Origin of the sequence: Dysgonomonas sp. GY75 (genome assembly GCF_015234155.1) — a bacterium.
Lineage (GTDB): Bacteria > Bacteroidota > Bacteroidia > Bacteroidales > Dysgonomonadaceae > Dysgonomonas > Dysgonomonas gadei.
In genome coordinates, this window is record NZ_JADCLQ010000048.1 from 57,672 (window position 1) to 112,499 (window position 54,828).

General features: G+C 39.0%; 40 protein-coding genes (1 of these 40 cut by a window edge). 23 read left to right on the plus strand and 17 right to left on the minus strand.

All coding sequences use genetic code 11. The annotated features are described in order from the left end of the window. From IR083_RS17970 to IR083_RS18005, 8 genes are all read left to right on the plus strand, one after another. Nucleotides 1-2,913: the 3' portion of a SusC/RagA family TonB-linked outer membrane protein gene (locus IR083_RS17970; protein WP_194225321.1), read on the plus strand. 168 nt of this gene lie to the left of the window's left edge; the window shows 2,913 of its 3,081 coding nt (coding positions 169-3,081); its start codon lies beyond the left edge, outside the window; the stop codon is at nt 2,911-2,913. A gap of 24 nt (nt 2,914-2,937) precedes the next feature. Further along, a complete protein-coding gene (locus tag IR083_RS17975; protein ID WP_194225322.1) occupies nt 2,938-4,395 on the plus strand; it encodes a RagB/SusD family nutrient uptake outer membrane protein in 1,458 nt (485 codons plus the stop codon). Nucleotides 4,396-4,459: 64 nt separating this feature from the next. Beyond that, nucleotides 4,460-6,628, plus strand: a complete 2,169-nt coding sequence (locus IR083_RS17980; protein WP_194225323.1) for a glucoamylase family protein — start codon at nt 4,460-4,462, stop codon at nt 6,626-6,628. Between the two features lie 7 nt (nt 6,629-6,635). Beyond that, entirely contained in the window at nt 6,636-8,876 is a 2,241-nt protein-coding gene (locus IR083_RS17985; protein WP_194225357.1) for a glycoside hydrolase family 3 N-terminal domain-containing protein, read from the plus strand. Nucleotides 8,877-8,911: 35 nt separating this feature from the next. After that, entirely contained in the window at nt 8,912-11,203 is a 2,292-nt protein-coding gene (gene bglX, locus IR083_RS17990) for a beta-glucosidase BglX (protein ID WP_194225324.1), read from the plus strand. Nucleotides 11,204-11,999: 796 nt separating this feature from the next. Next, complete coding sequence (locus tag IR083_RS17995; protein WP_194225325.1) at nt 12,000-13,760, plus strand: family 43 glycosylhydrolase; 1,761 nt, start codon at nt 12,000-12,002, stop codon at nt 13,758-13,760. Nucleotides 13,761-13,919: 159 nt separating this feature from the next. Continuing rightward, nucleotides 13,920-14,084 carry a tyrosine-type recombinase/integrase gene (locus tag IR083_RS18000; RefSeq protein WP_199343247.1) on the plus strand — a complete coding sequence of 55 codons (165 nt, stop codon included), beginning with the start codon at nt 13,920-13,922 and terminating at the stop codon, nt 14,082-14,084. A 104-nt stretch (nt 14,085-14,188) separates the two neighbouring features. Next, nucleotides 14,189-14,491, plus strand: coding sequence for a winged helix-turn-helix domain-containing protein (locus IR083_RS18005; protein WP_242052474.1), 303 nt, complete (start codon nt 14,189-14,191; stop codon nt 14,489-14,491). Between the two features lie 31 nt (nt 14,492-14,522). Here IR083_RS18005 and IR083_RS18010 read toward each other — a convergent pair whose 3' ends face one another. Both IR083_RS18010 and IR083_RS18015 read right to left on the minus strand, forming a co-directional pair. After that, nucleotides 14,523-15,245: a LytR/AlgR family response regulator transcription factor gene (locus tag IR083_RS18010; RefSeq protein WP_194225326.1), complete on the minus strand. Its 723-nt coding sequence runs from the start codon at nt 15,243-15,245 to the stop codon at nt 14,523-14,525. Next, the gene (locus tag IR083_RS18015; RefSeq protein ID WP_199343248.1) at nt 15,242-16,018 is read right to left on the minus strand and encodes a sensor histidine kinase; all 777 of its coding nucleotides are present in this window, start codon (nt 16,016-16,018) and stop codon (nt 15,242-15,244) included. The genes IR083_RS18010 and IR083_RS18015 overlap by 4 nt, the downstream gene beginning before the upstream one ends. 579 nt (nt 16,019-16,597) lie before the next feature. Between IR083_RS18015 and IR083_RS18020 the strand changes: the two genes are divergently transcribed. Then, nucleotides 16,598-17,602: a hypothetical protein gene (locus IR083_RS18020; protein WP_206759864.1), complete on the plus strand. Its 1,005-nt coding sequence runs from the start codon at nt 16,598-16,600 to the stop codon at nt 17,600-17,602. A gap of 322 nt (nt 17,603-17,924) precedes the next feature. Here the strand turns inward: IR083_RS18020 and IR083_RS18025 are convergent, their stop codons facing one another. The 6 genes from IR083_RS18025 to IR083_RS18050 all read right to left on the minus strand — a co-directional run bounded on the left by IR083_RS18025 (nt 17,925) and on the right by IR083_RS18050 (nt 23,505). Beyond that, nucleotides 17,925-19,511: an ABC transporter ATP-binding protein gene (locus IR083_RS18025; protein ID WP_199343250.1), complete on the minus strand. Its 1,587-nt coding sequence runs from the start codon at nt 19,509-19,511 to the stop codon at nt 17,925-17,927. 178 nt (nt 19,512-19,689) lie between these two features. After that, nucleotides 19,690-20,583: a fimbrillin family protein gene (locus tag IR083_RS18030; RefSeq protein WP_194225328.1), complete on the minus strand. Its 894-nt coding sequence runs from the start codon at nt 20,581-20,583 to the stop codon at nt 19,690-19,692. Between the two features lie 35 nt (nt 20,584-20,618). Then, a complete protein-coding gene (locus IR083_RS18035; RefSeq protein ID WP_194225329.1) occupies nt 20,619-21,524 on the minus strand; it encodes a fimbrillin family protein in 906 nt (301 codons plus the stop codon). Nucleotides 21,525-21,547: 23 nt separating this feature from the next. Then, on the minus strand, nt 21,548-22,396 hold the full coding sequence (locus tag IR083_RS18040; protein ID WP_194225330.1) for a FimB/Mfa2 family fimbrial subunit: 849 nt from the start codon (nt 22,394-22,396) through the stop codon (nt 21,548-21,550). Nucleotides 22,397-22,417: 21 nt separating this feature from the next. Then, nucleotides 22,418-22,993: a DUF3575 domain-containing protein gene (locus tag IR083_RS18045; protein ID WP_194225331.1), complete on the minus strand. Its 576-nt coding sequence runs from the start codon at nt 22,991-22,993 to the stop codon at nt 22,418-22,420. Between the two features lie 68 nt (nt 22,994-23,061). Beyond that, complete coding sequence (locus IR083_RS18050; RefSeq protein WP_194225332.1) at nt 23,062-23,505, minus strand: helix-turn-helix domain-containing protein; 444 nt, start codon at nt 23,503-23,505, stop codon at nt 23,062-23,064. Nucleotides 23,506-23,944: 439 nt separating this feature from the next. Here IR083_RS18050 and IR083_RS18055 point away from each other — a divergent pair, with 439 nt between their 5' ends. Continuing rightward, nucleotides 23,945-24,601, plus strand: coding sequence for a helix-turn-helix transcriptional regulator (locus IR083_RS18055; RefSeq protein WP_194225333.1), 657 nt, complete (start codon nt 23,945-23,947; stop codon nt 24,599-24,601). Nucleotides 24,602-24,754: 153 nt separating this feature from the next. On the opposite strand, the gene IR083_RS18060 is transcribed toward IR083_RS18055, so the two are convergent. Further along, entirely contained in the window at nt 24,755-26,488 is a 1,734-nt protein-coding gene (locus IR083_RS18060) for a helix-turn-helix domain-containing protein (RefSeq protein WP_194225334.1), read from the minus strand. Between the two features lie 178 nt (nt 26,489-26,666). After that, a complete protein-coding gene (locus IR083_RS18065) occupies nt 26,667-27,788 on the minus strand; it encodes an AraC family transcriptional regulator (RefSeq protein ID WP_194225335.1) in 1,122 nt (373 codons plus the stop codon). Nucleotides 27,789-28,094: 306 nt separating this feature from the next. Here IR083_RS18065 and IR083_RS18070 point away from each other — a divergent pair, with 306 nt between their 5' ends. From IR083_RS18070 to IR083_RS18095, 6 genes are all read left to right on the plus strand, one after another. Next, nucleotides 28,095-29,066 carry an aldo/keto reductase gene (locus IR083_RS18070; protein WP_194225336.1) on the plus strand — a complete coding sequence of 324 codons (972 nt, stop codon included), beginning with the start codon at nt 28,095-28,097 and terminating at the stop codon, nt 29,064-29,066. A gap of 115 nt (nt 29,067-29,181) precedes the next feature. Beyond that, nucleotides 29,182-29,721: a glutathione peroxidase gene (locus tag IR083_RS18075; protein ID WP_194225337.1), complete on the plus strand. Its 540-nt coding sequence runs from the start codon at nt 29,182-29,184 to the stop codon at nt 29,719-29,721. A gap of 791 nt (nt 29,722-30,512) precedes the next feature. Next, nucleotides 30,513-31,013, plus strand: a complete 501-nt coding sequence (locus tag IR083_RS25010; RefSeq protein WP_410492890.1) for a DUF418 domain-containing protein — start codon at nt 30,513-30,515, stop codon at nt 31,011-31,013. Nucleotides 31,014-31,072: 59 nt separating this feature from the next. After that, nucleotides 31,073-31,936: a DUF3737 family protein gene (locus tag IR083_RS18085; RefSeq protein WP_194225339.1), complete on the plus strand. Its 864-nt coding sequence runs from the start codon at nt 31,073-31,075 to the stop codon at nt 31,934-31,936. A gap of 5 nt (nt 31,937-31,941) precedes the next feature. Further along, a complete protein-coding gene (locus IR083_RS18090) occupies nt 31,942-33,102 on the plus strand; it encodes a MalY/PatB family protein (protein ID WP_194225340.1) in 1,161 nt (386 codons plus the stop codon). Beyond that, nucleotides 33,099-34,037, plus strand: a complete 939-nt coding sequence (locus IR083_RS18095; RefSeq protein WP_194225341.1) for an EamA family transporter — start codon at nt 33,099-33,101, stop codon at nt 34,035-34,037. Before IR083_RS18090 ends, IR083_RS18095 begins: the two co-directional genes overlap by 4 nt. A gap of 559 nt (nt 34,038-34,596) precedes the next feature. Here the strand turns inward: IR083_RS18095 and IR083_RS18100 are convergent. Both IR083_RS18100 and IR083_RS18105 read right to left on the minus strand, forming a co-directional pair. Beyond that, on the minus strand, nt 34,597-36,138 hold the full coding sequence (locus IR083_RS18100; RefSeq protein WP_194225342.1) for a hypothetical protein: 1,542 nt from the start codon (nt 36,136-36,138) through the stop codon (nt 34,597-34,599). Between the two features lie 7 nt (nt 36,139-36,145). Beyond that, nucleotides 36,146-36,799: a hypothetical protein gene (locus tag IR083_RS18105; protein ID WP_194225343.1), complete on the minus strand. Its 654-nt coding sequence runs from the start codon at nt 36,797-36,799 to the stop codon at nt 36,146-36,148. Nucleotides 36,800-37,359: 560 nt separating this feature from the next. Here IR083_RS18105 and IR083_RS18110 point away from each other — a divergent pair. Together IR083_RS18110 and IR083_RS18115 are read left to right on the plus strand one after the other, a co-directional pair. After that, nucleotides 37,360-38,319, plus strand: coding sequence for a hypothetical protein (locus IR083_RS18110; protein WP_194225344.1), 960 nt, complete (start codon nt 37,360-37,362; stop codon nt 38,317-38,319). A gap of 202 nt (nt 38,320-38,521) precedes the next feature. Beyond that, nucleotides 38,522-39,481: a hypothetical protein gene (locus tag IR083_RS18115; protein WP_194225345.1), complete on the plus strand. Its 960-nt coding sequence runs from the start codon at nt 38,522-38,524 to the stop codon at nt 39,479-39,481. Nucleotides 39,482-39,672: 191 nt separating this feature from the next. Here IR083_RS18115 and IR083_RS18120 read toward each other — a convergent pair whose 3' ends face one another. The 5 genes from IR083_RS18120 to IR083_RS18140 all read right to left on the minus strand — a co-directional run bounded on the left by IR083_RS18120 (nt 39,673) and on the right by IR083_RS18140 (nt 46,571). After that, nucleotides 39,673-39,894: a winged helix-turn-helix domain-containing protein gene (locus tag IR083_RS18120; RefSeq protein ID WP_194225346.1), complete on the minus strand. Its 222-nt coding sequence runs from the start codon at nt 39,892-39,894 to the stop codon at nt 39,673-39,675. Nucleotides 39,895-40,319: 425 nt separating this feature from the next. After that, complete coding sequence (locus tag IR083_RS18125; protein ID WP_194225347.1) at nt 40,320-41,729, minus strand: efflux transporter outer membrane subunit; 1,410 nt, start codon at nt 41,727-41,729, stop codon at nt 40,320-40,322. Between the two features lie 2 nt (nt 41,730-41,731). Further along, entirely contained in the window at nt 41,732-44,899 is a 3,168-nt protein-coding gene (locus tag IR083_RS18130) for an efflux RND transporter permease subunit (protein ID WP_194225348.1), read from the minus strand. Nucleotides 44,900-44,981: 82 nt separating this feature from the next. Next, complete coding sequence (locus IR083_RS18135; RefSeq protein WP_194225349.1) at nt 44,982-46,106, minus strand: efflux RND transporter periplasmic adaptor subunit; 1,125 nt, start codon at nt 46,104-46,106, stop codon at nt 44,982-44,984. Nucleotides 46,107-46,112: 6 nt separating this feature from the next. Beyond that, complete coding sequence (locus IR083_RS18140) at nt 46,113-46,571, minus strand: MarR family winged helix-turn-helix transcriptional regulator (protein ID WP_194225350.1); 459 nt, start codon at nt 46,569-46,571, stop codon at nt 46,113-46,115. A gap of 443 nt (nt 46,572-47,014) precedes the next feature. Here IR083_RS18140 and IR083_RS18145 point away from each other — a divergent pair, with 443 nt between their 5' ends. The 5 genes from IR083_RS18145 to IR083_RS18165 all read left to right on the plus strand — a co-directional run bounded on the left by IR083_RS18145 (nt 47,015) and on the right by IR083_RS18165 (nt 54,568). Beyond that, nucleotides 47,015-47,884, plus strand: coding sequence for a sensor histidine kinase (locus IR083_RS18145; RefSeq protein WP_194225351.1), 870 nt, complete (start codon nt 47,015-47,017; stop codon nt 47,882-47,884). A gap of 23 nt (nt 47,885-47,907) precedes the next feature. Further along, nucleotides 47,908-48,636, plus strand: a complete 729-nt coding sequence (locus tag IR083_RS18150; RefSeq protein WP_194225352.1) for a LytR/AlgR family response regulator transcription factor — start codon at nt 47,908-47,910, stop codon at nt 48,634-48,636. A 192-nt stretch (nt 48,637-48,828) separates the two neighbouring features. Further along, on the plus strand, nt 48,829-50,097 hold the full coding sequence (locus IR083_RS18155) for an MFS transporter (RefSeq protein WP_194225353.1): 1,269 nt from the start codon (nt 48,829-48,831) through the stop codon (nt 50,095-50,097). A gap of 5 nt (nt 50,098-50,102) precedes the next feature. Continuing rightward, on the plus strand, nt 50,103-50,957 hold the full coding sequence (locus IR083_RS18160; RefSeq protein WP_194225354.1) for an NAD(P)-dependent oxidoreductase: 855 nt from the start codon (nt 50,103-50,105) through the stop codon (nt 50,955-50,957). Nucleotides 50,958-51,592: 635 nt separating this feature from the next. After that, nucleotides 51,593-54,568: a SusC/RagA family TonB-linked outer membrane protein gene (locus IR083_RS18165; RefSeq protein WP_242052475.1), complete on the plus strand. Its 2,976-nt coding sequence runs from the start codon at nt 51,593-51,595 to the stop codon at nt 54,566-54,568. Nucleotides 54,569-54,828 lie beyond the last annotated feature (260 nt).

Genomic DNA, 54,828 nt, shown 5'->3' on the forward strand with positions numbered 1-54,828 from the left:
GGGGTTAGTGTCCGGGTACAGGGAGCATCTGTTGGTACTGTTACAGACGTTGACGGAAAATACTCTCTCTCGGTTCAAAGCGGTAATGTAATTGAATTTACGTACATCGGGATGCAGTCGCAAGAAATTGCAATAGCCTCCCAGAATGTAGTGGATATTGTAATGCAAGACAATGCCACCATGCTTAGTGAAACTATAGTAATCGGATATGGTACCGCAAAAGCGAAAGACCTGACCTCGCCGATAGCTACCATTGACGGAAAAGAAGTGAATAAGCACCTTACGGCCTCACCAATGCAGGCTATGCAAGGAAAGATACCCGGACTACAGGTTATAAATACCGGACAGCCGGGTAGTTCTCCTAAAGTCCGCATTCGCGGTATCGGAAATTATGATGAAGATAAACAAGGCCCATTGTATGTAGTAGATGGTATGTTTTTCGACAATATCGATTTTCTTAATAATGGGGACATTGAGAATATGAGCATATTGAAAGACGCTTCAGCAGCGGCTATTTATGGTGTTCGTGCAGCAAACGGGGTAATTCTTGTTACAACCAAAAAAGGTGTAACCAACAGAAAGCCTCAGATTACTTACGATGGTTATTTTGCAATACAGAAAGCCTCTAACCTTGTAAAAATGGCAAATTCGGAACAATATGCCACTGTGATGAGAGAAATCGGCAACACCAGTTCAATCGATCAATCTATAGCAAGGTATGGAGGTAGTAATGGAATCCCGTCTGCAGATACAGACTGGTATGACGAAATATTGAGGACTGCACCTATGCATAGCCACTCGGTTGGTGTTAACGGTGGGGGAGAAAAAACTTCATATTCATTGGGTGTCAGTTATCTCAACCAGAAAGGTATTCTTGATAGCGATAACGGATATCAGCGTTTGAACTTCAGGTCTAAAGTCGATATAGGAATAACCAATTGGCTGAAAGTAGGGGGTAGTTTTGTTGTTGTCAACAGTGAGCAAAAACTATCTAATATGAGTGCCTTTGGTAATGCATATACATCGCCATCCTTCTATCCGGCCTATGATGAAAATAATAAGGCGGCAACCCCTAAAAAATATGCATCCACCCAGGATGTCGGTTTAGGTCAGTATTTCTGGAATCCGGTGGCACTGGCAGATTATTATAATGACAAAGCCGCGATAACACAGGTACTGCCTGCACTGTATATGGAATTGTCGTTCCTTGAGAGTAAGCTGACATTCAGGACTTCATTCAACCAGGATTTGTCTTTCCAGCGCAACCGCCAGTTTTTACCTCAGTATACAGTATCCTCAAATCAACAGAGAGTAAAGAGCTTGCTGACTAAATCGACAGAGTATACAAATAATTGGCTTATTGATAATGTGCTGACATACAGGGATTCATTCAATGAGGCTCACAATCTGACTGTAATGGGAGGTAGTTCGGTGCGTAAAGAAAGCTGGGAAAGATTGCGTCTGCAAGGTGATGGAGTTCCCGGAGGAAGAGACGAATATTGGTATCTGTATCATAGCGATGGCATCATTGCACAAGATCCAAGCAAAAGCGCAAGTGACACCTGGTACGATAATGGAACAGAATACAGAGGAGCTTCGTTCTTCGGCCGTGTGATGTACGATTATAAAAGCAGATACCTGTTATCGGCAACAATGCGCGCCGACGGATCAAACAAGTATCAGGAAATGTGGGGATATTTCCCATCAGTAGGCCTTGGCTGGGTACTTACAGAAGAAGATTTCATGAAAAACCAAAACGTATTTAATTTCCTGAAACTACGGGGTAGCTGGGGATTATTAGGTAATGATAAAGTGCAGGCCAATGACGGTTTTGCTTCCATTACACAACAAACAGGATATTTCAATGGACAATTGTATACAGGTACATCCAGTCTTTCTTTCTTCTCTTCTCTGAAATGGGAAAGGGTGGAAGAATGGGATTTCGGTTTGGATTTCTCTATCCTCAAAAATCGTCTGACTGGAGAATTCGATTACTATAAACGTACTACAAAGGATGCTGTATTTTTGAAATCTTTGCAGTTAGGTGCAGGATCATTGTTGATGAACAACGGAGAGATACAGAATTCGGGTATTGAATTATCTCTCAATTGGGAAGATCGTATCGGTAAAGATTTTACTTACAATATTGGCGTGAACATGTCGACCTTAAAAAACAAGGTTACAAAACTGGATGACCTTGATAGGATCATTACGTCCGGAGACTATAGCCGTATAAGGCAGGTCGGAGAAGTTGTCGATGCATACTATGGTTATGTAATGGATGGAATATACCAGAATCAGGCCGAAATAGATAATGACCCTACACTTGCAGATATAGTCAGTAAGCCGGAGCCGGGCGATATCAAATTTAAAGACCTTGACGGAGATGGCAAGCTAACTGATCAGGATAGAGAAGCATTGGGTTCCCCGCTTCCTAAATTCTTCCTGGGAGGTAATATCGGATTCTCGTACAAAGCTTTTGATTTCGGTATGGCTTTCCAAGGTCAGTTTGGCCACAAACTTCTAAATCAAAAACGCTTCCTGAGGCAAAAACAATCGGATATCAACTTCGATCAGGATATAGTCAAAAATAGATGGACAGGCGAAGGTTCCACAAATAAGTATGTATCGGGTGCAGCTTTAGCGCATACATGGACATACAGCAGGTTTAATACATTCTTTGTTGAAAATGCAAATACATTTACTATTCAGAATATACAATTAGGCTATACTTTCCAGAATATTTTTCCGAAAAGCGACAATAAATCCAGTCTGAGGCTAAGTTTCACGGCAGAGCGTCCTTTCAACTTCTTCTCTTATAACGGATTTACCACAGATATAGCTAATGGTATAGACAATGATGTATATCCGCTGACGTCAACATATAGCATTGGTGTGAGAATAACATATTAATAAAACAATTAATATAATAGGATTATGAAACTATATAAATATATTATTTTATCGGTTGTACTATTATTAAGTAGCTGCAACGACTTTCTGAACAAGGAACCCGAGAATTCGGTACCTGTAGAAGAGCTGGATTACACTATCTCAGCAAATATGATTCAGCCCGTAATCGGAATTTATGCGCGCGCCAGAACTTGGGATGGCCTCACTACCTGGCCTCGGTTTGGACTGATAGCAGTCAGAGGCGACGATGTTGAAAAAGGATCGTTCGACTCAGATCAGGGGGAATTAAATTATGCAAGGAGTTTCGAGTATAATCAACTTAGCGGATACTGGGGACTGGATGCCTCATGGACAGGATTGTATAATCTGGTACTGAACAGTAATTCTGCTTTGGTCGATTTGGGCAGGTATAACGAACATCTGACAAGTAATGCGGACAAGACGTTGAATCTGCAATATCAGGCGGAAGTACGCTTTATCAGGGCCTTTGCTTATTTCCATATAGTACGCCTCTGGGGAGATATTTTATTGGTAACAGACAATTCCCAGGTAATGGAGGCTTTGGATGTAACACCAAGGGCCGATATTTATAGCTTTATCAGCGACGAGCTGGACTTTTGCATAACAAATCTTCCGGCTTTACGTCCGAATGAAATGCCTATGAAAGGACAAGTGACCAGATATTCAGCTCTGGCATTGAAAGCAAAAGCGGCATCCGATATAAACGACTGGGATGCAGTACTCGGTGCAACCGATGCAATTATCACAAGCAATAAATTTGAATTATATCCTGATTTCTATAACTATTTTAAAAAAGGCGGATGCTTGTCTGACGAAAATTTATTTGAGCTTCAATATGGCTTGGTCGGCTCCACCAGTATAGAGTCGGATGACTGGTTCAACTATCAGGGACCCCGTCAGGGATTTGTAGGTACCAAAATAGGAACAGGATGGGGATTTATAGTGCCATCCAAAACTCTCGAAAAATTATTCGATGACAGAGGAGAAACAGTACGCAAGGAAACAACATTCCTTTATGCAGGTTCAACAACAAGGGAAGGTGATGTGGTAAATTCTGCATCGGAAGGTTATGAAAGGGTATATAATGGAAAAAATTATATACCGAGCACACAACTTCCGGAAGGTAAAACAGCATATGGCTATGGAAACCATATCCGTATGTTGAGATATGCCGACGTTCTTCTGTTGAATGCCGAGGCTAAAGTACGCAAAGGGCAGAACGGCGATACTCCGTTCAACCTTGTGAGGACGAGAGCCAAAATGCCTACAATTACAAATGTTACTTTAGACCAGATCCTTGAAGAGAGAATGGTGGAATTTGCATGTGAGTGGGGTGAACGATTCTTTGACCTTGTTCGCACAGGTAAGGCGGAGAGTACCCTAAAAGGATTTAAGGCCGGAAAATCAGAATTTTACCCTATTCCGCAAGCCCAAAAAGACCTGAACCCTAATTTAAAATAAAATAATTGAATGTTTCATTTTCTGGCATCTGTACTTGCAGATGCCAGATTATAACTCTTTTCTCATGAAAAAGCTGCTAATTTTTATAGTAATACAATTAGCGTTTATCCGATTAGGCGCGCAAGAACCGGAATATGACCATGTAATATTTGATAACAGCCTGATGACCGGACGTTATTACTATAGTAAGGCTGATTACAAATCTCCCAGCTATATTCAGAATACAGATAATAAACTACTTGTTTCAGAAAAGGAATTCTTTACTGCGAAAAACTCATTATTATTCAATTATATTTCTGCCTCCGGAGGAAACTGGTCGGCATCAGTCCTTTTCCGCGATTGGCGTGGAAAAGATTTTATTAAAGAAGGTAAATCACTGGATTTCTGGCTGCTTATCAAATCAGAAACAAAAAAAGAAGAGTTACCCCTTATTGCGATAGGTACTATAGACAAAAAAGAGTCTAAGGCTTCTTCCTTTATCAATATAGGGAAATATATAGGCACAGTGGAGCAGGAAAAATGGATACCTGTAAGCATACCGCTTGCCGAATTTAAAAATATAAATTACACTCATACAAGGGAAATAAAAGAAGTTCTTTTCAAACAAGGTTCGCAAGACGGAAAAGAACATACACTATATATAGATCAAATAGAACTTGCTCCTGTAAACAAACCTGAAAATATTACATTTGTATCGGCAGTAAAAGCGAAAGCCTACGAACGCCATGTAGATTTATCATGGGAGAAAACAGGATTAGAAAACGCCAAATATATCAAAATATACCGTTCATCCAATGGAAAAGACTTTCGGGTAGTGGGTATACAGTATCCACCTGCCATCCGGTATACAGATTATAATGATCAGCCAAATAAAACATTCCAATACCGCATTACCTGCGTAAACTATGATTACTCCGAAACACAGCCATCTAATGCAGTAGAAGTAACTACCTGTGACATGACTGATGAAGAACTCCTGACGATGGTACAGGAAGCCGCATTCAGATATTTCTGGGATGGCGCGGAGCCTGAATCGGGATTAGGTCTGGAAAATATTCCGGGACGAAGAAATATGATCGCGACAGGCGCATCAGGTTTCGGAATGATGGGAATGATAGCCGGAGTAGAAAGGGGTTTTATTACAAGGCAAGAGGCTGTGGAACGTTTTAAGAGAATAGTCACATTTCTTGACAGAGCCGATACCTTTCATGGAGGATATGCCCACTTTATAGATGGAATAACCGGTAAAGTAGAGCCGTTTTTCGGCAATCGCGACAACGGAGCCGATATGGTAGAGACTTCGTTCCTGTTCCAAGGGCTGCTTACCGCCCGTCAATACTTTGACAAAGATAATACTGATGAGAAATTTATACGCGACACCATTACCCGGCTTTGGGAAAATATAGACTGGCAATGGTATAAAAAAACAGAAAACAGTAAATATCTGTATTGGCACTGGTCACCCGGTCAGGGCTGGGTTATCAATCATAAACTGATAGGATGGAACGAGACCATGATCACTTACCTGCTTGCCATTGCTTCCCCGACACATGGAGTAAGTCCTGATATGTACTATTCCGGCTGGGCCAGCCAAGAGCCGGAAGCCTGTGATTATCGTGCCGATTGGGGGCAGACAGCCGATGGCGCAAAATACTATAACGGAAACACCTATTATGGAGTAAAGCTGGATGTAGGTGTCAATACGGGAGGGCCTATATTTTTTACTCATTTCTCATTCTTCGGATTCGATCCGAGAGGATTGAAAGATAAATATACCAGTAAGGACTATTTCGATAATCTGCGGAATATAGCCCTTATCAGTTACAGATATTCTATCGAAAACCCGAATAAGCGTCTTGGCTTTGGTTCCGGTTGCTGGGGGCTTACAGCCAGCGAAAGCCCTTGGGGGTACGCTGCCGCCGAAGCCGTGGCACACCACGAATATGGCACAATGTCTCCGGCAGGAGCGATTGCCTCTATCCCTTACCTGCCGGAAGAATCTATGGACGCCCTGAAAAATTATTACCGTAATTTCGGAACATTCCTTTGGGGCGAATACGGGTTTCGGGATGCTTTCAATCTGGATATAAACTGGTGTTCGAATATCTATATGGGATTGAGCCAGGGCTCTATAGCCACCATGATAGAAAATTATCGTACAGGCCTTATCTGGAAACTGTTTATGAAAGATCCGGATATTCAGAAAATGAGAAACAAAGTATTTATTAAATAAATATATGATGGAATCAAGACGGATTACAGCTTTAATGTCCTTTTTCTACCTGATTATATTGTGTGGATGTACTAAAAGAACAGATACCGTAGATGCCAAGATGGATAAGTTTATCAATGATTTACTCAGCCGGATGACATTGGAGGAGAAGATCGGGCAAACCGTATTATATACCAGCGGTTACGATGTGATAACAGGTCCTACGGTAGACCCAAACTATAAGGAATACCTGAAAAAAGGAATGGTGGGAGGCATCTTTAATGCAGTGGGAGCAGATTATACACGTAGCCTGCAAAAAATAGCAGTGGAAGATACCCATCTAGGGATTCCGTTGATTTTCGGATACGATGTTATTCACGGACAACGGACCATATTCCCCATTCCTCTTGCCGAATCGTGTAGCTGGGATTTGGAAGCAATGGAACGTTCTGCTAAGATAGCTGCATCCGAAGCTACTGCGGAAGGTATAAACTGGATTTATGCACCAATGGTGGATATTTCACGTGATCCCCGCTGGGGACGGGTAGCCGAAGGAGCCGGAGAGGATGTGTATCTGGGTTCTTTAATTGCTGCCGCACGTGTGAAAGGTTTTCAGGGAAATAGTATGAGTGATTACAATACGGTGGTAGCTTGTGTCAAACACTATGCCGCATATGGCGCAACAATGGCCGGACGTGATTACAATACGGTGGATATGTCTCTGAATGAACTGTGGAACACATTCCTACCCCCATTCAAAGCCGCTTTGGATGCCGGCTGCGGAACTATAATGACCTCATTTAACGATCTGAATGGAATACCTGCTACAGGAAACAAATATCTGTTGAAAGACATCCTGCGCGATAAATGGAACTTCAACGGCTTTGTTGTTACCGACTATACTTCAATCAATGAAATAATTCCACACGGTTATGCCGGGGATGAAAAACATTCTGCAGAAATAGCGATGAATGCAGGTGTGGATATGGACATGCAGGGCGGAGCGTATATGAATCATCTGAAAACACTTGTTGAGGAAGGAAAAGTATATGAAAAAGAAGTAACCGAGGCTGCACGTGCCATCCTGAGAATAAAATATAAGCTGGGGTTATTTGAAGATCCTTACAGGTACTGTGATGCAGGGAGGGAAAAAACAGATATCCTGACAGCAGGGAACAAAGAAGCAGCACGGGATATGGCACGCAAATCAATGGTACTGCTGAAAAATGACAATCAGACTTTACCCTTAAAAGGAGATAAAAGTATCGCACTTATAGGCCCGCTGGCTAAAGATCAATATGAGATATTAGGATGCTGGTCGGCAATGGGTGACCGGGATACTGTCCCTGTAAGCGTATATGAGGGGCTTACAGTTGCCGTAGGCGAAAAACACATCTCATATGCCAGGGGGTGTGACATACAGAGCGATGACACAAAGGGATTCAATGAGGCTGTAAGAATAGCTTCCAAAGCGGATGTGGTGGTGATGGTAATGGGAGAATTTCATAATATGTCGGGAGAGAATAATTCCCGCACCAATTTATCACTTCCCGGTGTTCAAACAGATTTGCTGAAAGCAATAAAGAAAACAGGGAAGCCCATGGTACTGGTATTGATGAACGGGCGACCGTTGACCATAAACTGGGAAAAAGAGAATGTAGATGCCATACTCGAAGCATGGTTTCCGGGAACAATGGGCGGTGCTGCCATTGCGGATGTTCTGACAGGGAAATATAATCCGGCCGGAAAGCTTACGATGACCTTTCCTCAGCATGTGGGGCAGATACCCTTATTTTACAATCACAAAAATACCGGACGGCCTTTCGACCCGGATGATCCGCAATTTGCCTACGGCTCTAAATATTGGGATGTATCTAACGATCCGCTTTATCCTTTCGGTCATGGGCTAAGTTATACAACTTTCTCTTATTCAGGTATAACGTTGTCTTCTAAAGAAATGACAGAAGACAACCCTATAAAAGTAAGTGTAAAACTTACAAATACAGGGAAATATGACGGAGAAGAGGTTGTACAGTTATATACCCGTGATTTGGTAGGAAGCGTGACCAGACCTGTGAAAGAACTGAAAGGTTTCAGAAAGGTATTCCTGAAAGCCGGAGAATCACAAAGTATAGAGTTTATGTTAACTGCCGATGATCTCAGGTTCTACAATACCAATTTGGAATACATATGCGAACCCGGAGACTTCCATCTCTTTGTGGGCGGAAGTTCTGAAACAAAAATAAAGACAGGATTTGTGTTGAAATAAAAAATAAGTTATCAGGATATAAAATATAATTAGAAATGAAAAAACTACTATTATCATTCTTATTAGGGTGTTCCGTATTCGTAATAAATGCGCAGTCTCAAAGTAAAAATGTAAAAATGGATCGATTTATAGACGATCTGATGGGTAAAATGACCATAGAAGAAAAAATAGGCCAGCTCAACTTACCCGGTTCCGGTGATATTGTAACCGGACAAGCTAAGAGTAGCGATATAGCAGGTAAAATAAAGAGAGGACAAGTCGGGGGCTTATTCAATATAAAGGGTGTAGAAAAAATAAAGGATGTGCAGCGTGTGGCTGTAGAAGAAAGCCGTCTCGGTATCCCGCTTATTTTCGGTATGGATGTCATACACGGATACGAGACCGTATTCCCTATTCCATTGGGGTTATCTTGTACTTGGAATATGGCTGCTATAGAGCAGTCGGCACGTATTGCCGCTATAGAGGCCAGTGCAGACGGTATCTGCTGGACATTCAGCCCGATGGTGGATATAGCGAGAGACCCGCGTTGGGGGCGCATATCGGAAGGCAACGGAGAAGATCCGTATTTAGGTGGACAAATTGCAAAAGCGATGGTTCGCGGTTACCAGGGAACAAATGATAAAACATTTACAGCTAACGACCAGATAATGGCATGCGTAAAACACTATGCCCTGTATGGTGCAGGAGAGGCCGGCCGTGATTACAATACGGTGGATATGAGCCGTCAGCGTATGTATAATGAATATTTTTATCCGTACCAGGCAGCTGTAGAAGCCGGAGTCGGCAGTGTTATGGCTTCATTCAATGAAGTGGACGGAGTACCTGCTACCGGAAACAGATGGCTGATGACCGAAGTTTTACGCAACCAATGGGGATTCAATGGCTTTGTTGTAACTGACTTTACCGGTATAGCCGAAATGACAGATCATGGTATCGGTGACTTACAGACTGTATCTGCACGGGCACTTAATGCCGGAATAGATATGGATATGGTAGCGGAAGGCTTCCTTAACACAATAAAGAAATCATATGATGAAGGAAAAATTACCAAGGCCGAAATCGATCTGGCTTGTCGCCGCATACTTGAAGCCAAATATAAGCTAGGATTATTCTCCGACCCTTATAAATATTGTGATATAGAGAGAGCGAAGACCGATATTTATAAACCGGAGCATCGTGAAATTGCCCGTAAGACAGCGGGAGAAAGTTTCGTTTTGCTTAAGAATCAAAATAATCTGTTGCCGTTGGATAAAAAAGGAACTATTGCCGTTGTAGGGCCATTGGGAAATACAAAGGAAAATATGCCGGGGACATGGAGTGTGGCTGCCGACTTCAACAAGGCAACTACAGTTGTTGACGGACTAAAGGCTGTTGCGGGGAATAGAGCTGATATAGTATATGCAAAAGGCAGTAACCTGACGGCTGATCCTGTTTTGGAGGACAGAGCCACCATGTTTGACCGCAGCCTGAAACGTGACGGAAGAACAGAGGAAGAGTTAAGGAACGAAGCTCTGCGGATAGCCGGAAATGCAGATGTCATAGTTGCCACATTAGGTGAGTCTTCCGAATATAGCGGAGAATCGAGCAGCCGTTCCGAAATTGGTATACCTGATGTACAGCAACGCTTGTTGCAGGAATTATTAAAAACAGGTAAGCCTGTGGTGCTTGTATTGTTTACCGGACGTCCGCTGACACTTACATGGGAAAGTGAAAACGTTCCGGCAATACTGAATGTCTGGTTTGGAGGAACAGAGGGCGCTTATGCGATAGGCGATGTTTTATTCGGGGATGTAAATCCCAGCGGAAAGCTTACAACTACTTTTCCTCAGAATGTAGGACAGATACCGTTATACTATAATCATAAAAATACCGGACGACCGCTGGCCGAAGGCAAATGGTTCGAAAAGTTCCGGAGCAATTATCTGGATGTGAGTAATGATCCTGTTTATCCTTTCGGCTATGGACTCAGTTATACGCAATTTGACTATAGCGATGTGAAATTGAGTGCTGCAACAATGGATACCGCAGGAAAACTTACTGCCAGTGTCACTGTTACCAACAATGGGAAAATGGATGGAAAAGAAGTTGTGCAATTATATATACGTGATGTGGCAGGCAGCGTTACCCGCCCTGTGAAAGAGCTGAAAGGCTTTGAAAAAATATTTTTAAAGGCAGGTGAATCCAGGACTGTAACATTTACGATTACACCGGAGTTATTGAAATTTTATAACTATGATCTGAAATATGTTTTCGAACCGGGAGATTTTGATATTATGATCGGAGGTAATAGCCACGATGTGAAAAGTGCAAGATTTATGTTGAAATAGCAGAACGGTGAAAACGGTGATAGTGTAAAGAACAAGTGTTACTTTATTCGTATAACTTTATCTATATGTATAAGCTGTTAATCGTTAGCTGATAGCTTGTAGCTCTTTGAAAAAATGAATTAGCAGATTTGTAAATTAGCATATTAGCAAATGGCTTTTTTAGTTGAAAGTTGAAAATGGAAAGTGAATGGTTCACTACTAACTGTTTACTGAAATAAGTGTTACCTTTGTTACCTTTTATATCGTGTTCTTTGTGTAACTCTTTGTGTCCCTTGTGGTAAAGTGCTTTAACCGCCCGCTCACGCAGACGTCCCGTCTGTGTGTTGCGTGCCCTGTTAACAAGACACGGACTGGAAGTCCGCGCTAGCAGGGGGTAACGTTTTTTTAGAGTTACAAGTTACTGCGCCCTGCGGGCAGTTACGAGTTACGAGGGAAAAAATTTTTCGTTCTTAATTATTAATTGTTTTCCATGTTACTTTTGTTACCTTTTTCATTTTAACCACGGAGTCAAAGGAGTAACGCGGAGTTTTTAATAAACGGGATGCTTCGCTTCACTCAGCATGACAGGGTATAAGAGTCCTCAAAAGGCTAACGGCTAAAAGCTATCAGCTAAAAAACTGTTACTTCTGTTACCTTTTAACCAAATATAGTTAATGAATACAAAAATTACAGTAAAATAATAATAGAAAAAGTGTCAGATCTGTCAGGTTTTAACTAAATATAGTTAATTAACGTAAAATTATCTGATGGTTAAAATTTCCGATTTTCATTTACCTTAATTTCAAATACAGATAGTATGAATAATTTAAAAATAATGTTATCCCTGTTGTTTTTTGTGGGGTGCCTGCATTTACCGGCACAGCAGAAAACGTATTGTAATCCCGTCAATCTGGATTATGGTTACGGGCCTATCCCGAGTTTTACAACATGGGGGAAGCACCGGTCTACGGCCGATCCTGTTATTGTCAATTATAAAGGGGATTACTATTTATTCTCTACCAACCAAACCGGATATTGGTGGAGCAGTGATATGTTGAACTGGAATTTCATTTCAAGAAAATTCCTTACGCAAGAGGCTATAGATACTACTCCTAACAAATGGGATGACCTTTGTGCGCCGGCAGCCTGGGTGCAAGGTGATTCGCTATGTGTTTTCGGGTCTACCTATTCCCGGGTTTTTCCTATATGGGTGAGTACCAACCCAAAGGAGAATGAGTGGTCTAAGGCTGTAGAACATTTTGATATCGGAGGCTGGGACCCGGCTTTCTTTGTAGATGACGACCAACGCCTGTATATGTATAACGGCAGTAGCAATGTCTACCCTTTGTATGGTATTGAACTTGATAGGGCTACATTCCAACCCATAGGGACACGTAAGGAACTTTTGTTATTGGATGATGACCGTATCGGTTGGCATCGCTTTGGTGAACATATGGATAATACATTTCTGAAACCTTTTATGGAAGGAGCCTGGATGACTAAGCATAATGGAAAATATTATCTGCAGTGGGGCGGCCCGGGTACCGAATTCAGCCATTATGGAGATGGAGTTGCCATAAGTAATAATCCTTTAGGGTATTTTGAACATGTATCTTTACCTTTTAGTATGAAGGCCGGCGGGTTTATCCGCGGAGCAGGTCACGGTGCGACATTCCAGGATAATAGCGGCAACTATTGGCATACTTCTACAATGGTGATAAATGTGAAAAATAATTTTGAACGCCGTATCGGTATATGGCCTGCCGGATTCGACAGAGATGATGTAATGTATTGTAATACTGCTTTTGGAGACTATCCTCACTATCTGCCGGATGGGAAACCGGCCGACCATCAGAAAAGCCGTTTTACGGGCTGGATGTTACTCAATTATAAGAAGCCTGTTCAGGTATCGTCTGTTTTTGGAACGCATAATCCTAATAACATTGTCGACGAGGATATAAAAACATATTGGAGCGCCAGGACTGCCGGCAAGGGAGAATGGCTTATCTCCGATTTGGGCGAAGTATCCACCGTATATGCCCTGCAGATAAATTATGCCGATCAGGATGCTGAGTTTTTGGGCAAGCAGCAGGGCATATATCATCAATATAAGATCTACTATTCACCGGATGGAAAAAAATGGGATGTCCTTATTGACAAGAGCAGGAATGACAAGGATCTGCCGCATGACTATGTAGAACTGGAAAGACCTGTGAAAGCCAGATATCTGAAAATGGAGAACATTCATATGCCAACAGGTAAATTTGCAATATCGGGTTTCAGGGTGTTCGGGATAGGTTCGGGACAGAAACCGGATAGAGTAGAGCAGTTTATGGCCCTTAGGTCGGATGTGACAGACAGACGGAATGCGTGGTTGAAATGGAAGCCTGTGGACAATGCCTATGCTTATAATATATATATAGGTCAGGAGCCGGACAAGCTATATAATTGTGTGATGGTATACGATGTGAATGAGTATTATTATCCGGGCATGGATAAAACCAAACCTTATTATTTTGCGATAGAGGCAATAAATGAAAATGGAGTTTCTGAGCGTACTCAAGCAGAGACTCTATAATCTGGAGTTTGTGTGAAATTTTAGAAGCTTAAGATACTTTGCAAATAAAAATCTTTCACTTTTTGTATAAAGTTATTTGGTGTTGTGTAGAACCATGCAAGCACAAGCATAAAGAACCGCCAAATCGTTATCTAACACAGGATTGACTCTTGTAATCAGTTGATAATAAGCTGGGAAAATCAATTCGGCTGCTGTTTGAAGGAAACAGCAAATCTGTTCGGGATTAAGAAGAAGCTGACCACGCATTGCTTACGCCACACATTCGGAACTATAATGCTGACCAAGGGCGTATCAATAGAGAGTGTTTTATTATTCTCTTATTAGGAGGATGGTTTATCAGTTGGAAAGAAAAAATAATATTTAATTCACAGAACCTATTTTTCATGAAGTAGCCGAAGAAACACTCTTGGTATAAAAAACAGACGCGTATGTATAATAGTTCGAATATCAATCATCATATGTACTACTTTAGCATTCTACCGACAATCTCAACAGTATATTGTATTACTTTTATTTGCGCTATGTTGAAAGAAGCTATTAGTATCGATGCAAAATATATACAAGAATTGCTTTCTTCTGGTCGAGGATTGGCAATTGAAGAACTAGTAGAAATAACCGGATATAGAAATGATTATATATGCCTCGTTCTTGGGTGGCTGTCAAAAGAGGATATCATCAGCTACTGGGAGACAGACGATGGATTGGTTATTAAGCTAAACGACAAAACATAATTATTTATCTTAATATCAGTATTATGTCTATTTATTCAAGATTAAGGGTTCCCCCAGAATATACTGAAAAGAACTCTTTCTTATAAACCTCACCCAATGAGATTTCGTAGCCTCCAATAAATATACTGTGATGGTCAAATGATTCCACGTAGTTTGTATTTACTATATATGATTTGCTTACACGCAAAAAGATATTCTGTGGCATCTTCTGATGAATATTCTTCAAATTCATCGCCGTAATAAGTTTTTGACTGGTTGTATATATGACAACATAATCTTTCAGACCTTCAATATACCTGATATCAGAAAAATTGATTCGATGAAACCTGCGTTCTGACTTGATAATTAAAAATTCGTCCGTTCCTCCTTCTATTATACTTTTCTCTGTATCATCCGACAGTAGTTTCTTATATGTTTCAGCCTTGTTTATAGCCTTTTCGAGTCGTTCTTTGGCAATTGGTTTGAGAAGGTAATCGATTGCATCCAGTTCATAGCTATCCAACGCATATTGTGAATATGCCGTTGTGAAAATGATCAAAGCTTTCTTCGGCAACTGAGCAGCAAATTCTAATCCGGTTACCATTGGCATCTCTATATCAAGAAAAATGAGATCTACATCATTTTCTTCTAAGAATATCAACGCACTTTGGGCATTCGAGAATTTGCCTAGTATTTCAGCTTTTGATATTTCTCTTATCTGCGCTTGCAGTTCTTCCCTTGCCAGAGGTTCGTCGTCTACAATAATACAATTCATAGCGGAATTATCAATTTAACATTATACTCTCTTTCTGAAACATTAATCTCCAGAGAATGACTGTGATTATATAAAAGTTCCAGACGCCTTTTTATATTTGCCAGCCCCAATCCATTACTTTTTCCTTTCGATGGAACATATTCAGGGTCTATCGAATTAATACAGGTAAAATACAGTTTATCCCTTTCTATGTCTATATTAATTCTAATGTAGGATTCAGTCCCTGTAATATTTACACTGTGCTTTACAGCATTCTCTACAAATGTGGTAAAAAGGTTAGGAGGAATAAATATACTTCTGAAAATAAGGGGATCATCTTTGCTCGGACTAATATCGACTGATAGGTTATCTCTCCTGAGTTTCTCCAAGTCGAGAAAGTTGGTGAGAAAAACAATTTCAGACTTAAGCAATATCTTTTCTTCATTATTCTCATATAGTTGGTATCGAAGGAACTCTGACAGTTTCATAATAACAATAACTGCTTTCTCCTGATCGGTGCGCACCAGAGCTTTGATACCATTGAGCATATTAAATAGAAAATGAGGATTGATTTGATTACGCAATTCACTCAGTTCCATTATTAATGTAATATTATTCAGCTCCGTTATTTTTTCATTATCATGCACCCATCTTTGAAAGAGTTTTATCATCGTGGTCACTAATATAACAGCTCCGATTGTAATTGTGCTTTGATACATATTTCCGTTTCCTGAGGTTTTATCATAATACACATTCTGTATTGGTTCGAAAATATGGTTTAAGAAATACCTCATCGTAAAGAGATCAATGGCTACAAGTAAAAGCAGTAGAAATATATAAATGACATATTGGTTTTTGAAGAAAAGTCGCGGAACCAATATATTCATGTTGACATAAAATGTTATTATCATAACAATATATACAAACAACAACCGGATATATCGGAAAATACCCGGATACTCTGAAAACTGACCAGAACAAAATATAAGAATAAAAACGCCCGATAAGAGTACTATATGCCGTAGTAATCTATATCGGTCATTAACCATCAGTTGAAGAATCTTTGTATTCTTTATTACAATCGGTTCATGTCCCATATATCCTGTAGAAATAAAATTTAAACAAAGATAAAAGAATAACATCTCTGTTATCTAAATATTATACGAAACAACCTGATAGATATACAAAATCCGGATTAGAAAGCAGACTAAAAAGGCTTTAGTATAAAATGAAGCGGGTTTGGTATAAAATAAAAAAAAGGGTTCAGCATTATCTATTTCTTTGCCACGTGATAATATTTAGGAAGCATCATACTCATCTTATTTAATAATATATTTATGGAAGTGTTTATATTTATGGAAGTGTTTAAAAGAATGGTCTTAGTTCTCGGCATTCTGATTTTCTCTATTCAATCTTTCTCTCAAAACAATGACAGTATACCTCCAATGGCAAAAGAAGGCTTGAATCCGTCTCAGAGAGCTGCGGCTATTGCTGCCGCAAAATTCACAATAGCCCGTCCTTTAAACATCGAATTCACTCAATTGATGCCGTATAACTTCACATTGAAGGATGGGAACAATTCATACCCCGATAGTAAGGTCAAAGGACTAGCTCAAGCAAAGATTAATACCAATATCAACATTATACAGAAAAAGAATTGGCTTTTCGGAACTACTCTGGGATACAATTATATCTCAGTGAAAGCTGATATGACAGAGCCTTTTTCGCAAACGACAAAGAATGTAGATAATGATTTTCATTATTTCCATGCAGCAGCTAATGTAGCTTACATCTCAACTTTGTTCAAAAAAAGGACAGTTTTTACCTCCAGTATAATTGTTGATGGTAGTGAGAAGCATTTTGAGCGTATAAGGGGATTGCTGTCAGGTACAATGGTACTCAAAGCCAATGAACGCACAAAAATGAGTGTTGGATTTGTTATTCCCATCGATCCACTGTCTGAGGTACCTTTCATCCCGACTTTCTCATATGAACATAAATTAAGAAACGGGCTTATAGTGGATATTATCCTTCCAAAAAATCTGTATCTGAGAAAACATGTCTTTAGTAATGGAAGGCTTTCATTAGGTGCAGAAATGGATGGAACAACCTTTTATCTCTATAATATAGACGGCACAGATCAAAAGTATCAGTACAGGCAGTTGGATATTAATTCCGGATTTGTTTATGAGCATCTTATTGCAAACTCTTTTCTGATTACGGGTAAAGCAGGTGTAAGATTCACTCCGTCTGGCAGATTGTTCAGAAAACAGGATTCATATAGTGATCCTGTATTAAAAATGAGTGCTGATCCTGCATTCTATTTTAACATTGGTATATCATTTAGTCCTTCCTTGCTTATTGGTAAGAAAAAATAATATTCAGTTAGTTTAAACTAGCTGATCAAACCTAATACAGAAGGGTATTTAACAGCCTCCATAGAATTATTTACATCTAATTTCTCTAATATTCTTTGTCCATGTGTATTTAAAGGCAAATGGTATGGCGGCGGTACTTTTGCTTACCCACACCTCTGGAAAATGAAAAAAGCAGACACAAAATATAAGGAAGACTGAAGCAACCTAAGTCTGCCGAAAGAGAATATAGAAAATAAACAACGAAAGCAGAATCAAAATATCGCTCAAAAAAGGGAAAAGGAAAATGGACTGGGATTTTAATTGTTTTTTTGAGACTGTCAAATCATTTTTCTTTCCGTTCCAGTTGAATTATATAATCGCAGAACTCCGCAACCGTCTCACGATGGGTAATAAAAACTAATGTTTTGTCTTTCGTTTTTGAGATAAGCCTTTCCATCAGCAACTGTTCCGTTCCTTTGTCCAATGATGAACTAAACTCGTCCAGAAGAAGTATATTGCCGGAACGAAGCAATCCCCGGGCAATACAGATGCGTTGAGCCTGTCCTTCACTCAGTCCCGCTCCTTTTTCCCCGCAAACGGTATTCATCCCATCAGGCAGGCCATAGACAAACTCAGCCACTGCGGTTGTTAATACGTTTCTTAATTCTTCTTCTGTTGCATCCGGATTACCCAACAGGAGATTATCCCGTATCGTTCCGCTAAGCAATGTATTTCCTTGTGGTACATAAACCATGTTACAACGGGTAAGCGGACTTGTTGCTATCTCCTGTTGCCGGTTGTATATGTATATCTTCCCCTTCTGCGGGTAAAGCAAGGAAAGAATCAACCGGATAAGGGTACTTTTGCCCGTACCTGTCTCACCGATAATTACCGTGCGGCTGCCCGGAATAAAATCGAAAGAAAAGTCCTGTATTACCTGCCGGTTACCACCGGGATAAGTAAATGAAATATTTTCGATGCGAATACCTGTATTTCCATCAAAGGTTAATTGTCCCCCTTGCTTTTCCAAAGGAATGTCGCTTAACTCTTTCAACCGTTCTGCCGATGTAACAGATTGCGCTATTGATGGAATGTAACCACCAAGATCGACCATTGGGCGTTGTACCTGTCCTACCAATTGCAGGAAAGCAGTCATAACCCCAAAAGAGACTGAGCCTTCATCGATTCCGTTTACTCCCCACAGAAATGCAATGACATATCCTGTGGCAAAACCTGCCATAACCAGTGTGCGCGAAAAAAGCGTAAAGTTAATGCGTTTCAGGGATTGCCCATACAGTATATTTTGAAACAATCCCAGTTTACCTATAACCATATGATTTTGTCCGAGGGTTTGTATAAGTACCTTGTGCTGTATCTTTTCCTGTATGTGCGACTGTATCCGGCTGTCAGAGGTTCGTATATCTTTTGTGAGACATCTCATCCTTTTCATATAATATTTACTCAACAGCAAAAAAACAGGCATTATAAAAATCATTATCCAAGCCATTTGTGTGTCCAGGCGGGTAAGGAAAAGAAAGGCGGCAAACAGCTGGAAACAGGCAACAATCACAGAAGGAAGTATTTTGCAGAATGTCTCGGATACAAGCCGTACATCCTCTTCCATACGGTTGAGTACATCTCCGCTGTGGAAACGTTCTTTCCCGCTCCAGGCACTCAACATCGCATTCGTGAACAGTTTATGTCTCAACTTGTTTTTAAGGCATATGTCATTCATGTTTTCCTGGTAGTTATTCCATGCCGAAAGCGATAATTCTATGGCGACAGTTACAATCAACAAAGCTGTATAATACCCGATACTGCCATCTGTGGTATGGCTGGCAATATCTATAAGCTGTTTGCATCCCCATACGAATAACAGGGATACGCATACACGCAGTATGCCTGTTATACTATTGAGGAGGATAGGCAAGCGTAATCCTTCAGTAGCATGCCGGAGCCAGTGTATGTGCTGCTTTAACTTACCTGCTTACTGTATAAGAGATTTTATCCTGAAAAAATGACTGACAAGGCCAAGACATTACAAAAAAACAGGAAGAAGCAGGCCCCACCTTGCTTCTTCCTGAAAATAAATCTAAACCTGTATGGTACTATTGCGGTTCCGGGATTTCTTCATAAAAATCAATCTCTTCATCTATCTCGTCCTGAAATCCCCATGCTGCGATGGCACCGTAAGCTAAAACGACTGCGTCACGCCGGATATCCAAGTTTAGTTTTAAAATTTTGCCGCTTTCCAATTTTGTTATCGAGGCAGGAACTTTATACATAAATGTTTTCCCGCCAATCAGAATTTCTATCATATTAGCCCCTGCTGTCAATGTTTGAGGAGCTACGATAAACTCAGTCCAGGCTCCTGTCTCCGGAAGATAGAGGTCTGTACCTGAGGCTGCTGCGTCATCTACAGTACCATCCCTAAAATTGACCGAAGCATCGGACTTTAAGTTTTTCAGCGTGATAGTAGCATTGTCAAGGTCAGCAGTAGAATAATAGTTTGTAGCTAGAGTTATCACCAATTTATGCATCACATGCCCGAAGTCCAGGTTTACAGACTGAAGCTTGGATACGGACGGGAGTTTAGTTGCCATCAGCAGGTCTTTGGCTGCTTCTGTGGCTGCATCTGCCACTTTGTATTGCGCCGTGCCGGATTCTTCATATACCGGATACCAGGCTGTAAAATCAATGGGATTACCATCAGGAGCGATTAGATCCCAATATAGAGGGGTTCCGCCTCCCACTTCATAAGTCATGAGACCTCCCGCTAAGAGGCTTGGACTGAAGTATAGTAAGCTAAACCTATCCCCCACTTCAAATTCTCCACTGCCATCGTTTTCGAAAGTAGCCTTCAACTTACTATCAGTAGGTGCTCCAATGGTGGCTACGATTTTTACTTCCTCGCGCGAGTTATTTATTTCCTCATCGTTCGAGCAGGCTGTGAAAGCCAGCGCTGCAATCAATGTAGCTGTAAAAACTTTGTTTGTTTTCATTTTTCTAATTAATTTAATGATAAAAAATTATATGTTTAATTTTTGGTTCGTTCATTCCGGTTTGTAACGACCCGGCGGGAATATATACCTTCGTTATCCCATGCTTCCACACGGACGGACTTAGCTTCTATATTCACCGGGGCAAAGCGGAGCGGAGCCGTATTTATAAGTTCGAAGTTCAGGGTGAGCGTTTTGCCGCTTTCCAGTTCTGTCAATCCTTCCGGCACTTTATAAGTGAATGTCCTGTCGGCGGCGGGCAGGAAGATTTCTATAAATCCTGTGCCCGGACTTAACACTTGGGGGGCCACGATGATCTCCGCGAGAGCGCCATTCGATATCGTGTAAGGGTCTGTTCCCGAAGCTTCGGCCGCGATCACAGTACCATTGTCAAAATCGGCCATAGCATGTGATTTGAGGTTTTTCAGGGTAATTACAGCCTCTCCGAGCTCTTCCTCCGTGTAATAATCCGAGCTCAGCCTTATTACCAGCTTATGCATCACATGCCTGAATTGCAGGTTTACAATATCACCCCTGTCAACCGGAACTGCCGGCGCCATCAGCAGATCTTGTGTATTGTAATCCTGACCTGCTATAAGATATGGTTCTTCTTGGTCGCTTGCATAATAAGCAGGATACCATGCGCTGATATTGAGGGGGCTGCCGTCAGCACTGATTTCGTCCCAATAGAGGGTGGTGTTCCCTATTTCGTATTCAACCGGTACAATCGAATTCGGACCAGAGCAGTTCAGATATAATATATCGCCGGTTTCAAATTCACCGCTGCCGTCATTTTCAAAAGTAGCCTTAAGCTTGCTGTTTGCCGTTGAGCCGATGGTGGCTACGATTTTTACTTCTTCGCGCGGGCTGTTCACCTCGTCGTCGTTCGAGCAGGCAGCGAATGCAAGTATTGTCATAAATACCGTTATAAATATCTTTTTCATTTATTCATGGATTTTATATATTATCATTGTATTTCGGCATTGCCGCTTATCTCGTCCTGCACTTCCCAGCCTGTTATGCCTGTTCGTATTTCTGTGACAGAGAATATTTCGGCGTTGCCTTTCAGTGTGAGGGGTTTATGCTTATCATGGTTGAAACCAGCCAGCATGGAACTTACATCCGAGACTATCTGTTGCCTGGTTCCGTTTCTATAGGTAATATCCAGCGTCAGCTTCTGAGATTCGGCAGTCAGGCCTATCAGACGCACGGATGAAACCAGCTTGTTACCGTCTAACCTGAATACGGGTATAACCTTCAATCCTGTGCCCGAGTATGTATCCGTTTTCATATCCATACCGTTTGCCACCCCGCTCAGCGAAGCTGTTACCGACTCTATGTTATCGATGTCTCCACCTGTAATGGTCAATTCGATATTCAGCAGACGTACCTGCTGCTGCATAACAACTGTCACCGCCTTTTCCTTATCGTTTTCAAACTCTATATCCAATGCTGAATAGAACAGGTATCCGGGTTGCGCGTCCACGATATTGCCCGAAGTGGCGACGGCAGCCGTCGCCGAAATCTCGTCCAGGGTTATTCTATCGACCGGATTATAAACAGCCAGGGGGTATGTCCCGGCATCCAGTTCGGGTAAGGTATTGGTGACAGTTTTACAGGCCAAGCTTTGATTATTGATAATCACGGTATAGGCAGACGGGATCGTGATGCCTTCCGTCCGGTTTGTCCAGTCGGTAGTCAATATTACTTTGGGTGGCTCCATCAGGTATTCCTTACAGGTACAGGAAGTTACAATCAGGGAAAACAACCCGGCAACAACTGTAAACGATATATTATTGATTTTAAATGTTTTCATTTTTTTTAGTTTTCAGGTTAATCAGTTTATTTTCCACACAAGGGTTATGCTTGCGCCTGTCAGCCCCCAGTAGCCATGGGAATACTTATCCCTGGTGCGGATATTCCCGCCGCTAGTCCGGATATATTTTTCCGTATCGTACAAATAGAGATACCCCACAGACAGGCCTACGTCAACCGACAGGTTATGTCCGTAGTCAAACTGGTGCCCGAACGTTAATCCGCCTCCGAGGTAATTACCTTGTATTTCCGTCATGTTGTATTCACCCATGGTATATTGTACCCCTAAATAATTGTATTTGAACTCACCTGCATAATAACGGACTTGTGGGGCCAGGTCGCAAAAATGCCAGTATTTATCGTTAACACTCCTGCCCCGCCGGGAAAAAGCGCCGTCGACAATCAGGCCGATATTGTCAGATACCTTGTATTCCAGCCCAAGACCAGGCTTGAGCATCAGCCATGACAGGCTATTGGTCCTCAGGATAAGGCTGCCCTTTGGGAAATAAGTCGGTGGGGATTGCTTTACTTCCTGCGCATGGGAGAGAATCCCCGTAAAAAACAGGATGCAAAGCAGCACTGTTTTACTGGTTTTCATTAGGTTCATCATAGTTAATTATTACTTTATTTAGTATTGCTATTTTTACCGGAACCAAGTCCGTTACCTTATTGTGTTCTTTTTCCTTTACGGTAATCTTTAGGGGAAATATTATACATCATCATAAACTGCCGCTGAAAAGTGCGTACTGTCCCAAAGCCTACTTTTTCAGCTATTTCTTCAATAGTTAAGTCTGACTGCTCAAGCAGAATAACTGATTCTTTCAGGCGAAGCCTGTTCACACATTCCCGGAATGACAAGCCAAAACAGTATTGGAATCTCTTTATGAAAATGCTTCGTCCTGTATCCATCCGTTTTATCAGAGTATCACGGGATAAAGTCGAATCCCGGTACGCTTTTTCTTTAATAAAAATCCGGCGTATCGTTACGCAGAAATCATCCTTGCTATTTGTTGAAAAAGAAAGATCATTTTCAATATCTTTTTCTATTTCGGAAAAAATATCGTCTATAATATTAACCTTGTCTTTCTTATTATGTCCGGATGCTTTCATATAATATTCCGTTATTCTGGCAATAAAAAATTTGTGCGTTTCTATTATTACAAATGTAATTTACAGTCGTAAAAACTTTAGCGACAATTCGTCAGAGAAATGCGACAATTGATATTATACCTGATTATCAATGTTATAGACATAAAGTTTCAGAAGTAGTTTGAGTTATAACGGAGTATTTGACTATTATATGCGTAGTGTTCCGGTGTATCCGGGGGAAGGAGGCCACCATAACGCGGTTATGTTTTCGGGCAGCAGACAAGCTCAAACACGTTTTGCTCTACGCCGGCTTCACCGGATTGGGCGCCCCGCCTTTGAAAGAAAGGCCGTTTTGGCAAGGCAACGAGCCGGCTGCCGTTTTTTTTTTCATGCATTAAGAGTCTAAACTGTTAAAATTCTGCATAAATAGAAATCCTGTTTATCTATATTGTAAAACATTATGGCAAAGTACAGTACGGAATTGACAGAAAAGATTGTAAGCCTGCTTGAAGACGAATTTTTCACCGTGTCGCAGGTATGTAAGGCAACAGGCATCAGCCGTGAGACATATTATTGCTGGATGAATACCAAAGGCGATTTCCGCAGCGAAGTGGAACAGGCGGTAGCGCGCCGCGAAGCCGAACTGATGACGATGATGCATGCTTCGCTGAAAAAGAAACTTGAAGGCTATTACACCACGGTAGAAAAAGACATCTATGTCCCCGATGGGCATACAGGCGAACTTGTTTTCAAGCAAAAGACAGTTACGAAGAAGGAATGCCCGCCCGACCTTCGCACAATAAAGATGCTGCTTGACAGACAGGATAAGAATAGCCCCTCCCGGCCTCCCCGGGGGGATGAGAAAGCCGCTAAAGAATGCACAATGAAGGATGAAGCCGGAACTCTGGAAAAAATAGAAGAAGCAGATAATAGTATAGAGCAAAAACCGGCGGAAGAAATATTGGAAACCTGCGCGGAGGGCATCACTGAGTTTCCCCCGCAAAACGGACATATAAAAAAGGATATGCAAATACTTACATCTTCACAGAAAAGAAAGGCCGAACACAAAAAGAAGAAAAATAAGGCCCTGCGGGCAGTTATAAGTGATGAGTTTTAAGTAATAAGCGCTAACGCGCCACGACTGTTAACTGATGACTGCTAACTGACAAAACTGTCAGATGTGTCAGGTTTTAACAAAAACAGGCAAGGAATATAATTCAAACAGCTTCTCAATAAGTCAAAACTTAGAACTGTAAGATTGATATTATTTTTATTTCATTGCAGCTTTTCGATATTCTTTAGGAGACATGTTGTACTTTGCCTGAAACTGCCGCTGGAAAGTACGCACTGTACCAAAGCCCGCCTTCTCAGATATTTCTTCTATCGACAGGTCCGATTCTTCAAGCAGGGTGATGGAATCTTTCAGACGGAGAGAATTTACGTACTCGGAAAACGACATTCCAAAACAATACTGAAAAGCGTCTATAAACAGTTCTTTATTCGTACCCAGCCGTTCTACAATATTATCACGGGTTATCGTCTGTTCACGATATGCTTTTTCTTTATGTAACATATCCCGGATGGCAATACATAGTTGGTCTTTACGCTTTTCGGGGCAAAGCTCGTCATCTACATCTTCTGTCTCAAAAGCGGTTTTATTGAGGAGTTCTATTTCGTCTTTTGTCTGTTGAGTTTGTATTTCTTTGATTTGCTTAACCAAAGCTTTGTTTTTCTTTGTTATCTGATGATTGTAATATATCCACATGCCTAATGTAATAATTAGCAATATACATCCTGCGAAGGCAAAATACATATATGAACGAGCCTTTTCTTTTTCAGCTATATGCGTATCTACTTCGTATTGAGTACGAAGTTCGTCGAGTTGGGCATGAAATTCCTGATTGGAGAGGGAGTCTTTTCGTGCAAGTATTGTTTCAAATAAAGATAAAGCCTCTTTATTGTCTTCCCCTCTAAGCAGTATTTCCATTTTTGCCCTCATTATCTCAACAGTTACATCCCATTCATTGTAAGCAGAGAATGTTTCATAGGCTTCGTCCAGCAATTTGAGCGCTCGTGGATATTCTTTCTTTGAAGTGAGAATTAATGCTTTCAGGAATGATATATTCGCAGAATTTGAGGGGTCTGAGCAGATCATTAACGAAGAGTCGCAGTAAGCTTCCGCTTCGAATAGTTGATTTTTATCAAAATATATTTGTGCATAAGCTGCATATACCTGTCCCCAGGCAATCGGATTTTCCAGTTTTTTTCGTGTTTCGTAGTCTTTAATCGCCTTCTTCCAATCCGGGATAAGTTGAAGTGCTTCATCTGAGCGTTTCTCAGCTGATACGATTTCGAACAAGTAGTAGTATGACTGGGTTAATAACGAGGTTTTGTCATCTGTTTTTTGTTGTATTTCTATACATTTCCTAAAATATTCCCCGGCTTCACGAACCCTTCCTGTTTTATGATAGACTAAAGCCATAGAATAGAATGCGGCTGAAATGCCATTGTCATTCCCTTGTTTTTTTGCTAATTGATATAGCTCTTTAGCTTTGTCTATCGTTTTTTGGTATTGCTTATCAAAAAAGCATGCTTCCAGAAATATGGCATATGCCTGATAGTAATATTCCCACAGTTCGTTTTTTTCCAAAAACTTTAATATATGCGGAGCCTGCTGTATCGCGTCTTTCATTTGCTCCCTATTGCAGTAGGCTGCTAACAGATTGACATACAACATGCCTTCTTCCTTTAGGTTATTCTGGCTTTGGGCTTCCTGGATATAATCATTAAAATAAACCTGCACAGAATCCATGTTTTCTTCATTATGATATACCGACAACATAAGCTGGTAATAGGCATTCAATCTCTCGCCTCCGGTGAGGGAAGAAATGACTCTCAGTAATGAATCCTTTTCATGATGATATGCTACTTGAGCTAAAGTGGCCGAAGAAAACATCAAAAAGATGAAAATAATAGATCCGGATACAAGATTATTGTTTTTCATTTTATAGGAGTAGAATAATAAAAAATATGTGTTAATTTACAACTATAGTTTTTGCTGTACAGACATGAGATATATCCGGAACAAATCTATTCGTTTTGTAATAAATATCTTTTTATAGCTTGTTATTTTTTGTTTGATAATTCAAAAAATAACAAAACAATTTATGAAAAGAAGGAGTTTAAACAGGCTTCTGCTGTTGTTTGTATTGGAAAGGGGTTAAACCTGTTATTTTTTGAAATTGCTGGTGAAAATTTGCACGATGGTTGAATCCGACCAACTCACGTACTTTTTCTAAAGATATCTCCGGATTTTCTTTGAGTATAGACTGTGCTTCACAGATACGCAATTCTGAACGCCATGTGCGAAAATCGGTCTGCATATATGTTCTGAAATAATATTGAAGAAAACTATGATTTACTTCGAGCGATTCAGCTATTTCATCAACACTGATATCTTTTTGGGTGAATTTCTTTTCTTCAATCCATTTATCCAAAATGAAACTGAACTTTTCAATTTTTTCTATCTTGTATTGAGGGGCGCACTTATCACTTGTTTCTTCACTTGTTTTCTCGTTTTGATTTATAACATGAATCGCAAATTTAAAATCTATCTGATAATTATAGAACCGGCTGACCATATATGCATAATAGGCTGTATATACAATTGAAAAAAGTATATAAAAATAAAGATTGAGAAACAAGGATGTTAAAGCAAGTATACCAATTATTAATGCCCCACAAAAGGAAAAATTCACCCATCTCAGGCGAATACGTTCATCCTCGTCGTAATATTCTTCTAACGAGCGCAAACACACATTATATTTGAGTCTGAATAAGTATATATAAAAAGAGAGCTGGGAAAGATATGCAACCACAACTATATAAAAAACAAGGTTATATAGGAAGTGCGAAGTAAAGAATAAAGCAAGAAGTAGAAGGACAGCAACGAAGGTAATGATTCCTAACTGAACAAATATTTGTTTACTTTTAATATCAAGAGGTTGTATTAAAGCCAATATGGTGTAAGTAAACAGTAAGGCTTGATATGATGCTATAATCAGGGTACAGGATGCCATTAGCGATTCATTTTTGGTCTCTTGTTGCGAGAGGAAACTCACAAATCCGGATATTCCCAGAACGAAATAAGAAATAGCCAGATAGTTTCTTGAAAAACGTAAATTGTCAAGTTCTTTACCGGGAGCAATATGCAATCCGAGTAACATTATTCCCAGTATAGTAACAGTAAACGATATGGCAAATGTTAATATATAATAGAATGTAACAGGATCGAAGATATCCATGGCATATTATATTTGGCACAAATGTAATTTATTTTAAGGATAAGACAAAGGATTGCTTACGTGATAAGTATATGGGTTCAGGGTAAATACGTTCTACAAATCGATTCATAATAGGAATTATTTTCTACATTTATGTTAAGAGTTATCCGGGATGGAGACCAATCCATTATTACCTCATTTGCAACCTTAAAAAACTGTCAATATCATTTATTTCGTTTTGAATCTTTCTTTTTTCGCTTTAAATAGCAATGTATAAAAGATAAACAAACAAAAGATTATTTTTATAATCTAAAATACCATTATAAGATGGAAAGAAGGAGGTTTATTCAAGCGGCAGCGCTCTCCGCTTTAGGGATTATGGGGAAAGGGATCAAAGTATCGGCTAGTGAACGGAAATCCCACCCTGACGGGTTGAAAAAGGTACTGGGCAAAACAGGATTCAATATTTTTCCGGTTGTCTACGGTGGAATTGTATCGATGCGGGATGGACAGCCTGCATCGGATAACTATGTCTCATGGGCAGCTGACCGTGGTATAAATTATTTTGATGTAGCGCCCAGCTATGAAGACGCACAAGAGAAGCTGGGAAATTCCCTAATCCCTTACCGTAAAAATATTTACCTTGCCTGTAAGACCGGCAGGCGGATGAAAACGGAAGCGGAACATGAATTTGAAGCATCGCTGAAACTATTGCATACTGATTATTTCGATGTATATCAGATGCATGCCATGTCTACGCAAAAAGACATCGACCATGCATTCGGTCCCGGTGGCGTTATGGAAATGATGATACGTGAAAAACAGGAAGGCCGTATCCGTAAACTTGGCTTTACGGCACATTCGGAAGAAGTTGCCATAAAAGCGATGGATTTATATGATTTCGATACGGTTATGTTTCCGGTAAACTGGATGATGAATATGCACAATAAAATGGGCACAGCCTTATGCACACAGGCGAAAACTAAAGGAACCGGAGTCCTTGCTATAAAACCGCTTATCCATCGCCATTGGAAAGATAAAGCCGAACGGGAAACCTCAAACTATCCGAAAGCATGGTGTAAACCTATAGATACCGCTACCAATAAAGAATTAGCCATAGCAGCTATCAAATATACATTTCAATGCGGACCGGACGTTATTATTCCTCCCGGAGATTTTAAAAGCTTCTCGTTTGCAGTCGACCATATTGATGAAATACTGAACAATCCATTGACCCAAGACGAAAAAACCTTATTAGAAAAGGAATATAAAGAAGTAAAGGACTATCCGTTTTTTTAATCATTTAAATAACATGATAAGGTTCAACAAGCTGTTAGTATTCCTGGCTCCGGTACTTTTATTATGATAAGTGGTGATATATAGATATAGAAGAATAACATCAAAGTTTATTTATATGAAGAAAGTAATATTCTTAATTACGGTATTGGTAATGTCAATAACGGTTTTTTCACAGAATAAGTCATTCTATGATTTTAAAGTGAAGACTATAGAAGGAAAAGATTTTGATCTTTCCAGCCTGAAAGGCAAAAAAGTACTCATTGTAAATGTTGCCTCAAAATGCGGGCTTACTCCTCAATATAAGCAACTACAGGAATTGTATGAGAAATACGGTCCGGAAAAATTTGTTATCATCGGATTCCCTGCCAATAACTTCGGATCGCAGGAACCCGGTTCCAATGAAGAAATAAAAGAATTTTGTTCATTGAATTATGGCGTTACTTTTCCTATGATGGCCAAAGTATCGGTTAAAGGGGAAGATATAGACCCGCTGTATGCCTGGTTGACAGAAAAAAGCGGGAACGGAAAACAAGATGCCGACGTAACCTGGAATTTTCAGAAATTCATGATCGATGAAAACGGTAACTGGATAGCATTTGCGGAACCCAAGGTCAATCCTTTCGACAAATCTATAATCAGTTGGATTGAGAAGTAGAAAAAGTCTTTCTTTAATCGATCAATGAAACATTTGAAATACAAGAAACCGTAAAATAAGAGATGTCTGAAATCAGTCCGGTAAAACCCAAAGAAAGGTATGTAATTCTAGATGCATTAAGAGGAATGGCATTGTTTGGAATCTGTATTGCCAATTACCCTGAATTTTCGCTCTATTCCTTTCTAAGCAAGTATGTAACTTCAGCCATGCCCACGGCCGGCATCGATACGGTGGTGAAATATCTGCTGTATATTTTTGTTGACGGTAAATTCTATACCATTTTCTCTCTGTTGTTTGGAATCGGTTTTTCGATTATACTCTCCAATGCTACGCGGAACGACCGTAATAATTTGAATGTATTTTACCGGAGAATGGCTGTTCTGACATTAATCGGTCTTTTCCATTTATTGTTCATCTGGGCAGGAGATATCCTCTTACTTTATGCAATTTTGGGATTTGTCCTTACCTTATTCCGGAATATGCCGGATAAGAAGCTGTTGATATGGTCTGTTATATTATTGGCATTTCCTGTTCTTATAGATGGATTTACACAGATATACGGATGGAATCTTGCCGCTCCTGTTATAAAGGCAACCGGATATTTTCATGACAAGTATGGGATAACGGAGACAAATTTTCCCGTATGGCTCGCCGACAAACAGAATTATGCAGATATACTTAAATTTAATATTGCAGGCTCTTTTATCCGTATGCAGGAGTTTATTGAAGGAAACCGTGTATTTAAAGTAATGGGATTATTTTTGATTGGCTTATATATCGGAAGGAACCGCATGTATGCCAATTTGGAGAAAAACAAAAATCTTTTGAAGACCATCCGTTTTTATGGATATATTATTGGACTGCCCACCTCCTTGCTTTATGCCTGGAGTGCGATGAACGGGCATCCTTTGGGATTAGCCGCCCACTCGGCTGTATATACCGTCAGTGTATTTCCGCTTAGCCTGGCATACATTTCAACTATCTGTCTGTGGCATATTAACCGTAAAGAGCATATCTTTTTTAGAGCGATGGCTGCTCCCGGCAGAATGGCACTCACAAACTACATCATGCAATCTGTTTTCGGTATAATAATTTTCTACGGAGTAGGATTCGCTCTGGGAGCTACACTAGGACTAATATACGTGGAGATGATCGCCATTGTAATATTCCTTTTACAGATAACTTACAGTCATCTGTGGCTATCCGGATTACAATTCGGTCCATTGGAATGGGCCTGGCGTATGCTGACCTATGGAAAGTTTTTGAAAATCAGAAAACAACAAGTTTTATAAGCTACTATAGCCCAATCTAAATGATATACATTAATAACAAACTAATAAATAAATCTTGAATGGAAAAAACAAAAGAAGTAATCAGCAACACATTTTTCGAAGGTGAAAGGCCATTATTTGCTACAGACAATTTACGCCTTGAAAATATCAAATTTTATCCCGGTGAATCTGCCGTTAAACAGTGTAACAATATAGAAGCATACAAGTGTGAGTTTCTGAGTAAATATCCTTTTTGGCATAATGACAATGTGTTCATTGAGGATTGCCTGTTTACCATCTATAGCAGGGCTGCTATATGGTATTCAAAAAATGTAAATATGATAAACTCACTTGTAGAAGCTCCGAAAATGTTCCGTGAAGTGGATGGATTATATCTCGAAAATGTGAAGCTCCCGAACGCCGGAGAAACGATCTGGAATTGCAGGAATATAAAACTCCGGAATGTACAGGCACATGGAGGTGATTACATTTTCATGAACGGTGAAAATATCGACATTGAGAACCTGTACCTGCAAGGGAATTACTCTTTCCAAGGTACTAAGAATGTAGTCATTCGCAATGCGCATCTTGATACAAAAGACGCATTCTGGGAAACAGAAAATGTAACGGTTTATGACTCTGAAATTAACGGTGAATTTTTAGGGTGGCATTCTAAGAATCTCAAGCTCATTAACTGTAAAATATCCGGAACGCAGCCTCTCTGTTATGCAACAGGGTTAGTTATGGAGAATTGTACGATGGCAGAGACATGTGATTTAGCTTTTGAATACTCAACATTGAAAGCTGACATAAACGGCCACATCCTTAGTGTGAAAAATCCAAAAGGAGGAAGTATAAACGCAAAAGGGATTGGTGAAATAATCATTGATAAAAACTGCCAAAATCCGGGTGACTGCAAGATAAGTCTGGAAGAAAATATCTGAACCGAATGAAATATAATTTTGACAAAACAGTTATTCGCAGGGGAAGTAATTCCTACAAATGGGATACATCAAAAGACGAAGAGATACTTCCGCTGTGGGTAGCCGATATGGATTTTCAAACGGCACCCGAAATTATAGATGCATTGCATAAGCGCGTGGAACATGGTGTTTTTGGGTATACAAAAGTACCTCCGGCATATTTCGATGCAATAACCTCATGGTTTCAAAGAAGGCATAATTTCACCATCGATAAAAAGTGGATATTATTTACTTCAGGTGTCGTTCCTGCGCTATCAGCTGTTATCAAAGCCTTATCAGAACCAAGCGATAAAGTTATAGTACAAACGCCTGTTTATAATTGTTTCTTCTCTTCCATTCGCAATAATCAATGTATAGCCGAACTGAACGACCTAATATATAAAGACGGGGCCTATAGCATCGACTATGAAGACCTGGAACGGAAGGCTGCCGATCCAAAGGCTAAGCTGCTGCTGCTTTGCAATCCGCACAATCCCGTAGGAAGGGCCTGGAAACGGGAAGAGCTACAACGTATCGGGGAAATATGCCTGCGCAATAATGTAATTATCATTTCAGACGAGATACACTGCGACCTTGTTTATGAAGGCCATACACATATACCCTTTGCGTCTGTCAATGAAGAATTTCTGCAAAATTCCGTTACCTGTATTGCTCCTACCAAAACATTTAATTTGGCAGGGATACAGGTTGCCAATATAGTAGCTGCAGATGAGAAGATCAGGGCAAAAATAGACAAGGCTCTCAACATAAACGAGGTCTGTGAAATTAATGTTTTTGCTGTAGAAGCCCTTATTGCAGCCTATAATAATGGTGAGGACTGGTTGACAAGCCTGAAAACCTATTTGTATGAAAACTATACCGTACTGACCGGATTCTTCAAAGAATATCTTCCGCATCTCCCGGTAATAAAGCTGGAGGCAACTTATCTGGTATGGGTAGATTGCTCGGCCCTGCAACAAACATCTAAGGAAATTGCAGAAACCCTGCTGGCGAAAGAAAAGCTATGGGTAAACGAAGGAACCATGTATGGAGAGGCTGGAAAGAGTTTTATACGTATCAATATTGCTACCCAAAGAGAAAATTTGATCAGAGCCCTGGAAAAAATCAGGAATGCATACGGAAAATGAAGCTACGAGAAGGAACGGGTAAAAGGACAGTAAGCATTATTATTGCGTATTTCCTTATTTATGTAGTCTGGGGTTCCACCTATTATTTTATAGGAGTAGCCCTGAAAGGCTTTTCCCCGTTCATTCTCGGAGCTTTACGATTCACTGTTGCCGGATTGACACTTTTATCCTGGTGCTGGTGCCGGGGTGAGCCTGTCTTTAAAAAAACACTTATTCGGAAATCTGCTGTAAGTGGTATTGTATTACTGTTTATAGATATGGCGGTGGTCATGCTTGCTCAGAAATATGTCAGCAGCAGTCTTGTGGCAATTGTCGCAAGTTCTACTGCCATTTGGATTATGGCGCTGGATGCTCCTATGTGGAGCAGGAACTTCCGTAATCCGGCTGTAATAGCAGGTATGGTTATTGGTTTTCTTGGTGTCACGTTGTTGTATTTCGAGCAATTTAACCAAAGCAGCAACCTTAATAACCATAGTGAATACGGAATATTACTCCTTCTGTTCGGATGCATATCATGGGCATTGGGGACACTTTATGCTAAATACCGTTCATCAGGTGAAGAAGAAGTGAATGCATTTGCCGGTTCTGCCTGGCAAATGATTTTTGCCAGTCTTATGTTTTGGATATGTGCCGGATTCAGCGGAAATATAGCAGGAACAGACCTGGACACAGTACCGGTCTCATCGTGGCTGTCATTAATCTATCTGATCGTATTCGGCTCCATTTTGGCATATTCCGCCTATATCTGGTTATTAAAAGTGCGTCCGGCTACCGAAGTGGCCACCCATGCCTATGTTAATCCTTTTGTGGCTGTTGTCATCGGGATGACATTTGGTAAAGAAATTGTTACATGGGTACAGATAGCGGGCTTGATTGTGATTTTATTCAGCGTGATGTTAATTAATAAAAAGAAGAAAATCAGGAATGACAAATAAACGAAAATTGCTGTGGAGCCTTAAAACAGAGTCAATATCTGGCTTTTTCGTCTTTAACCTCTTTTTTTACTTTGAATGGTAAATGTATGACAGTTAAACAAACAAAAGATTATTTTTACAGTCATGAATATGGATCATATTATTGAATTATTGCATAAAAGAAAATATTCCTGTGTGATCTCAAACGGAAACGAGATCCGCACTTTTGTCAAAGATGGACTAAATTTGTGTAAAATATAACAATAATGGAGTTTACACGCAAATTTCCTTCATTAAGCAAACTCTTATCAGGCAGAATGATACTTGTTATGAGTTCATTCTTAGCTGTTGATCATGACATATACAAACATCGTGAATTTCGCATGGCATTCCACCAGATCAGAGACAAACTCAGAGCATAATTCGAGGCGTACTAAAGGAGATTAATGATCTGTCCGAAGATATCCAAATTATGTATCAGAACAGTGGTAATGTAATAAATTCAGGTTATTAATTATATAATGGTTAAGATCTTTGTTTTGAGATAATTTCCACTTTTTGAACCTAAAGTATTCGATTCTTATTTTATCACAGGAGCCACCATTCTATTAGAAATAATAGTCTGAAAAGGAGATACATCCACATTGACAGTAGCAGGTAGAGATCGATATGCCTCATCGTCGTATGGTTCCCCGTCTTCATCTTTTGATTTAATACTATATTTGACTGTAGCCAACCCAATAAAATTTTTGGCCGGAGTAAAAGTGAGTACTCCGGCTTCAAAATCAAACAGCCAATTGCCTTCTATAGTATCATAAACAGTCATGTCGTTGTCAACTACTCCCAAAAAATCCCCACTGTCGTCACAAAAACGGAATGAATTTGGATTTAGATGCTCTTTGTCTCCTATCTGCGTTTTTGTAATCTGTCCACTATAGCCGATATCATTATCCAGGATATCAATAACAACAGGTATTGTCGAGTTTGTAGAGGTATAATCATCATTAGCTTCCGCCGAAGAAGGTAGGGATATTTCTAAATCCCTGATTACATGAATATCTGTTTCAGCTCCTGTACTAGCAGCAAAGCCAATACGCAAATACATCGGAATAGTTGCATTCAGGAGAGTAGTTGTGCTCTGCGGAGTTGCTGAACCGCCGACAATATTATCCCCCTCCAATCCATAGGCATTCTCAGCATATTCAAGAAAACTTCTATATGGGTAGTCATCGATAACGATTGTCTCCGTTTCTCCATGCTGGATTGTGACTGATATTTCAAAGCCTTCATTAGGGTCCAAAGGGTATATTTCAATAATAGCTCTCCTATAATCAGATTGATCTTCTCCTCTTAGATTGAAATCCCCACTATATGTATTTATGGAAGAATAGCCTCCTCCTATATCGTTAAGCTGCCACCCTTCATTATTACTCAAAGTTGGCTGACTGATCAACACAGGGTAACCCATATAGCCGTCGTCCATCCCGGCAATAGACGCAAAGTCTGTCACTTGCCTAACTCCCCCTCTGGCTCCGCGTAGAGTTACATTACTAATATATCTCTCCCCTAAATCTCTGGAAATGTTGGGAATTCCATTTTTCCGAGCCTCTCCCTGCCAAAACCTATTCTTAAAATTTCCGTAAGAATCCAGAGCTATACCCAGATAAGCGCCACTCAGTCCTGTCGCTCTATTATCCATATAATTGAGATCTGCCCTGTTATAGGTATACCCAAGAGATGCGCCTATGCTTCCAATAACAGGATTGTTCATGCTTGCATCAAAGAAAAACACACATATTCCATCTGCACCACTGCCGCCATACATTAGGTATTCAAACTCTATTCGGATCCCTTGTATCGACTGAAACTGATGATCTCCGATAAAAACTGCACCGAATCCCCCAATTTGGTTTGAGGTCAAACGCAGCCCTTCAAAAGTAAACGTAGCATCATTCTGGAAATCAGGATCCTGAGGTGTTACTATCTTTATTTCCACAGGTTTCGTTTCAGTTCTAAAACTTTGTGAATAAGGAAAATCTCCATAAACCTGAGCCCGACCTAATTGATTGATAAGAAACAACATACTAATTATGATACAACGAGCTGCATATTTATTATCCATAGCATTATTATTTTAAAACGAATACAATGTTGATTAAAGAATAAGCCGAGGCTGCCTGTTTTATATTATACTCCAGGACTCCAGATTCCGACAAAGATATTATCTCAAAGACCTCTGCGTCGTAATAAGTTATATAGTAGTATAGATCATTGGCGTTTAGTATATATGGAATACTTTCCGGAGCATCAAAACTTCTCACAATTGGATTTGCAAATTGCTCTCTATAAAGTTCATAAAGGTTTTTAGTAAAGCCTTCTCCCGCAGATGATGTATCGAAAACGACGGAAGGCATATAAAACCAGCTGGTATAAAATGCGTGAGACGAAGGAGTGTTTACCTTTTCCCATCTCTCCCCTGTATTATAATATACTCCCCGCTCTACAAAACCATTTTCTACAATATTATAGATAAACATACCTTCCTTGTGTTCTGTAAGAGGAAGAGGGTCATAAATGTCTCTTAACTGTACCCTTGGCAATAAAAGGCCTCTGGTCGAATTACCACTATCATCTTCTTTTAGATCTAAAAGGGCATTCTCGTCAGGGGGAATTCCCGAGCCAATAGTAACCTGCGCTTGCAGAGATAGGATCAGACTCAATAGAACAAATAAAGAAAAAGTTCTTACTGCTATCAGGGGACGTTTTAAAATTATGTGTCTCATTTTATTTTAAGTTAAGTTATAATTGAACAATATCAAGCATTAGTTCATTTGTAATAATATTGTAAAATCATAAGAAACAAAGTAATTGATAAATTGACAAAACTTATCTGACATTTAATCAAGATAGTAAATTAATTCGTCTTTTCGTTTCTAACTGTCAATCGTTGACTATAGAGCAGTTCTCTATTTTAGTTTCAAAAGTATCTATTACTCTCAAATTTCATGTTCCAATTTTCATCCTTTTCCAAAATACATTTTCTTTTAAAAGAAGAACGAACTCTTTATTTTCAATATTCAGAAAAAACAGCCTAGTTATTAGTATTATTTGTAACTTCAGGAAGAACAACCACAGATTTATTTGTTATATGCAACAAACACTCCTGAGTAATAAACTAATTTTGGATAGCAAATTTTCTTTGCACTCAGTGTATTTTTATTACCCTTTACTTCACTATATCGGGAAGTATTGGATATTTTTTGTATAAATACACAAATTTAGAAATGGAATAATAGGAACCTCAATTTAATTTATATCTTTGGTATACCTATATATTATGTATATGGAAACACATGATTATAACAAGACTTTACTTGACGCAGTAAGAGCTAAACTATCCGCAGACATTAATCCAGTGTGGTTTGTTATGGATATCTTATCTATCGGAAAAGAAGCGGCTTATCGGCGTTTACGCGGAGAAGTATGTCTTAACTTACAGGAAGCAGTACTTTTATCAAAAAAATTGGGAATTTCATTAGATGAAATAACCGAAAACTATGATGAAAAAATACAGCATTTACACATGCGTCTGGCTGAATTTGAGAATCCCGATGAAAGAGATTACCACATCCTCCGGGAATATATAGATCTGCTTTTAAGTTCTAGCATGGATACCTTTTCTCATATAACTATATCCACTAATACTTTTCCACAACAGATCTATTTGGGTTATAAGAGTTTGCTGAACTTCTTTCTGTTCAAATGGATTTACCATAACAAATCCGGACGGGGAAAAGCATATCACCAAGTGAAGATACCCAACCGAATGCAACAGATTTTCGATGATTCGCTGCATGCCTACCGACAATTCGCTTCCACCTGTTTTATTTTTGATAAACAAATCGGACAATCCTTAGTTACAGATCTGAAACATTTCGTCTCTATAGGATTAATAAGAGAAGAAGATAAAGAAAACATCCGCAGAGAGGCGTATATAATGCTTAATTATATGGAGCAGATCTGCATTAATGGAGTATATGAAAACGGAAATAAAGTCCAGATATACATATCAGATATAAGCTTCGAACGGTCTTATTATAACCTCAAAATCCATGAAAATTATCTTAGTATCATTGAAGCCTGTATTCTCAACGGCGTAGCTTCTTCAAATAAAATCAGTTATCTAAAAATGGAAGAGTGGATCGATTCCCGACGCAGGCTTTCTACTTTGATTACCCAAAGTGGAGAATTCCAACGTATTGAGTTTTTCTCCTCGCTGCGTAAGCTATTAGATGAGTTGTGATTTATGCCTTTGCTCCAAAAACCTCTTATTTCATATTATTATTCTACACATTATCGAAGAATTCTATATGATAATTTATAGTTCCTATATTATCTACATGTTAGCAGATATGGTGTACTAAGGGGTTAAAAGTGTTTTTTGTTTTGGAATACTTTCCGCTACAAGATTTATTTTCTAATACTATTTGTAACAAAATTCAAGTATGAAAACATATAATTATGACAAGGCCTTACTCAACGCTGTCAAAGCTCGGATTCCATCAGAAGTCAATCCTGTATTTATTATCATGAATGTGCTGTCCATAGGCAAGGAAGCGGCTTATCGTCGCCTGCGCGGGGAAGTGTCGTTTACCTTAAAGGAAGCTGCCATGTTGGCTAATGAACTGGATTTTTCGCTTGGTGAAGTAGTAAATACATCTCCTGACAAAAGATTTAATTACAGTATACACTTAGTCGATTTCGAAACACCCAGTCCTAAAGATTATAAGATTTTAGAGGCCTACTTAGATGATGTCCGCCAAGGTAGCAAAGACCCTTTTTCCCAGTTAGCCATCACGTCGAATAGATTCCCTCAACAATTGTACCTACGCTATAAGAATATTACCCGGTTCGCCCTTTTCAAATGGATATATGAAAGTGGATTACGGGAAGCCAAAGCCTATCATGATGTAAAAATTGAAGAACGTATGCAAGAGATTTTCCGGGCTTCACGAGAAGCCCACATGCAGATACAAAACGCCTATTATGTCTTCGACAGGCAGCTCTGCTGGGCACTGACTCATGAGCTGAAGTACTTCGTCTCCATAAAATTATTAAGAGAATGCGACGCAAAAATTATCCTGGGGGAAGTTCACAAACTCCTGGATTATATGGAACAGCTTTCAATCACCGGCAAATATGAAAATGGTAATGATGTACATATGTATGTTTCAAACACGCAGTTTGACAAGGCATTCTATAATTTAAAGGTTGGTCAGTATCATCTCAGTGTTATCCAAGCTTGCGTGTTAAATGGTCTGGCCAGCACAGAGAAAAGTTGCTATTATGAAATGAATAGCTGGATTCATTCTCGCCGACGCATTTCAACTCTAATTTCCTGTAGTGGAGAGCCTGAGCGTATTGTATTCTTTAAGGATTTACATCAGCAATTGGACGAATTCTAATATATTAGTATAGCCAATAAAAGAAACCAAGAAGAAAATGCCTAAATTAATAAAGCAATTCCTTCTTGGAATCAGAACTAAAAAACTATTAAAACCCTTTAATTTTTATATTAGTGTATTACAATTATTATTCAGATAATAATTGTATTGTTTATTAATAATTAGAGGATGGATTCAACTGTTCATTTATATTAATAATATATTTCCGTTATAGTATTTCTTGATTCAAAATATAAAGTTCCGGATTTATCTTCGATATTGATTTTATCTTCCTTAACCAGATACCCTATAGACATAAATATAATAGCATCTCTGCAGTGAGTATGTTCTCCAATCTGCCTAATAGTCATTTGTCCTCTTTCACATAAGAGCTCCCAGATGTTTTCAGCATTACTTCTGATGAAATTTTCCATTTGTTCTTGAGTTATATACATAATATGTATAGTTGAAATGTCTTTACTGTATTTTATATTTCTAGAACAACGAGAGGATAGTTTATAGTAGGAAATCCTTATTGCTATTCTTTCTGATTTCCTTACTACAAAACTAGCCTATTATTGTCCACCGGCCGTTTCAATACGCATTTATTGTGAAATATCTTTTTCGCATCACGAAAATCGGTAAAAAAGGCATGTCTGTTTTTGATATTATGGATAAATTCATTACTGCAAGAGAAAAACCGGTTGAAAAGAAATTGAGACACTTCGAGACACAGAGGAGTTACACTATACAGCTATTCCCCAAAACTAGAGAGCCCGGGAAAGAATCCCGCAAAATTTCTTCGCAGGATTTCTAAAAATAACATTAACAATACAAACCACACACAAATGATCACAATTTATTCAGTTCCTCCTCCTAATGCCTTATATAAAACTACGGTACATTGTAATTGCTCCAGCTTATCATTAACTTGACTTATCAAAGCGGATAAAAGATTTTGTTTGGCAGTAAGCACCTCTGTATAATTTGCATCCCCTGCTTTCAAGAGCTCTTGAGTGAAATAAACAGATCGTTGGCCGGTTTCGACTTGTAACTCTCTTACTTTTTGTTTTTTCAGTAAAGATTCGAAAGTATATAAAACATCCGTAACTTCCTGTGCGGCAATCAAAACTGTTTGTTCAAAGATTAACAAAGCTTCTTGTTGTTGCGCTTTGGCTATCTTCAGGCTTCCAACCAGTTGCTTTCTCGCAAAAAGAGGCTGTGTCAAACCCCCGATTATATTTGCGAAAATATTTCCAGGATTGAAAAAATTAGATAATGTATTATTAGTAGCATAACCTATCGATGATGAACTGAGGGTTAGAGACGGATAAAAGCTTGCTTGCGCAGCATTGGTAAGTTCAAAGGCTGAGCGGAAAGATAACTCTGCTTGTTGTACATCCGGACGCTTTGCCAGCATTTGAACCGGAACCCCATATTGTAATCTGCTAGGATATTGCTGGTTATATATACTTGACCGTTCTATTTTCTCAGGTTTCCTACCAAGTAAAGTATTGATCGAGTTTTCCATTTGTCTGATTTGACTTTCCAAATCAGGAATAGAGGCCTGTGTACTGTATAAAAGGAATTTGCTTTGCTCTACTGCGGCACCATTTTGCAATCCGGCCTTTTTAAGAGCTTCCATCGTTTCTACATTTTCTTCTAAAAGATCCACTGTTTCTTTTATAATAGCAAGTTGTTCATCTAAAGCAAGTAAGGAGTAATATGACAAGGCTACATTCGCAATCAATGATGTCTGAATCAGATCCTTATAAGCATAGCTATTCAAAAATTGAGCATATTTCGATCTGGATTGCCTGTTAAGTTTTCCCCAGATATCCAGTTCCCAACTTACCGATACACCTAAAGAATAGTCTGTAGAATGGTAACCGAGTACCTTTTCGCCATTACTCCCGTTACTGAAGCGGGATTGGTCTACTTGTCCGGCTAACGATATGTCGGGGAAATATGCTGCTTTAGCCATACTCAGGTTCGCTTCGGCTTGTTGTATGCGGGTATAGGCTATCTGTAAATCATGGTTTTTTTTTATTCCTTCATCTATCAAAAGGATCAAAAACGAATCTGTAAAATATTCTTTCCATGGAATACCGGTTATGGTAGTTGTATCGGAAGACGTCATTTCTCCGTATAAATTATCACTATCTATTTCAGGAACTTTGTATTTATTCATTACCTGACAGGCTGGAAGACCTGTCAGGATTATAAATCCTAATAAAGTAATATTCTTTATATATTTATATCTACTCATAATTATTCCCTGTTTTGTTGTGCAATAAATTCATCGTTTGAATTTACTATGCCCGATTTGCTAAACCTGTCTTGAATAGTTTGAAATATAATATAAAGAGAAGGTATTACCAGCACCCCGATGAGAGTACCAATGAGCATACCTCCGATAGCACTGATACCTATCGAGCGATTGCCGATTGCTCCTGCACCTGAGGACACAGCCAATGGTAAAAGTCCGAAAATGAAGGCAAAAGAAGTCATTAATATAGGGCGTAAACGGGCTTCAGCTCCATTTATAGCTGCATCTACAATACTCATTCCCTGTTGGCGACGCTGAATAGCGTATTCGACAATCAGTATCGCATTTTTTGCCAATAATCCGATTAACATAATAAGGGAAATCTGTACATAAATATTGTTCGTTATTCCCTGACTCAATCCGAATACAGAGAGGAAGATGAATACACCCGATAATCCCACGGGCAGAGAAAAGATTACAGCCAAAGGCAATATATAACTCTCGTACAACGCGGCTAATAACAGGTAAACAAAGATTAAGCACAGTCCGAATATCAATATTGTCTGGCTACCGGCATTTGCTTCCTCTCGTGTCATATCCGAATATTCGTAGCTGTATCCTGTTGGCAGGCTTTGCTCTTTCACTTCTTCAATAGCTTTGATGACATCGCCGGTACTGTATCCTGCCGAATAATCCGGTATAACCGTTAGTTCCATAGAAGAATACAGGTTAAAACGCGTACGGGTTTCCGGACCGGCAATGTCACTTACCGTCAGAAAACTTGTTACCGGAGCCATCTCCCCGCTTGCTGTTTTCACAAATATTCCGTCCAGATCATCAAGTTTGGACCTATATTCGGGTGCCGCCTGCACCATTACCCTGTACTGCTTCCCATATAGGTTAAAGTTTGATATATATTGGCTGCCTATATATGCCTGTAATGTACCCATCACATCATTTAGCGTGATGCCTGCATCCTTGATTTTAGCCATATTGACGTCCAATTGTTTTTGAGGAAAATTAGGGTTAAAGGTGGTCATTGCCATCATTACCTCTTTCCTCCGATTCATTTCTTCAATAAAATCATTCGTAACATTATAAAATTCATATATATCCCCTCCCGTGCGGTCTTGCAGATTTACGGTTACCCCGTTACTCAAACCAAATCCCTGAATAGTAGGTGTACCGAAAAACATAAAAGTAGCATTCTCTATAAAACTTGTTTTCTGTGTTAGTATTGCAGCAACTTCATTTACTGTTATTTTCCGGTTGTCCCAATGAGTTATACTTAACATAACCGATCCATACGAACTGGCATTACCACTCATGAAACTTATCCCGGTAAGACCTCCTAAATGTTCAATTTCAGGGATTTCACTCGCTATCTCCAGAACTGCATTTACAACCGAATCCGTCCTTTCCAAGGAAGATCCGGGAGGTAATGTTATGCTCCCCATAAGTCTTCCGCTATCTTCTTGTGGTACAAATCCGGTAGGCATTATTTTCATCAGACTGAACAAAATACAGGTACAAACCAAAATGATCGTAACAGTAATCCATCGGTGTCCCTTTTCCCCCAGAAAAACAAGTGTTTTTCTATATTTTGCAGTTGATATATTAAATCCGATATTGAAGAAATAATAGAAGCGTCTGATAAAACCACCTTTTGGGGAAGTTTCATCATTTGGCTTTAGAAATAATGCACACAATGCAGGACTTAACGTCAATGCATTAACAGCGGAAATACTAATCGCGATAGCTAATGTCAGCCCAAACTGTTTATAGAAAATGCCGCTTGTCCCCCCGATAAAGCTAACAGGAATAAATACCGAAGCCATAACCAAAGTAATAGAGATAATAGCGGGAGCTATCTCCCCCATTGCTTTAATCGCCGCATCTTTTGGGTCTTTTATCCTATTTTCGAGTTCAGCATGCACTGCTTCTACAACAACAATGGCGTCATCAACAACAATCCCGATAGCTAACAAAAGTGCGAACAAAGTAAGCAGGTTGATGGAAAACCCCATCAACCATAGGAAGAAAAATGTTCCTATAATAGCTACAGGAACAGCTATAGCCGGAATAATAGTAGAGCGTAAATCCTGAAGAAATATAAAGACAACTAAGAAGACCAGTAAGAAGGCCTCGATTAAAGTTGTAATAACTTTACTAATTGACGCATTCAAGAAATCACTGATATCAACTAAATAAGTTAATTTCAATCCCGGCGGGAATTCTGATATGGCTTTTTCTAATTCTACTTTTACGTTTGTAAGTACTTCCTGGGCATTCGAGCCGGGTGTTTGGTTTATACGTATCATTACTGCCGGATTACCATCTGTTGATGTAGACGTATTGTATTGTAATCCACCCAGTTCTACCGTAGCTACATCACTTAGAAGAACTATCCGGCCTTCATTTGAACGAACGATTACATTCTCAAATTCATTTACAGAGGAGAGTCGCCCTGTATATTTGAGTGTATACTGGAATGCCTGATTACTATTTTCGCCCAATTGTCCGGGGGCCGCTTCTATATTTTGGTCGCTTAAAGCGCTGATCAGTTCATCTGTCGATATTTTATAGGAAGCCATTATATCCGGTTTCAGCCAGATACGCATAGAATATTCCCTCGACCCGTAAGCAGAGACATTTCCTACACCATAAACACGTTTTATCTGAGGTATGATATTGATGCTGGCATAGTTTTCTATAAACGTAGCATCATATACCGGATTTTCAGATGAAAGTGACATCATCAGTATATTGCTGGTTTGTTGTTTTCTCACCGTTACCCCAGTTTGGATTACTTCGGCCGGAAGTTGCGATGATGCCTGATTTGTCAGATTCTGAACGTTTACACTTGCCATATCAGGATTTATCCCTTGTTTGAAATAAACCGTTATATTAGCGGAACCAGTCTCGGCCGAAGATGTCATATAGGTCATTCCTTCCACTCCGTTGATGGCTTCTTCTAATGGAATAATAACACTATTCATAATCACATCAGCATTTGCACCGCTGTAAGTTGCCTCAACCCTTACCGTAGGAGGCGCAATATCAGGATATTGTTCTATCGGCAGCATGTTGAGTCCGATCATACCCAAAACAACTATAATGATGGATATTACAGTGGATAATACAGGACGTTCTATAAATGTTTTCAACATATCTTCATGCTTTTATAGTTGTTAAACCTCAGATATCCTGTCAAACAGAATATATAATCTATACCTTTTGACCATTATTTGATTAATAAGAAGCTGTCAAGCTTTCCTTAATCAATATCTTCATTCCGTTTCGAAGTGTTGCTATTCCATCGTACACGATTGTATCACCATCAGATAATCCATTTGTTACTGCGTAATTCTGTCCATCCGGTGTAGACTGAACAGATATAACCTGCTGTTTTACTGAATCATTTTCCAGTTTATAAACCAATACTTTATCCTGCTGGCTGAATGTCGCTTTTTGTGGTATTATAAAAATGTCATTAAGCGTTTTTGGTATAACTATTTTTCCGCTTGTCCCACTCCTCAATTTTCCTGATTTGTTAGGAAATTCTGCTCGAAAATTAGCTGTACCGGTGGTTATATCTACCGTTCCTGTTATAGTTTCTATTCTCCCTTTTTCGCTATATTCGGAATCATCGGATAAGATTAATGTGACAGGAGGTATATTTTTTATTTTCTCAGACTGGGTATTACCCTCCACTCCTTTAAGGAAATCCATCAATTTACGTTCATTTAATGAAAAATAAGCATATACATTTCCGGTATTAGCTATCGCCGTTAAAATATTATTACTATTAACCAAGCTTCCTTTGCGATAAGGGATAGCGCTAACGACTCCATCTACAGGACTGGTAACTGTCACCCAACTGATTGTAGCCTGAGCATTTTTCAGGGTCGCTTTAGCTTGCTCCAAAGTGGCTAATGCCGTTTCGTAAGCATTTTCATATGTCTGTAATTGTACCTCACTTACAATTTCTTTTTCTGCCAAAGGGCGATAGCGGTTAACATTTACCTTAGCCGTATTGACCTGGGCTTTAGCACTGTTAACAGAAGCTTCGGCCGAAGTCAATGCGTGTTCTGATGAGGGAGAGTTTATTTTGAATAATAGCTGTCCGGCCTTAACCACAGAACCTTCATCTACATATATCGCTTCAATAAATCCATCCACACGGGGTTTTATTTCTATATCTTCCTGCCCTCTGATCGTGGCCGGATATACAGATTGCATACTGGCATGCTGTCTGTTCAAAACCATCACAGGATACTTAAGAGCCTTTCCACTCTGGTCTGATCTATTACTGTTTCCACATGAAGCAAAAATCAAGAAAAAAATTGCTCCGCTAAATATTATTTTTATTTTCATTGTTATCTAATTGTTAAACTTATTCAGTTCCCGGGATAATGATATCAGTTGAATTGTAAGCATCTCTTTATCAATGCTATGATAAATATTATCACAGCAATTCGCCATTTTGATAGATGCTATTTTGTAGAGATCTTTGCCGCTGTCTGTAAGTCCAATGTATATCGCACGAGTATTGATTCTTCCCCGGGCGCGCGTAATTATGCACCCTTTTTCCAAATTGCGGAGGATAGTAGAAGTCGTCACGGGATCAATCCCCGTTTCTTTTGACAAGTTTATCTGTATAATATCCCTCCCTGAGGCACTTAGGTCATATAGTGCGGTCAGTATCTCAAACTGGGAACCTGTCAGTCCAAATTCACCTAATATCTGTTTTTTACTTCTTAACCATAGTTTGAGAACGTGACTGATCAAAGCATCGATATTTATATTTTTCATGCTGGCTATAGCCCTATTCCTTTCCATATCTTATAAATTACGTATATAAATATTTTTATTTTCAAAAAATGAAATTATGGACTATTCCTGCATCTTTAAAAAAAAATCAATGAACAGAATAGTTTTCTATACGAAACACTTATAAAGATTCAATTGTATAGTTTTACAAAAAAACAGGAATATCACCATTTATTAGAGATTCAAATACGTTAATAGGCATTATCAGGTCGTTGATTGAATAAATTTGTTTCCCCATTATTATCGCTACTATCTTTATACTGAGTTTTATAAGCAGATATTGATTTATGAACAGAATATTAAATCATATACAATCTTCAAAAAGGCTTCAATATATAATTGTTTGGTCTATTATATTTTTCATATCATTTGCACAAATGATATGGGCAGGGATAGTATTAGCTATGTTTATAACTTTTATAACATTTGTAAGCCTTCTGACAATCTATTTCATGACACAGGTAATATTTGTTCCTATATTATTAATGAAAAGAAAAAGATATGGATATATCTTTTTTTCATCTATTCTACTTGTTTCACTAGCTTACATTTGTAGTGGGTTAGAAATCTATATATTTCAATATTTTGAAGTAGAATCCAAAGATGGGTCTCATTTTGTTTTTGCTCTGGTAAAATTTCTGGCTTTATTTATCCTGACATTTGCAGCATCAAACATCATTTTATTCTCTAAGAAAACGACAAAAGACAAAAAACAGAAAGAAAAGCTTCTTTTAGAAAAAAGGATATTGGAAACAAGAGTTCTAAAATCTCAAATTAACTCTCATTTTATTTTCAATGCCCTGAATAATATTTATTCAATGGTTTATTTTAAAGATGAATATACATCGTGCTATATATTAAAATTAGCACAGATGATGCGTTATGTGATGGAAGATTGTGATACGGAATTCACTCCGTTGGCAAAGGAAATCGAGTATATAGGAAACTATATTGATTTTCAGAAATTAAGACTTGAGGATGATCAGAATATTGTTTTCACTTGTAACATAAAAGATAATGTCAATATATCAGTCCCCCCTATGCTTTTCCAGCCTTTTGTAGAAAATTGTTTTAAATATGCTCCTCTCGAAGTCGATCAAAAAGGTTATGTGCATATCGATCTGGAAGTAAATAATCATCAAATAAGGTTTACATCGAAAAATAACCAGCCTTTTCTTAAAAACAATACATTAACAGAAAGAATCGGAATAGGTATTAAAAATGTAAAAAGACGATTGTTTCTCTATTATGGAGATAATTACTCCATGGATATTTCAGATTGTACTGAATACTTTAAGGTCGAATTATTAATACGCTTATAAAATATAATGAAATAAAATTAATTATGGCCGAGGCTTTGAAAGTACTTGTGGTAGATGATGAGTTTCACACCCGGAAATTGTTATCTGAGTATATATCAAAGTTATCTTTCCTTGAAATAGCAGGAAGCAGTTTTAATATATTTGAAGCGATGAATGTAATCCGTGAAGAAAAGATAGATATATTATTATTAGACATTCAGATGCCCGAAATATCAGGACTGGACTTTGCCCGGAGCTTAAAAGATCCTCCCTCGATTATATTTACGACTGCATATTCGAAATACGCAGTTGAAAGCTATGAACTGAATGTAGTCGACTATTTATTAAAACCTATTGCTTTTCCACGCTTTTTGCAAGCAATAAATAAAGTTATTGAGAAAAGGAATAGAATGAATATATTTCCGTCTACCCCAATTTATTCACCGGCCGAAGGAATAGCGGATAATAGTATAGCAGTGAAAAGCGGTCATAGGTATTATAAAATAAATTATGCAGACCTGTTGTTTATAGAAGGTCAAATGGAATATGTCACTTTTCATACAGCGAAAGAAAAAATCATGGTTCTTGCTTCATTGAAAAGCTTAGAGGAAAGGCTACCCGCGAATCAATTTATAAGAATACATAAATCATATATTGTATCGGTCAAACACCTAAAGCTAATTGATAAGAATCTTCTTCATATTGCAGGAAAAGAACTACCTATAGGAAGGAGTTTCAAAGAAGAACTTCTAAGACGATTAGAGAAAATGTAGAGCATAAAATAAATATTTCCCTAACAGTTTTATATAAGTAACTGTTTCGGGATACTTCATTTTGGAGAATGAGACGTATTCTCCTAATCAACCTGCTTAAGTGTATACAATTTATATTTTAGATTATATATACCCGTAAACTATATATGTTATTTATCTAAGCTATATAATAATGTATAAACTGATATTTAAATGAAAAAGCTGTTAACAAGTGTCTATTTCGGCTATTATGTCGTTCTGACAAGTTTTTTGATGTTGGCTGTGCGAGCCGGAGTCGGTATGCAGACATTAGGATTCATAATAGAACCTATGCAAAATGAGATGAAATGGAGTACAACAGGCATTACTTTCAGCCTGACATTCCAGTTAATAATCGCAGCAGTTTTGGCTCCGTATATAGGGAAAAGACTGGATGTTTTCGGTGCAAGAAACATACTGACTACCGGTTTGGTTGCAAACGGCGTCATGCTTGTATTGATGGCCTATGTTCAACAATTGTGGCAACTGACTCTAATTATCGGACTTTTGGGAGGTATCTCGCAGGCATGTATAGGCAACTCTCTGGTTATGCCGTTTATATCTAAATGGTTTCATAAAAACCGCGGAACAATGATGGGTATCGTATCTTCGGGAGCAAATCTGGGAGCAGCCATCCTTGCTCCGGTAGTTGTATTATTAATGGATAGTACGAATAACTGGCGTTCGACCTGGTTCCTGATCGGATGGCTACCGATTATCATCTCTCCTTTTATCTACTTTATTTTAAGGCAAAATTCAAAAACGGAGAAGGAGAGTACAGACAAGTTTACTTCTTCAACACTTCTTCCATTACAAAAAAAATCTCCGGAAATCTCTTTTACAGTGAAAGAGACTTTGAGGACGCCTGTCTTCTGGCTGCTTATCATTGCGTGGAACCTTGCCGATTTTGTTATGAAAGGAGCATTACTTAACCGAATCCCGTTCTCTTTAGAGATGGGATATGAAATTACAGATGCCGCGGGTATTGTTGTCGTATACGGCATTATGGCTATTATAGGAAAGATAGGCGCAGGATGGTTTTCGGATCGTATTTCACCCAATATACTGGCTGCTATTCTGAGCTTGTTTCAAACTTTAGGCTTAATCATCTTTATTTACGGAGCAAATAAGACTGTCCTATATTTAGCTTATTCTATCATAAGCGGATTAAGCAGCGGCGGTATTATTGCCCTTATGCCCATTATTCTGGCCAAATACTACGGGAGTAAATTTCAAGGAGCCATAAGTGGCATTACCAATCCTTTACTATTGTTTGCCGCTTTGGGAGGGCCACTGTCTGCGTCAGTAATACAGGACATTACGGGAAGTTACAAAAATGGCTTTATCCTATATATAATCCTTTCCGTTGCTACTATTATCTTATTTGTCTGTTTAAAAAGACCAGGATATTCCGGTCATCATTATAAATCTGAAAAAGTATAAAAGAAATGAAAACGATTGCAATTTTATATCCGGGAGAGATGGGATCTGCTATAGCATGCTGCTTAATAGAGAATGGATACCACGTAGTTACTTATCTGGAAGGCCGCAGTGAGCAGACTATACATAATGCAGCGAAATACTATCTCCGAAATATGGAATCTTTGTCCGAATTGATATCCTTGGCAGATCTGGTTATTTCAATTGTACCACCGCATGCTGTCATACCCGTGGCAGAACAACATATCCGGGCCGTTATGGAAGCAGGTATAAAGACGCCGTTTATTGATATGAATGCCAAATCGTTAGAAACAGCTCAAGTCATTGCAGCCAAAATGGACTTGGCGCAAATCCCATTTACAAATGCATGTATCATTGGAGAGTCTCAAAGAGTACAGGAAACCGGACATATTTATACAAGCGGAGCAAGATCGAAACTTCTTTCTGTAATATTGGAAGGTTCCATATTAGAAACCTATCTGGGAGATCAGGTAGTGAAGGCTACACAGATGAAAATGTGCTTCACCGGCTTTAATAAAATAATTACCGCATCCATTTTTGAAATGGCATTAGCAGCTAATCACTACGGGCTTTTCGATACTCTTTTTGGGGAAATAAATACGAAATTACCTGGAATCATGTCTGAACTGGGGAGGCTTATACCCTCATACTCCAAACATATAAAACGTCGTACGGAAGAAATGGAAGAACTCTCCAAAATGCTCTCTGCATCGGGGACACAATCCTATATGGCCGAAGCCAGCGCAAAAACATATGCCGAAATCGTTTCGAAAGAGTACTTAAAAAAGGAAAAAGTGTCCACTGCTGACAATGCCTGGGATTTTTTGAAATTATTGCACTGAGTGGTTTTAACCACTATTGTGTGATTAATTCAATTCATAAGAAAAAAGAATTCGCCTATATTTCTTTTGCTTAGATTTTATGCAACATAGTCAGTTATCACAAAAATTAGAAAAAAGAATTCTTTCCCAATAATAAATCCCGTATATTGAATATTTACAATTCTCTTTTTTGATAAAGGGTAAAAGTATTGCAAAAGAAACGTATATCGGAACATACAAGAATAAAAGGAAGTCTACTTTTACAGCATTAACGACCTCATCTATAGATGTAAATAACAAAATCCTAAATTGTAAAAAAGAGCTTTTCGAATACGTCTTATTATATGTCGGCCATGTGCGCCTAGTCTATTCGGTACTTTATAAGCCCAACCCGCAGGCCATTATATAATCAAAACTTCAAAAGATAACAGCCCATGAAAAACAAGGTCAATATCGAGTTACAAAGGGATGTTTTAACACATTACCCCTTATTTAGAATAAAGCTTTTATTAACATTAAACTATGGTATTTCTATGAGACAATTCATTAAAAAAGAACATCTATTTACTAAGCATGTAAATATCTTTCTTCCGAGAGTTATTTTGCTTCTTAGTAGCTTCTTACTCATCAGCACTCTTAGTACTTATGCTCAAACCATGTCTATTTCGGGAACAATAGTAGATACTGCAGACGAAGTACTGATCGGAGTAAGTGTACGTGTACAAGATACTCAAACCGGGACTGTTACAGACATAGATGGAAAATACACTATCTCTGCAAACATTGGTAACGTCTTGGTATTCTCTTATGTAGGGATGAAAACTCAACAGGTGACAGTGGATTCACTAAGTGTAATCAATATTGTGATGGAAGAAGAATCAAACCTTCTGGCGGAAACTATTGTTATAGGTTATGGTACAGCTAAAAAACGTGACCTCACCGGTACCATTGCAAGTATAAGAGCCGAAGATATTGAAAATCGTCCTTCTTCCAACCCTCTGGCTTCTTTACAAGGTAAGGTTGCCGGTGTACAGGTAGTTAACACTGGTATAGCCGGACAAGAGCCTGAAATCCGTATTCGCGGGACAAATTCTATCAATGGCTATAAACCCTTATATGTTGTTGATGGATTATTCAATGATAATATCAATTTCCTGAATCCTGCCGATATAGAGTCGATGGAAATTCTTAAAGATCCTTCTTCTCTCGCTATATTCGGAGTTCGTGGTGCAAATGGAGTTATTATTGTAACAACGAAAAAAGCTACGGAAGGCCAAACTTTGGTTAATATTAATACTTCATTTGGTTTTAAAACAGTTGTTGACAAAATTAAAATGGCCAACAGTACGCAGTTTAGAGAACTTTATCCTGAACAGCTGCAAAACACGTATGAAAGTACAGGTACGTTGGAAGAATTTGATTTTACAAACTGGACTGCCGATACAGACTGGCAAAATGAAATTTTCCAAACAGGTTTCATTACAAATAATAATATAAGTATCTCCTCTTCTACTGAAAAGAACAAGTTCTATATAGGTATAGGTTATACATCGGAGGAGGGTAACCTTAAATATGAGGAATACAATAAAGTTACAATAAATTTGAGTAGTGATTATAATATCACTAAAGATCTACGTGTGGGATTCCAATTTAATGGAGCCCGCTCAACTCCGCTTAACACGGAATTGTCCCTTTATCAGGATGCTGTTAAAAATGCGTTGTATTCAGCACCAATAGCAACACCGTATAACGAAATAGAAGGGTTGTTTAATACTCTGCCTATTTTCCAAAAAAGCCAGATATCCAATCCTATGTCTATTGTTGAATTACAAAAGAACACGAATAAAGTAATTGATTACAGGGCTTCAGGTAATGTATATGGAGATCTCACTTTCTTGAAAAACTTCAATTTCAAGATAATATACTCGCTGGATTACAGGTCTTATGACAGTAGACTTTATACTCCGATAAGAACCCTGTTTGATGTAGACATTCAGCAACCGTATGTAATGGGTGACGGCAGAACTGCCGTAGAGCAAACTAAATTGAACGAGACAAAAGTTCAAAGTGATTATGTACTGACATATACCAATAGTTTCAACGGTCATAATATAACCGGAACGGCTGGTTTTACAACATATTACAACAGCTTGTCGAGCCTTACTGCAAGACGCGGTCAAGGTAACGGATTACCAATAGCAAATGATCCGGATAAATGGTTCGTAAGTATAGGTGACGCAGATGCATCTACTACAGGTAGTACACAATGGGAACGCGCTACTGTATCATTCCTTGTTCGCGGATTATATAACTATAAAAGTAAATACTTGCTGAATGCTTCGTTCCGTCGCGACGGTTCTTCTGCGTTTTTCTATACAGGTAATGAGTGGCAGAACTTCTATTCGGTCGGGGCCGGATGGGTCATGACTGAAGAAGACTTCATGAGCGATTATACTTTTCTCGATTATTTGAAACTAAAGGGATCATGGGGAACATTGGGTAATCAGAATATGGATAGAGTTTATCCTGCCGAACCAATTCTAACAAATACGACATCGGCTGTGTTTGGAGATAATATTATACCGGGCTATTCTTTAGAATATCTACCGAATCCGGACCTTAAATGGGAAAAAATTGAAGCATGGGAAGTTGGTCTTGAGGCTTATTTCCTCAAGAACAGATTGAATTTCGAAGGAGTCTATTACAAAAAGAATACAAAAGATCTTTTGGCAGAAGTTCCCGGAATCACAGGTACTACCCCTGGTTTGGGAAACTTAGGCGAGATCGAAAACAAAGGTATAGAACTATCGCTCTCTTGGAACGATAAAATAGGCCCCGACTGGAGATATGGAATCAGTGCAAACCTTACAACTATCAAAAATAAAGTAATATCTCTTGTACAAGATGGTTATACAATCACCGACGGGACCTCTGGGCTTCCTTTGATGTCTTATGTTCAGGCCGGTTATCCTATCGGATATTTCTATGGTTATAAAGTAGAAGGCATATATCAGAATCAGACAGAAATTGACAATTCTCCCCAAAATACACTTGTTACAGTAAAACCCGGAGATGTGAAATTTGTGGATGTAGATGGTGATGGTAGAATTACTACAGCCGACCGTACCATGATAGGCAACCCCACCCCTGACTTTACCTATGGATTTACACTTAATCTCGGATACAAGAACTTCGATCTGTCTGTGGACTTAATGGGTGTGCAGGGTAACGAAATATATCGGACATGGAATATTTTCGAATGGTCTCAATTCAACTATCTCGAAGGTGCAATGGATAGATGGCATGGCGAAGGAACTTCAAATACACATCCGATATTGGATAAGAGTCGGTCTATCAATGGAAAAGATTATCCATCTGAATTATTTATCGAAGATGGCAGCTTTCTACGAATCAGAAACTTACAGATAGGTTATACATTTAGCCCACAACTCCTTCAGAAGTTAAGAATGAAATCCCTTAGGGTATATGCAAATATACAGAATCTTAAAACATGGAAGAGCAATACAGGATATACACCGGAAATGGGGGGCTCTGCCACGGCATTTGGCATAGATTCCAATCCATATCCAATACCTGCTATCTATACATTCGGTCTAAATCTTACATTTTAATAAAACAGATAAACAATTATGAAACCCCCATGACGTAAAAAAGACGCCAAAGATAATGTAAAAGTTAGCAAAGGCCCTTAGCTTTGGTTATAACCAACTAAAGATTAAGACTATGGAACAGATTACATTTACCCAGGTCGTATCCAGGGGATGCGGCATAGACGTACACAAGAAAGTAGTAGTAGCCACCGTGGATGGCGAAGGCATAAAGAAAACCACACGAGAGTTCTCTACTTTCACGAGTTCTTTGACAGAATTGA

Bases quoted from the DNA above. Each gene is read 5' to 3' on its own strand.
- bglX (WP_194225324.1), top strand. From the start codon at position 8,912: ATGAAAAAACTACTATTATCATTCTTATTAGGGTGTTCCGTATTCGTA.
- IR083_RS18110 (WP_194225344.1), top strand. From the start codon at position 37,360: ATGGAAACACATGATTATAACAAGACTTTACTTGACGCAGTAAGAGCT.
- IR083_RS18130 (WP_194225348.1), bottom strand. From the start codon at position 44,899: ATGTTGAAAACATTTATAGAACGTCCTGTATTATCCACTGTAATATCC.
- IR083_RS17985 (WP_194225357.1), top strand. From the start codon at position 6,636: ATGGAATCAAGACGGATTACAGCTTTAATGTCCTTTTTCTACCTGATT.
- IR083_RS18100 (WP_194225342.1), bottom strand. From the start codon at position 36,138: ATGGATAATAAATATGCAGCTCGTTGTATCATAATTAGTATGTTGTTT.
- IR083_RS18035 (WP_194225329.1), bottom strand. From the start codon at position 21,524: ATGAAAAAGATATTTATAACGGTATTTATGACAATACTTGCATTCGCT.
- IR083_RS18105 (WP_194225343.1), bottom strand. From the start codon at position 36,799: ATGAGACACATAATTTTAAAACGTCCCCTGATAGCAGTAAGAACTTTT.
- IR083_RS18015 (WP_199343248.1), bottom strand. From the start codon at position 16,018: ATGAGGTATTTCTTAAACCATATTTTCGAACCAATACAGAATGTGTAT.
- IR083_RS18075 (WP_194225337.1), top strand. From the start codon at position 29,182: ATGAAGAAAGTAATATTCTTAATTACGGTATTGGTAATGTCAATAACG.
- IR083_RS18065 (WP_194225335.1), bottom strand. From the start codon at position 27,788: ATGGATATCTTCGATCCTGTTACATTCTATTATATATTAACATTTGCC.
- IR083_RS18095 (WP_194225341.1), top strand. From the start codon at position 33,099: ATGAAGCTACGAGAAGGAACGGGTAAAAGGACAGTAAGCATTATTATT.
- IR083_RS18135 (WP_194225349.1), bottom strand. From the start codon at position 46,106: ATGAAAATAAAAATAATATTTAGCGGAGCAATTTTTTTCTTGATTTTT.
- IR083_RS18115 (WP_194225345.1), top strand. From the start codon at position 38,522: ATGAAAACATATAATTATGACAAGGCCTTACTCAACGCTGTCAAAGCT.
- IR083_RS18165 (WP_242052475.1), top strand. From the start codon at position 51,593: ATGTCTATTTCGGGAACAATAGTAGATACTGCAGACGAAGTACTGATC.
- IR083_RS18050 (WP_194225332.1), bottom strand. From the start codon at position 23,505: ATGAAAGCATCCGGACATAATAAGAAAGACAAGGTTAATATTATAGAC.
- IR083_RS18120 (WP_194225346.1), bottom strand. From the start codon at position 39,894: ATGGAAAATTTCATCAGAAGTAATGCTGAAAACATCTGGGAGCTCTTA.
- IR083_RS18010 (WP_194225326.1), bottom strand. From the start codon at position 15,245: ATGAATTGTATTATTGTAGACGACGAACCTCTGGCAAGGGAAGAACTG.
- IR083_RS18055 (WP_194225333.1), top strand. From the start codon at position 23,945: ATGGCAAAGTACAGTACGGAATTGACAGAAAAGATTGTAAGCCTGCTT.
- IR083_RS18040 (WP_194225330.1), bottom strand. From the start codon at position 22,396: ATGAAAACATTTAAAATCAATAATATATCGTTTACAGTTGTTGCCGGG.
- IR083_RS17975 (WP_194225322.1), top strand. From the start codon at position 2,938: ATGAAACTATATAAATATATTATTTTATCGGTTGTACTATTATTAAGT.
- IR083_RS18140 (WP_194225350.1), bottom strand. From the start codon at position 46,571: ATGGAAAGGAATAGGGCTATAGCCAGCATGAAAAATATAAATATCGAT.
- IR083_RS18155 (WP_194225353.1), top strand. From the start codon at position 48,829: ATGAAAAAGCTGTTAACAAGTGTCTATTTCGGCTATTATGTCGTTCTG.
- IR083_RS18125 (WP_194225347.1), bottom strand. From the start codon at position 41,729: ATGAGTAGATATAAATATATAAAGAATATTACTTTATTAGGATTTATA.
- IR083_RS25010 (WP_410492890.1), top strand. From the start codon at position 30,513: ATGTATGCCAATTTGGAGAAAAACAAAAATCTTTTGAAGACCATCCGT.
- IR083_RS18030 (WP_194225328.1), bottom strand. From the start codon at position 20,583: ATGAAAACAAACAAAGTTTTTACAGCTACATTGATTGCAGCGCTGGCT.
- IR083_RS17980 (WP_194225323.1), top strand. From the start codon at position 4,460: ATGAAAAAGCTGCTAATTTTTATAGTAATACAATTAGCGTTTATCCGA.
- IR083_RS18005 (WP_242052474.1), top strand. From the start codon at position 14,189: ATGTATAATAGTTCGAATATCAATCATCATATGTACTACTTTAGCATT.
- IR083_RS18150 (WP_194225352.1), top strand. From the start codon at position 47,908: ATGGCCGAGGCTTTGAAAGTACTTGTGGTAGATGATGAGTTTCACACC.
- IR083_RS18160 (WP_194225354.1), top strand. From the start codon at position 50,103: ATGAAAACGATTGCAATTTTATATCCGGGAGAGATGGGATCTGCTATA.
- IR083_RS18145 (WP_194225351.1), top strand. From the start codon at position 47,015: ATGACACAGGTAATATTTGTTCCTATATTATTAATGAAAAGAAAAAGA.
- IR083_RS17995 (WP_194225325.1), top strand. From the start codon at position 12,000: ATGAATAATTTAAAAATAATGTTATCCCTGTTGTTTTTTGTGGGGTGC.
- IR083_RS18090 (WP_194225340.1), top strand. From the start codon at position 31,942: ATGAAATATAATTTTGACAAAACAGTTATTCGCAGGGGAAGTAATTCC.
- IR083_RS18085 (WP_194225339.1), top strand. From the start codon at position 31,073: ATGGAAAAAACAAAAGAAGTAATCAGCAACACATTTTTCGAAGGTGAA.
- IR083_RS18045 (WP_194225331.1), bottom strand. From the start codon at position 22,993: ATGAAAACCAGTAAAACAGTGCTGCTTTGCATCCTGTTTTTTACGGGG.
- IR083_RS18070 (WP_194225336.1), top strand. From the start codon at position 28,095: ATGGAAAGAAGGAGGTTTATTCAAGCGGCAGCGCTCTCCGCTTTAGGG.
- IR083_RS18060 (WP_194225334.1), bottom strand. From the start codon at position 26,488: ATGAAAAACAATAATCTTGTATCCGGATCTATTATTTTCATCTTTTTG.
- IR083_RS18020 (WP_206759864.1), top strand. From the start codon at position 16,598: ATGGTCTTAGTTCTCGGCATTCTGATTTTCTCTATTCAATCTTTCTCT.